General features: G+C 58.4%; 33 protein-coding genes and 5 pseudogenes. 12 read left to right on the top strand and 26 right to left on the bottom strand.

Annotated features, from left to right (window positions below; all coding sequences use genetic code 11):
* Window positions 1–69 precede the first annotated feature (69 nt).
* From CKW40_RS45660 to CKW40_RS37340, 5 genes and pseudogenes are all read right to left on the bottom strand, one after another.
* On the bottom strand, window positions 70–492 hold the full coding sequence (locus tag CKW40_RS45660; protein WP_095204682.1) for a MucR family transcriptional regulator: 423 nt from the start codon (window positions 490–492) through the stop codon (window positions 70–72).
* Between the two features lie 401 nt (window positions 493–893).
* Window positions 894–2,054: pseudogene (locus tag CKW40_RS37355) on the bottom strand (IS701 family transposase); the annotation flags it as partial.
* Between the two features lie 1,507 nt (window positions 2,055–3,561).
* Complete coding sequence (locus CKW40_RS45500; protein ID WP_280175427.1) at window positions 3,562–3,843, bottom strand: DUF4411 family protein; 282 nt, start codon at window positions 3,841–3,843, stop codon at window positions 3,562–3,564.
* Window positions 3,840–4,025, bottom strand: a complete 186-nt coding sequence (locus CKW40_RS45495; RefSeq protein WP_280175425.1) for a DUF4411 family protein — start codon at window positions 4,023–4,025, stop codon at window positions 3,840–3,842. The genes CKW40_RS45500 and CKW40_RS45495 overlap by 4 nt, the downstream gene beginning before the upstream one ends.
* Window positions 4,026–4,031: 6 nt before the next feature.
* Entirely contained in the window at window positions 4,032–5,201 is a 1,170-nt protein-coding gene (locus CKW40_RS37340) for an ImmA/IrrE family metallo-endopeptidase (protein WP_095204675.1), read from the bottom strand.
* A 604-nt stretch (window positions 5,202–5,805) separates the two neighbouring features.
* Between CKW40_RS37340 and CKW40_RS37335 the strand changes: the two are divergent.
* Window positions 5,806–6,682 (top strand): annotated as a pseudogene (locus CKW40_RS37335) (ArdC family protein).
* A gap of 114 nt (window positions 6,683–6,796) precedes the next feature.
* On the opposite strand, the gene CKW40_RS37330 reads toward CKW40_RS37335, so the two are convergent.
* Window positions 6,797–8,881: a DNA/RNA non-specific endonuclease gene (locus CKW40_RS37330; protein WP_095204674.1), complete on the bottom strand. Its 2,085-nt coding sequence runs from the start codon at window positions 8,879–8,881 to the stop codon at window positions 6,797–6,799.
* 421 nt (window positions 8,882–9,302) lie between these two features.
* Here CKW40_RS37330 and CKW40_RS37325 point away from each other — a divergent pair, with 421 nt between their 5' ends.
* The 3 genes from CKW40_RS37325 to CKW40_RS37315 all read left to right on the top strand — a co-directional run bounded on the left by CKW40_RS37325 (window position 9,303) and on the right by CKW40_RS37315 (window position 11,979).
* On the top strand, window positions 9,303–10,766 hold the full coding sequence (locus CKW40_RS37325) for a DUF4403 family protein (protein ID WP_095204673.1): 1,464 nt from the start codon (window positions 9,303–9,305) through the stop codon (window positions 10,764–10,766).
* Between the two features lie 49 nt (window positions 10,767–10,815).
* A complete protein-coding gene (locus tag CKW40_RS37320; RefSeq protein WP_095204672.1) occupies window positions 10,816–11,466 on the top strand; it encodes a hypothetical protein in 651 nt (216 codons plus the stop codon).
* 135 nt (window positions 11,467–11,601) lie between these two features.
* Window positions 11,602–11,979, top strand: a complete 378-nt coding sequence (locus CKW40_RS37315; protein WP_280175426.1) for a Ros/MucR family transcriptional regulator — start codon at window positions 11,602–11,604, stop codon at window positions 11,977–11,979.
* 197 nt (window positions 11,980–12,176) lie between these two features.
* On the opposite strand, the gene CKW40_RS37310 is transcribed toward CKW40_RS37315, so the two are convergent.
* Window positions 12,177–12,389 carry a cold-shock protein gene (locus CKW40_RS37310; RefSeq protein WP_095204670.1) on the bottom strand — a complete coding sequence of 71 codons (213 nt, stop codon included), beginning with the start codon at window positions 12,387–12,389 and terminating at the stop codon, window positions 12,177–12,179.
* Between the two features lie 502 nt (window positions 12,390–12,891).
* Window positions 12,892–13,125 carry a gamma-butyrobetaine hydroxylase-like domain-containing protein gene (locus tag CKW40_RS37305; protein WP_179298253.1) on the bottom strand — a complete coding sequence of 78 codons (234 nt, stop codon included), beginning with the start codon at window positions 13,123–13,125 and terminating at the stop codon, window positions 12,892–12,894.
* Window positions 13,126–13,340: 215 nt separating this feature from the next.
* Between CKW40_RS37305 and CKW40_RS37300 the strand changes: the two genes are divergently transcribed.
* A complete protein-coding gene (locus CKW40_RS37300) occupies window positions 13,341–13,541 on the top strand; it encodes a hypothetical protein (RefSeq protein ID WP_095204668.1) in 201 nt (66 codons plus the stop codon).
* Between the two features lie 243 nt (window positions 13,542–13,784).
* Here CKW40_RS37300 and amaB read toward each other — a convergent pair whose 3' ends face one another.
* From amaB to CKW40_RS37285, 3 genes are all read right to left on the bottom strand, one after another.
* Window positions 13,785–15,341 (bottom strand): L-piperidine-6-carboxylate dehydrogenase, encoded by a 1,557-nt coding sequence (amaB, locus tag CKW40_RS37295; protein ID WP_095204667.1) that lies wholly within the window; start codon window positions 15,339–15,341, stop codon window positions 13,785–13,787.
* A 460-nt stretch (window positions 15,342–15,801) separates the two neighbouring features.
* Window positions 15,802–17,241, bottom strand: coding sequence for a 2-oxoadipate dioxygenase/decarboxylase HglS (gene hglS, locus CKW40_RS37290; RefSeq protein ID WP_244571447.1), 1,440 nt, complete (start codon window positions 17,239–17,241; stop codon window positions 15,802–15,804).
* Window positions 17,242–17,690: 449 nt separating this feature from the next.
* Window positions 17,691–18,806 (bottom strand): saccharopine dehydrogenase family protein, encoded by a 1,116-nt coding sequence (locus CKW40_RS37285; protein ID WP_095204666.1) that lies wholly within the window; start codon window positions 18,804–18,806, stop codon window positions 17,691–17,693.
* Window positions 18,807–18,932: 126 nt separating this feature from the next.
* Between CKW40_RS37285 and CKW40_RS37280 the strand changes: the two genes are divergently transcribed.
* The gene (locus CKW40_RS37280) at window positions 18,933–19,364 is read left to right on the top strand and encodes an Lrp/AsnC family transcriptional regulator (RefSeq protein WP_095204680.1); all 432 of its coding nucleotides are present in this window, start codon (window positions 18,933–18,935) and stop codon (window positions 19,362–19,364) included.
* A 174-nt stretch (window positions 19,365–19,538) separates the two neighbouring features.
* Complete coding sequence (locus CKW40_RS37275; protein WP_244571446.1) at window positions 19,539–20,462, top strand: LysR substrate-binding domain-containing protein; 924 nt, start codon at window positions 19,539–19,541, stop codon at window positions 20,460–20,462.
* Window positions 20,463–20,519: 57 nt separating this feature from the next.
* On the opposite strand, the gene CKW40_RS37270 is transcribed toward CKW40_RS37275, so the two are convergent.
* The 14 genes and pseudogenes from CKW40_RS37270 to lysA all read right to left on the bottom strand — a co-directional run bounded on the left by CKW40_RS37270 (window position 20,520) and on the right by lysA (window position 35,661).
* The gene (locus CKW40_RS37270; protein ID WP_095204664.1) at window positions 20,520–21,584 is read right to left on the bottom strand and encodes a GlxA family transcriptional regulator; all 1,065 of its coding nucleotides are present in this window, start codon (window positions 21,582–21,584) and stop codon (window positions 20,520–20,522) included.
* A gap of 37 nt (window positions 21,585–21,621) precedes the next feature.
* Window positions 21,622–21,852 (bottom strand): annotated as a pseudogene (locus CKW40_RS37265) (thiolase family protein); the annotation flags it as partial.
* Window positions 21,853–21,854: 2 nt separating this feature from the next.
* Entirely contained in the window at window positions 21,855–22,634 is a 780-nt protein-coding gene (locus CKW40_RS37260; protein ID WP_095204663.1) for a CoA-transferase subunit beta, read from the bottom strand.
* Complete coding sequence (locus CKW40_RS37255) at window positions 22,631–23,488, bottom strand: CoA transferase subunit A (RefSeq protein ID WP_095204662.1); 858 nt, start codon at window positions 23,486–23,488, stop codon at window positions 22,631–22,633. Before CKW40_RS37255 ends, CKW40_RS37260 begins: the two co-directional genes overlap by 4 nt.
* Window positions 23,489–23,527: 39 nt before the next feature.
* On the bottom strand, window positions 23,528–24,856 hold the full coding sequence (locus tag CKW40_RS37250; RefSeq protein ID WP_198421181.1) for an aspartate aminotransferase family protein: 1,329 nt from the start codon (window positions 24,854–24,856) through the stop codon (window positions 23,528–23,530).
* A gap of 18 nt (window positions 24,857–24,874) precedes the next feature.
* Window positions 24,875–25,198, bottom strand: a complete 324-nt coding sequence (gene fdxA / locus CKW40_RS37245; protein ID WP_095204660.1) for a ferredoxin FdxA — start codon at window positions 25,196–25,198, stop codon at window positions 24,875–24,877.
* Between the two features lie 50 nt (window positions 25,199–25,248).
* Entirely contained in the window at window positions 25,249–26,679 is a 1,431-nt protein-coding gene (locus CKW40_RS37240) for a KamA family radical SAM protein (protein WP_095204659.1), read from the bottom strand.
* A 293-nt stretch (window positions 26,680–26,972) separates the two neighbouring features.
* Window positions 26,973–27,554 carry a sarcosine oxidase subunit gamma gene (locus CKW40_RS37235; protein WP_095204658.1) on the bottom strand — a complete coding sequence of 194 codons (582 nt, stop codon included), beginning with the start codon at window positions 27,552–27,554 and terminating at the stop codon, window positions 26,973–26,975.
* On the bottom strand, window positions 27,547–30,483 hold the full coding sequence (locus tag CKW40_RS37230) for a sarcosine oxidase subunit alpha family protein (RefSeq protein WP_095204657.1): 2,937 nt from the start codon (window positions 30,481–30,483) through the stop codon (window positions 27,547–27,549). Before CKW40_RS37230 ends, CKW40_RS37235 begins: the two co-directional genes overlap by 8 nt.
* Window positions 30,480–30,770 carry a sarcosine oxidase subunit delta gene (locus CKW40_RS37225; RefSeq protein WP_095204656.1) on the bottom strand — a complete coding sequence of 97 codons (291 nt, stop codon included), beginning with the start codon at window positions 30,768–30,770 and terminating at the stop codon, window positions 30,480–30,482. The genes CKW40_RS37230 and CKW40_RS37225 overlap by 4 nt, the downstream gene beginning before the upstream one ends.
* A gap of 10 nt (window positions 30,771–30,780) precedes the next feature.
* Window positions 30,781–32,031: a sarcosine oxidase subunit beta family protein gene (locus CKW40_RS37220; RefSeq protein WP_095204655.1), complete on the bottom strand. Its 1,251-nt coding sequence runs from the start codon at window positions 32,029–32,031 to the stop codon at window positions 30,781–30,783.
* 272 nt (window positions 32,032–32,303) lie between these two features.
* Window positions 32,304–33,296 (bottom strand): M14 family metallopeptidase, encoded by a 993-nt coding sequence (locus tag CKW40_RS37215; protein ID WP_095204654.1) that lies wholly within the window; start codon window positions 33,294–33,296, stop codon window positions 32,304–32,306.
* Between the two features lie 109 nt (window positions 33,297–33,405).
* Window positions 33,406–34,311: a diaminopimelate epimerase gene (gene dapF, locus CKW40_RS37210; protein ID WP_244571444.1), complete on the bottom strand. Its 906-nt coding sequence runs from the start codon at window positions 34,309–34,311 to the stop codon at window positions 33,406–33,408.
* Window positions 34,312–35,661, bottom strand: a complete 1,350-nt coding sequence (gene lysA, locus CKW40_RS37205; protein WP_095204653.1) for a diaminopimelate decarboxylase — start codon at window positions 35,659–35,661, stop codon at window positions 34,312–34,314. It lies immediately after the preceding gene.
* A gap of 132 nt (window positions 35,662–35,793) precedes the next feature.
* On the opposite strand from lysA, the gene CKW40_RS37200 reads away from it, so the two are divergent.
* The 4 genes and pseudogenes from CKW40_RS37200 (at window position 35,794) to CKW40_RS44155 (ending at window position 37,943) form a co-directional block, all read left to right on the top strand.
* Window positions 35,794–36,714, top strand: a complete 921-nt coding sequence (locus CKW40_RS37200) for a LysR family transcriptional regulator (RefSeq protein WP_095204678.1) — start codon at window positions 35,794–35,796, stop codon at window positions 36,712–36,714.
* Window positions 36,715–36,876: 162 nt separating this feature from the next.
* Window positions 36,877–37,094: pseudogene (locus CKW40_RS46090) on the top strand (IS5/IS1182 family transposase); the annotation flags it as partial.
* Between the two features lie 360 nt (window positions 37,095–37,454).
* Window positions 37,455–37,729, top strand: a pseudogene (locus tag CKW40_RS46085) (IS110 family transposase); the annotation flags it as partial.
* Window positions 37,730–37,805: 76 nt separating this feature from the next.
* Window positions 37,806–37,943: a hypothetical protein gene (locus CKW40_RS44155; RefSeq protein ID WP_179298252.1), complete on the top strand. Its 138-nt coding sequence runs from the start codon at window positions 37,806–37,808 to the stop codon at window positions 37,941–37,943.
* A gap of 157 nt (window positions 37,944–38,100) precedes the next feature.
* On the opposite strand, the gene glyA is transcribed toward CKW40_RS44155, so the two are convergent.
* Window positions 38,101–39,378 (bottom strand): serine hydroxymethyltransferase, encoded by a 1,278-nt coding sequence (gene glyA / locus CKW40_RS37185; RefSeq protein ID WP_095204652.1) that lies wholly within the window; start codon window positions 39,376–39,378, stop codon window positions 38,101–38,103.
* A gap of 687 nt (window positions 39,379–40,065) precedes the next feature.
* Between glyA and CKW40_RS37180 the strand changes: the two genes are divergently transcribed.
* Entirely contained in the window at window positions 40,066–40,854 is a 789-nt protein-coding gene (locus CKW40_RS37180) for an aspartate/glutamate racemase family protein (RefSeq protein WP_095204651.1), read from the top strand.
* The last annotated feature ends 384 nt before the right edge of the window (window positions 40,855–41,238 follow it).

Genomic DNA, 41,238 nt, shown 5'->3' with positions numbered 1-41,238 from the left:
AAGGCTACGACGCCATCATCGACGCCGCGTGCCACGCCTGGCGCGAGCTCATCAAACGACCAAAGACCATCACTTCAATCGGGACGCGCCAATGGGCTCACGTCGGTCAATCAACATGACCGTTGGTATTAGATGCCGTTTGAGAGACTTGAATTTTTTTCCGTCCTCCAAGCATATGATATAGTCGGGGAAGACGGACCGCTTGCGATTGACCGCCGGAACGAGCTTAGATTCTGGCGGAGCAGGCGGTTGTACGATCCCCCTCAACGCAGAATTGACGCTAGCGATCAAGTCCGGAAGATCGGCGACAGGGATCGGGTTCTTCTGGACAAAGGCCGCGACGATATCTGCCGTAAGGCCCAACAAATCCACGCCTGGCTGTTCAGCATCCTCCTCATCCACGCTAATGTGCTCAGTATTTTCCTCATTCACGCCTGTCTGTTCAGTATTGTCGTCTTCTGCGATTGTCCGTTCTGTATTGTCTTCAGGCATAATCATGCTCCTTGCTTCTTGATAGCTTTCCTACTCGCTCCAACCGGAAAACCGACCTCGGAGAGCTCCTGGCTACGCGCTGGCTCAGGTCGGATATCTCGATATGACGTACTGACACCGATGACGGCATTTTGTCGCATGACCAGCTCTTCATTTCTCCCGTTTCCGGCGAATCCGGCTGCCCTTCGGGCCTCGTTTAGAAGGCGGGTGGATCTCGTTTTCACGGACAATTTCACCATGGAAACCTCACGCTACTATTGCGTTTTGCTCGGCAAGGGCTTGCGGCCACATTCGCCCGATTGATCTAGCCATGGGAGGGCGGCCGCGGCGCCGAGCGATCCCGGCTTCGGCTTCCTGGGAGGCCTCGGTAAGCGTTCGAATCTGCGACTAGTCACCATGAGCCTTCCGACCGCTCCCGGGGGCTGGAGGTTCGCCTTGTGGCGCACGGTCGACACCATCGCGAAAGCGAGCATGACTAGCGAGACGTGGCGATGCCACCCGTGCCAGGAACGGGTTTCGTTATGGTCGAGGCCCAGATCGTTCTTCGCCGTACGTAGGCCTTCTTCGATAATCCTGCAGCATTGGTGCACTGCGACAAGGGTTTCGATCTCGGTTCCCGCTGGAGACCATGTCGAAAAGTAGCTGAGAGCGCGGTTCGCATCGCGTCGGATCAAGAGCCCAGGGGTCCAGAGCCCGGAACGGGTTCTGTCATATTCCGCGACGTCCAAGTCAGTGAACGGGCAATAAGCCCATGATTCAGAGCCCTGGAGGGCCTCTCCCGGAGGCAAGCTCCGCCATAGGGAGGGATCGAGGTTCCGCGCGATATCTTCGGCTGTCCCTCCTTCTGGGACGCGATTTCGGCAAGAGAAGTGATGGTTGCCGTTAACGCTGAGCACATAGCCCTTGTACCAGCGTCGCAGGGCCATCTCGATGTCGGCGCCACCGAAGACGCGGTCAGATGCTACCCAGCTCAAGGGTACGTCGGCAGCGACGGCGCGTGCGATCATAACCAGTGCCAGGCGGGACTTTATTTCGAAAGTCGTGCCCGCAGGCACGTGGGCCTGCGCCAAGCGGGCAGGGTGATCCGTCCATGCCCTCGGAAGATACAGCGCGCGATCAATAAAAGCTTGCCCGTGCCGGGATACATAGGCCGCGAACACGCCGATCTGGCAGTTGGCCATCTTGCCCGTCGAGACGTTGAGCTGCCGCGCGACCCCGCAGGACGTCTTGCCCTGCTTGATGAACCCCGTCTCCTCGATCACGAGGACCGCTTCGTTGTCGCCCAGCGTTTTGAGCGCGTATTCGCGCACGATGTCGCGCAAAGCGTCCGCATCCCATTTGACCCTCCCCAAAATGGCCTGTTGGCGCCATGGCCCGGGGTCACCCGCAGCCTCGGCGCGCATCCAGCCGGTCTTGCGATGCTCGTCCCGGAGCAGGCCTTCAAGGAACAGTCCGGCCGAAATCGCCACACGTTCCTGAGGGAAAAGCCCCCTAATCAGGGACTTCACCTCGCGTAGTGCCGAGGCCCATATCTCCAGTGTCATTTCAATCGATTCAACCATTCTCAATACCTCCCCCTTGGCCACCCGGCACAAAATCGAAAAAAATAACTAATTCACATGTGAAACGCAATTGTAATACTTGGTCTCGCTCCTCGTTGTTTTTTACCGATAATAGTAATGCCGTGGCGACAATTTGGGTGCCGCACAACTCTCACATTCTCTTGTTCAGGACAAACTTGACTTAACAACCCGTGATTGCCATAACACCGACGCAGCAAAAAATGCAAGTATCGCTGTGAAGGATAAACGAGCGAATGGCTTCAGGGCTCGGGCAATAAAATTAGATATGTTTAATAAGCGTTGGATCGCAGCGGATAAGCAACCGATTGCGAAGAAGTAAATAGACGAAGCAGAAGGTGGAAACCTTATTTTGCAGCACTGATCGTCATTCCGTACTTCATGTATGCACGCATGAGGTGCTAAATGATCGCGTTTGTCAGTGCTATTTCTCAGTACGCAAGGGAGTTCCGTGGGCGCTGAAGTGACAACATGGCGTGAAATTACCTGCATCTCAGTACAGTCGATATCTGTTCACCTGCATCAGGCGGTTGCAGAAGAGTACTTTCGAGATGAAGATAAAGATCATCTGGGATGGCCGGGGTTGGATAGTGCGTGGCTTGCGAAGATTTATGGTCAACGTAAGGGAGACCTTTTCGAGAGGCTCACGCTTGCGACGGCGTATGCTGGTCAACGGGTGAGCATGGCCCACAAGATGCAAGAGAACAGGAATCGGGCTCGCCCCGTGCTGCGCCAAGGGCTTCGGCGGCAAGATCGTGAAAGAGACCGGTTGGCGCGATCAGATCTCGCCCATCTTCACTATCGCTGAAAGCCACACTATCGGGCCAAGATTGACCAACTCTTTGCCCCAGAGACTTTTGCCTTGGGCAATGCGACTTCAATCTTGCATTTAGGTATTGCTAATATAATATCAATAAGTGCGACGGGCACGCCATGGGTAAGTCGGGCAGGGGCATTGCATTAGTGGGGCTTGTCTTGGCTGGCGATGCTAACGCCCACATTGGTATACACACAAGACTGACCCTGTTCGTCATTTTAGGTGCTGCGGCAATCGAGATTGCCATCCAATCGATTCCAGCGACGTCAGACCTACTAAGGATGGCTACTACGTCAAACAACCCGAACCTTACTCTCGGAATGACCCGCCGACGGGAGAGTGGTTTGTCCCAAGGGACCGCGTCCAGGCCGCGCCGGATGAGCGGTATCATATGTGCGAGTCTTTAATGCCAACGTTTCGCGTCGGCAGGTACAAGATGAGATGGACGTGCTTCTTCGCGCCGCTTGGCACAGGTTCAATCACGAGCGGCGAACATCGGCCATGAGGTTCATCGCCCTGCAGGATACGAAGCAATTGGGAAGGTATGCTGCCCGTCCTGCGAATTTCGCGGGGGAGGGATCGCGCCTTCGCAATGTCGACGGGAACTTGGAGAGCTTTCGATAGAGGGAGTTATCTCTCTCAGACAGCTTAGCCGGCCCCAAGGCATTCCGGCTAACCGATGGTCCAGTCTTCGGCGTCGAACAGCTGCATCAGGTTGATGCAGGGTATTTTCATGGCGTTACAGACGCCGGGGATCTTGCGTAAGCTGTCCACGCCGGTTTCCTCGGTGACGAGCGTGTGGCCCAACACCTCGGACGTGGCAATGACAAAGCTATCGGCGGCAAACTTCTCTTTGCCGGCGGCGACCAGGCCTTTGTAGGTGTTCAGCACATGCTGGACGCGCTGCTGGATCGCTTGGTCGGGCGCGACAAACATGTCCGCGCGGTCTTTCAGCCAGTCATGCAGCTCCGGGGAGCGTTTCTCGCATTCGGCCTGGACCAGAAGGGCGAAACCAGGCGGCCCTGACCGATCAGCTTGTCAAACTCGTCCCACAATCTGGGGAAGCGCTTGGGCTTGTAACGTTCGTACCAGGCGGCGATCAGGGCCGATGTGTCGATGCAATAAATCGTCGCCACGTAGCGCTACCCTGCAAGGCCGAAGGCGGCGCGTTCGATGTTCGGAACGGCAGTCACCTGCATATTGAGGTGGCTTGCAACGTCGCGCAGCGTCAACTGGCGATCGTAGTAGCCCTGCAACACCAAGCGAGTGAAGCTACGACCTAGCTGGCTGAGCACGACCAGATGACGCTCGGGACCTCCGCTACTCTTTTTCTCGGCCAAGGCATCATACTCGGCTTGGAAGCTCGCACGGCGGCTTTCATAGAATGCCTGTGTGGTGCGGCCGAGGCCCAGCAAACGGCGCAAAATGACTTCGCGGCTGACGCCGAAGCGGCCGGCCAGCGCGGCCAGCTCGTCGTCGTCCCAGGTCTTCACCTGGCCCTTGGTGCGTACCAAATGCTCGCTTAGCAACCAGTCGCTCGGAACCAGAGCGGCGCCGGCGACCGCGTTGCAGAATTGCTCTACGACGGCGCTGGCGGGCTCGGGTGCGACGAAATCCAGACCGCTGATACCGCTGGCCCTGACGACCAGATGGCAGAATTCGTGCAATAGGGTGAAAGTGCGCCCGTTGGTGCGATCCTTGGAATTGATCAGGATGATCGGCAGTTTGGGTTCTGCGACCGCTACGCCCCGCATTTCGGTCAATGCCAAGCGCGGCACCATGAAGACCAGCACATCCTTGGTTTCAATGGCAGTGCGCCAGTTATCGAAAGCCTTGGCGCGCCACGTCTGCTGGTCGACCTGCTTGATGCCAAGATAGGTCCGGATCGCCGCCCCAACGGTCTCTACGTTGTCTTTGACGGCGGCCTGCAGTTTGAACGGCTGAACCGGCTCGCCCAAATCATTGCGGAGCTCGAGCGCCAATTCACGTCTCTCCCTGGCCTGGCGGATCGCCCATTCCAGACCGGACTTGAAGGCGTCCTCTGGCGTCTCGCGAAGGCGCCGGAAATCCTGAATCGGCTGAAATCCGACCGGAGGCTCATTCAGATAGAAGATTGCGGGTGCGCGCTTGTAAAAGTTCGCCGCGGCCAGAAACTGCGGGAAGGTCAGGTGCTTGTCGCCGGCCTCGCAGGCCTGCAGCTTGTCGGCGGATATGCCAATACCCTCGGCCGCCGCCTCGGGGCTGAGGCGGGCCTGTTCCCGGACCCATCGCAGGATGGCCGGATTGATATAGGCGAGGGTGCTTTTCGTCATGGTCGCGCTTACTCTATCACAGCTGTCAACATGGCCGCCGCACCTCTTGTTCCAGTTAACGCCGTTGGATCGTGGTGGCGTTGCATCCCGGTCATACTCGAAAGGATGTCGCAAGGGCTAGGCGTGGCGGGCCACGGGACCGTTTTTGGCGTTCTCCCGCCCCATGCGATCTTCTCTCCGGTGATCCTCGTATCGGGGTGCAACTGACGCGAACCCGGTCGTGGTGCTCTCGCCCGGATCGTCGTCGTTTTCCCAGTCGCACAGGCCAGCCCTGGCCCCGTACCTTAAAAGGGCCGCGGTAAAGTTGGTCCCGCACAGCGCCGTCCATTTGCGTTGACTCGCGTGCTGCCTGCCTTTGCAGGGTCGCTTCCTGTCGACTTTCGCCGATGCCGCGCGGTTTGGCTTTTCGGCGTTCCGTCCATGCTCATTGCGGCGCGCTTTCCTCAATATTGCCGCGATCGTTCGGCCGGCGCGCCGCCCGGTCAAACCCCGCCCGCACCACTGCCGCCGAGGCGGGACCGTGTTAGGGCCTGACCGGCCGGCTCAATCGCCCGACCCAGCTTCTCCGCGTCTTGAAAAAACCCAACGCAAAAGGAGCAAGGTCATGTCGGACACCAACGAAACCCCGCGGCAGGATGTCTACAGCCGCATCACCAACCAGATCATCGAAGCCCTTGAGCAGGGCGTGAAACCCTGGACGCAGCCCTGGAGTGCCGCCCATGCCGCCGGCCACGTCTCCCGACCGCTGCGCCACAACAGCCAGCCTTACGCCGGCATCAACGTCCTGACGCTCTGGGCGTCCGCGATGACCGCGCATTACGCCGCGCCGATCTGGATGACCTTCAAGCAGGCCATCGAGATGGGCGGCCGTGTCCGCAAGGGCGAGAAGGTCTCTCCCGTCGTGTATGCCGACACCATGCGGCGCACCGAGACCGACGAGGCCACCGGCGATGAGGCCGAGCGCTTCATCCCGTTCCTAAAGGCCTACACGGTCTTCAATGTCGAGCAGGTGGACGGGCTGCCGGCTCACTTCTATGCCCGTGCCGAAAGCGTCCGGAACCCGGATGAGCGCATCGCTCATGCCGAAGCCTTCTTTGCCGCGACGCGCGCCGACATCCGGCATGGCGGCGACTGCGCCTATTACAGCCCGGCTCTCGACGTTATCCAGATGGCCGCCTTCGAAGCCTTCCGGGATGCGCAAGCCCACTACGCCACGCTTGCCTAACACGAGGCCACGCATTGGACCCGGCACGCTACGCGCCTTGACCGTGACTTCGGTCGAAAGCGGTTCGGAGACGACGGCTATGCCCGCGAGGAGCTGGTCCGAGCTGGGTGCCGCGTTCCTGTGCGCCGACCTGGGGCTGCGCCTCGAGGATCGCGACGACCATGCCGCCTATATCGGCCACTGGCTGTCCGTGCTGAAGGACGACAAGCGAGCGATCTTCGCTGCCGCCGCGCACGCGCAGCGCGCCGCAGACTAGCTGTCGCGCTTCAGCGCCGCCCACGAAGCAGCCGCCGCATGAGCGGCGGCCTTCTGGACCGAAGCGCACGGCAACGTGCGGCCGCGAGCCGCCTCGGCGACACTGACTGTCATGTTATGCCTCGGCGTGTGTATCGGCGCGCAAGAGGAGATCGTCAAAAATAACGCCGGCCTCATGGCTAATGGCTGACAGGGCGACTTGATAGCGTGCATATTCACCGGGCGCGAATTCCACTCCGAACCGATCGACGACGTCTTTCTGGGAAAGCCTGAAGCCGTAGGTGCGCAGGGACCGGCGACCGTTGGTATCGCGCGCCGAGACCGCAACCACCTTCCAGAAGACGAGAGGATACTGCACCACGCCGGTTCCAAAATCCTCAGGCGGATCGTTCGCCTCCAAGATCGGTCCCGCTATGATGCAGGCGCGCGTGTCACCTGATTGTAAGTCGCGTTGAATGTGGTTTTCGAAACCGCCCCACAAGCCTTGAACTCCCGGCCATTGCTTTCCCGGTTGGGAGCGGTTGAAGGCCGCGTGCTGCGGCGTGCAATTTGAGAAGTGAAACGTGTCGGAATTGGCAAACTCGATTTCCGTCGGCGTATCACCCCAGGCATTGTCTTCCCTGCGCACGATATGGCCCCGGTCGATCTGTTTGGCGGGCTCATAGATGTCGGGATCGCCCAACTGGTATTTCTGGGGGATTCGCGGGTCAAACACCCAACGATCTTGACCGAAGAAGGCGCGGCCGCTGGAGGTCCTTTTCGATGCATCGTAGTCGACATTGACCGCCGACCACATCTGCATGCGCCGGGAAGCGTTCATCGCCAGGCTGAAGTGATGGTACTTGAGCACGACGATCTGGCCATTTTCCTTGTACATCTCCTGGTCCCGCTCCTGCGAAATGCGAGGCAGCGGCACCGCGATATCGTTTTCGAGAAAATCAGGGTTGTAGCCTTCTCGATCGTCGTAGTTGGGGTCGAAGCGCAGTGCCTTCTCGAGCGCCTCGTCTGCCGCGCTCTCGGCCGTCGCCAGTGGAAGCTGCGATGCCGGCACGCCGCTACCAATGAAAATCGTCACTGGTCCGGAAAAATTCATGGTAACGCCGCCCATTGCGTTTCCTTTCACGTTTGCGAAAATTTTGGAGGGATCAGGTAGCAGAGGATTAAGCGCTTCTGGCGCGCGAGGCGTCGCTAGCTTCGCGACCTCATCGGTAGGATCGGTCGTGTTGGCCAGCAATTCGTCCAAAAGGCGTTTGGAGGAGGGCGTCGTCGGCACAAGTCCGCCGAAGGCCTTGACCAACGCACTTATGCGCACACCCTCATTCGCGATCCAATCTATCCCCTCATCCGGCTGGCCAGGTGACCATGCCGAACCGTCCTTATTGAGAATAGTATTGCCTCGCATTTTCGGGATTGAGGCGTGGTGCAAACCGACTACCTCCCATATTTCCGAGGAGCAGGGTGAGCCCGACGATCCACCCTCAGTGTCGGTCTCGTACCGGAGGAAACCGTCGTCCCGCAGTTCGAGCAGCCGGCAATTCTCCATCGCATAGCGTTTTGGCCCGCCATCAGGATATTCGATCATCCGGATCGGCATTCCTGGCAGGATCTTTGACCGCGATCCATTGATCGCCAGGAAGTTGACGGAAGAAAGAAGCTCGCCAGTGACCGCCTTCGGCTCCACCGCGACGATCGCGAAATCGAGATCCTCCGCCGAGAAGAAAAGCGCATCCGGATCGAACTCAAAAATAATGCCTCGAGTGACACCCGATGCCGTTTGATCGTGAAGAAAGTTGGCGCCTGTTCCTCGAACCGAGCCGGGATCCGGAAACACATGCCTGTTGGTCAGAAGAATGTTGGGTGAAATCATGAACCCGGTCGCAAACCCGACAGGATCGACCTTCGGATCGACGTTGATCACGATGCGCGCGACCGGCAGGCCAGCGGCTCGAGCAGCATCGTCCGGCGGCAAGGTGTACCAGTCAAGGGTGGGGCCGATCTTGCGCTCGACGAACACCGGAAGACGGCCTTGAGCCTTCAATTCGCTCGCCTGAACGAAGCTCGAACGGCGAGCGTCGTAGCGCGCCTGTTCCGATGGCGTCACTTGCGTCGTCGCAGGCGTCGGCGGCTGCGTTTTCCATCGCTTTGCCGCTGCAATCATTACCGCGAGGCGGCGCTCGTCGAATAAATTAGTCGCGGCCATGTAGGCTCTTCCTTCCAACGGCCTCAATAAGGAATGACGATGGACTTTGTTTGTGGATGGCGATTGAGAGATACGACTTCATACGACAAACGCTCAAGCAGCGAAATGTTTAAGCGGCTAACAACTTTTCACACGAAGGCCTTTCGACCAGCGATGCTGCTCTGTCAATTTCTTAAAAAGTTCCAGCCTCCTCTTACATCACTAAGCAATAAAGAGTAATGTGTGGTCAATGTAAAGAATAGAGTTCTCAACTAAGTTCCTCGCGCGGGATCGCTTTTTCGGCTGTCTTTTGGCAGCAGGAGCTTCGACGCCGGCCTCCGCATGGGGACCTGAAGATCATTCGATCACGTAGAGAACACAAAGCGGTGACATTCAGCGACGCCGCTTCAGCAGGTGCAAAGCATTCTTGGGGGAGACGTCCATGGCATCGCGTACCAGACCTGGCATGAAGTTGCGTGTCGCTCACTTAGCCGTCGCAACCCGCCGGTTCGTTCCGGTCCTTCTCATTTTACTTAGCGTGTCGGGCTGCGAAAAAAATCTCTTCCAGGCGCCAGACCATGGTGGCACTGCCGATGTGCCGCCGGCACCCGTTTCGGACAGCGCTCTCACGCTGGTGGCGCAAATCCCGTACGAGACGTTAGTGCAAGCAGCACAATCGAAGATACCGCAATCCGTTCCAGTGCAAGGAAATGGTCAAATTGGATGTGTCGGTATTCCTCATATTAATCCCGGATACGTCGGACATCATACCGAATGCAAATGGATCGGTGTCCGCGTTTGTGCTGAAGTGCCAGACATTACCGCTCCGAGCATTGGCACTACGAACCAATGCGCCGACTATCATTGGCATGCTGATATCAAAACTGATGGCCCTCTTGTCGTGACCCAGGCGGGCAATGGCGTTCACGTCGAACAGCCGCTGTTTGTCAGCGGTCAGGCCGGCGTAGGCGGCGACCTTGCCAGATTGCTTTCGCTTTCGGGAAAGAACTTCGAGGCTCGGCTGGTCCCCGGCGTCGATCTGCAGTTCGATATGAACGATAAGTGGTGCCCCGTGCTCTCGGGAACCCCAACCGGCAGATGGGTGAGCAGTGCTTCGGTGGAAGTCGTTGGCAAAAACTGCCTCGGCTTTGATTTTGGAAACCTGGGGCATCCCCAAGTTTGCGCAGGGCCAATCAATCTGGGACTGGCCGACGTGTTGAACGGCCAGATCAATGACCACCGTGCCAAGATACAGGATGCCATTTCCAAAGCTTTACCCTGTGATGCGCTTCGGTCAAAGGTGGAGGCCCAATGGCACGCCTTTTCGATCAAGATCGATCGACGGGACAGCACGCCCGTCTATCTCAACATCGTCCCCACAGCGGCGAGCTTTTCGGGCCTGGTCGGTGAAGCGCAAGGCATGAAGATGACCGTGCGTGTCGCGGCAAAGACCAGTCTTGCAGCAGAGCCAGTTCCCACACAGTCCCTGTCTCTGCCGCCTTTGGGCAAAACATCAGCCGATCGAAGTCAAGCCGATATCACGCTGCAAGCAACTGCTGCCTATGGATTGCTATTAGACGAGCTGTCAAAGAACCTTAAGGGTCGCGATTTCGCGACCGTCCTGGACAACGCCTTCTGGAAGGCGGCACAATCCTTGTTCGAAACCCAGATCCTCGCAGATTTAGAGGCTCATTCGAGAATCGATCTCAATAAGCAGATCAACGACGCGTCCGATGAGATTTTGAAGGCCGTTCACAATACCAACGTTCCGGGATTGAAGATTTCCGCTGACACGCCGTCGATCGAACTTCTCGATATCACTGTCGGGCCAAAGAACCTGATTGCCAGTGCCCGGCTCAAAATGAATTTCGATATGGCGCTATCAGCTGATCTAGTAGGTCAGTAGCCCGTCTGCCGAACGAGCCGGGGCCACCCATAACGAACAAGAGGTGCAAATGACGCAATCGCAGCTTAGCAAAGTTTGGTTTGTGGTCAGCGCGCTCCTTCTCTATTACGCCCTGAATTCCTGGGTGGTCGCGCAAGGCGGGGAAGAGATATTCGGGGCAAAGCTGGTCATGAAGGCGAGGGTGCCTGCAGTAATGATCGCAATCCCGATATGTTCGATTTTACTCGCACTAACCTCACTCATTGGACGCGTCTACGCTCTACGCGGCGGCTCGCAATGGCATGAGCGGATACCCGTTGTCGGCTTCGACGCAATCGACACGGGCTCGCGTGAGGGCCGCGTCTATCAAGGCGCGATGATTGTAGTCTTCTCTCTGCTACCCGCGATCGCGCTGGTCTATTTCTGGTGTACGTTTCTCTCCGCGACGGTAATGCTGAACGACGGCAAGAAGGACCCCGGCGCCAGCGTGTGGGATTGGTCGCAGCTCCGGACGCTGAACGATCCCGCACGTATCTGCACTGATTTTCACAAGGAATTGGCCGATCCGTGTGTCGGCAATGCGACTGTGCTGCCGGGCCTTGAGCCAACAATCTTTGGTGCGCTATCCCTCGCGGGCATTGTTGCGCTCGCGATGCACTGGCGTGCTGTGGCGACGGCTCAACGGCGGCAGCTCCCACCAATTACGACCCGCCGCAGGTAAGCGAGGCTGCAAGTCTACGCGCTGCTGCCGAGCTTCAGCTAAATTAGGGAGGACTATCCACAAACTTCTTCTTCGGTCATCCGCCGCCAATTCTCGAATGGGCACGGCCGGGCCAGAAGAACCAGCAGCACCAGGATCGTTTTCACATCGGTCTTCCCTCGTCAGCGAACTCAGGCGGCACTGAAGGGAGCGGCCGCCGGCTCCGCGCCGGAAAAACCGGAAGCTCCCAATCCAGCTGTGTCCGTCAGGAGATCGGTCACGCCGGACTACATTATCTGCCTGGATGACGGGAAGAAGTTCAAGTCGCTGAAGCGGCATCTGTCGACCCACTACGGTCTGACGCCGGACGAATACCGTGTCAAATGGGGCTTGCCTTCTGACTATCCGATGGTCGCGCCAAACTACGCCGCGGCGCGCTCGGCATTGGCCAAGAGCATGGGCCTCGGCCGTAAACCCAAGGAGCCGGAAGCGTCCGCGCCTGCGAAGCGGACCCGCACGAACGGCACAGCCTGATTGATAGCCCGCGGTCGTTCTGGCGCGCACAGCAGTCAAACTCAACTCCGACGAAAAAAGGCGGGGAGCCCCCGCCTTCTTGCAACGTCTTTTCCATTCCCGATGGGCTGACAGCAGTCGGCTGCTCTTGTTGAGCGGCTGTCAGTCCCGTCCGCCACCTACTGCGTCCTCCCGGCTTGGGCCGGGACACGGGAGAGTCAGCCTGCTTTGCTGAGGTTGCCGGCCGACGACTTGCCGGTGCGCCGGTCCTGCTCAACTTCATAATTGATCTTCTGACCATCGGCGAGGGTCGAAAGACCGGCACGCTCGACAGCGGAAATATGGACAAACACATCCGGACCACCACCATCGGGTTGAATGAAGCCGAAGCCCTTGGTGCTGTTGAACCACTTCACGGTTCCAGTCGCCATCTATAGTATTCCTTCACAACGAAATTGCAGAATGGCCTGGCAACAAGCCAAGCCGGTTCTTATTGAGACTGGGAAATAAACGCAGCAAACGGTAGAAATCGCAAGGCCTGATCGTTCGACCGAAAATCAACACCGCCGGGTAGCAGACGGCCGGGCCACAAGCCCATTTTCGAGGTTCGATCGCTGCGACGCGCCGGCCTTTCCACATTGTCGCCAACCGCCGGGCAATGCACGTACCGGACCGCGCCATCCCTATGATACCATGCTCTATGGCCATTGGCTCGACATCGCGTCCTCGGCACCTGCCGGAAAAGGGGTTTCCAGCCTACGCGTACTTGCCCGGCAGGCATCCGCATCCCGTCCGCGATCCCGCTGGACATAGCTATCAGATCCATTCCTGTGGGGCCTCGACCTCGTCAATCACGGTTATTACTGGGAAGCACGCAGCGAACTCAATTCTGTTCCACTCTGTTGATGATACAACGTTAGATTGATATGTGATTTATAATGCAACTTTCGACACGAAGTTGCGGGACACGGAACCGATAGCCTCTGCACTCGTCACAGTGACGGTGTCGAACGAGCGTTTGTTACCTTCGATGTGCGCCCGCACCTGCTGTGCCGCGCGGCTGCGTGTCCGCAGCGTGGAGGCCGGGATCAGCGAGACCGCACCGTCATCCCATGTAACGGAGAGAAGGCTGCGCGCGGCAGTGACCTTGAGCTCAAGAGGTGTCACGTCATTCCCTGGTGGTTCGCCCCATCTTAGGGAACAGCGGAACGTGGACACGAAAAAAATTGCCTGCCTGAAGTTGCTCTTTGACCCCGCGATAAGTCCGGCTCGCTACCATGCGGCCGTGCTTATGGGTTCGGACGCCGTAATCAGCCACGCAATCTCGCGAAGTCCGTTACCGTGAAGGGCTTCGTGTCGCCACCAGCCTCGCCGAGTCAGCAGTGAATTCGCTTGTCGGCAAACGCATGGTCAAGAAGCAGCAGATGCGCTGGTCTCTCCACGGTGCAGACATGCTCATGCAGGTCAGGACGGCGGAGATCAATGGCGAACTTCGCGATCGGCTGCGGGCACCGTTCCGACAGCCAGAACCGAACGTGCCTCCATTATTCAAGCCCAAACCGCCCCTTCTGCGCGCCGCCTAACCCCAGAGAAGTTACCGGTCTCCTAAGGCCTTGATATCATTACGCCGAGGAGTCTCATTATTAAATGCAGCGCGACATGTATGCCGCGTGTCGCCTTGGGCCACCTCCCAACAGATAGCGCCCTGCCGGTGGGGAGGACACCGGCAGGACGCACCGCCACACATCGCGACTGTGTGGCGGCAGGACATCGGCGCAAGCGTGGCTCTAGATAGTCTCCGCTGGGTTTGATGCTCAATTCCCCCCCTACCCGACTTCGAACGTCACACCTTGGGCGAGGGGAAGGCTGCGACCGTAATTAACCGTGTTGGTGGCCCGGCGCATATATGCTTTCCAAGCGTCCGAGCCGGATTCCCGGCCTCCGCCAGTTTCCTTTTCGCCCCCGAATGCCCCACCGATTTCGGCGCCGGAGGGGCCGATGTTCACATTGGCGATGCCACAGTCGGAACCTCGCGCAGACAGAAAAGTCTCGGCCTCGCGCAGATCATTGGTAAAGATCGACGATGACAGACCTTGCGGCACGCCGTTGTGCAGCCGAAGCGCTTCATCGAAATCGCTGTAGCGGATCACGTAGAGGATGGGGGCGAAGGTCTCTTTTTCAACCGAACCGGTCTGCTTGGGCATCTCGACCAGCGCAGGGCGGACATAATAGGCGTTGTTGCCAAAGCCGGCATCGACCCGCTCGCCGCCGAAGACCTTGCCGCCAGTGGCCTTCGTCTCGGAAAGCGCCGCCTGGTGTGCGTCGAAAGCTGCCTTGTCAATCAAGGGGCCGATGAGGTTTCCGGATTCGAGAGGGTTGCCAACCGACACGGAGGCATAAGCCTTCTTCAGTCGCGCAATGAAGCTATCATAGACACTGTCATGCACGAACAAGCGCCGCAGCGAGGTGCAGCGTTGCCCGGCGGTGCCCATCGCTGCGAAGGCGATGCCGCGCAGGGTCAGGTCTAGATCTGCGGTGGCGGTGACGATTGCTGCATTGTTTCCCCCCAGCTCCAGGATTGAGCGACCGAAGCGGGTGGCGACGCGGGGGCCGACAGCGCGGCCCATTGCCGTCGAGCCGGTGGCGGAGATCAGCGGCACCTTCGGATGGTCGACCAGAACCGCGCCGATATCGCGGGTCCCGATCAGAATGCTTGCCAAGCCCTCCGGGACGCTCCCACCTTCCCGCTGGAAGCGTTTGACCGCACGGTTAAGCAGGGCCTGAGCCGCCAGTGCGCTCAGCGGCGTCTTCTCCGACGGCTTCCAGACGATGGAATTCCCGCAGACCAGCGCAAGCGCCGCGTTCCACGACCAGACGGCGACAGGGAAGTTGAATGCTGAGATGATGCCGGTGACGCCGAGCGGATGCCAGGTTTCCATCATGCGGTGCTCGGCACGCTCGGTAGCAATCGTCAGGCCGTACAACTGACGCGACAGGCCCACGGCGAAGTCGCAAATGTCGATCATCTCCTGGACCTCACCCAGGCCCTCCGAGGTAATCTTGCCTACTTCTATCGAGACGAGACGTCCGAGGTCACCCTTGGCCGCCCTGAGCTCCTCGCCAAGTAGACGGATCAGTTCGCCGCGCTTCGGCGCGGGCACCAGTCGCCACTCGAGGAAGGCCGAGTGCGCGCTTTCAATCGCTTCGCTGGCGGTTGTGGCATCGACTGTCTTCACTCGCGCTAGCGTCTCGCCCGAGATGGGTGATCTCACGGCGAGTTCGCCCTCGTTAAAGGCGGCGACCTCGACCCCGCAACGAGCGAGGATCGTGGCCACCTCGCCGGCGAGGGAGGGATCGATGATCTGTGTGGCGTGGGAAGTCATGGTGTTTCCTCCGGTGTTAGGGATTTGGCATCGCCACCACCGCGGCGGCAGGTGGGCGATCTAAAATTCGATCCTCGCAAGCGCGTTGGGCATCGAGGGGGCAGAGCGGGCTTGTCTCCCGGCCAAGTGCTCGACAAGGGCCTCGGCCGGATGGCGAGCCAGCGATGCGCTTGGTTTGGCAGCGGCACGAGAAGCCGGTGACAAGAGCGTGAATTTCTCCTTTCGGCAAGCGCCCGCCCAGCTTGTCGCAAAGAGCAGCTCCGAGAGTGCAGCGTGCCCCCGTTCGCGCCCGACCAGGCCGGCCATTCCGCAACATCCGGTAGAAGGTGTTTGGTCGCCAAGGTCGAGCGTCGAGAAGACGCAGTTCCATTGGATAGAGGATCGTGGATTGGCCGTCTTTTCCCCACCAGGAACCGCGATATATCGGCCGTCGCGCCCTGCCCGATCCGCCGCGGCTCCATCATGGAATTTTACCCGCCGCTTTGCTCAGCTGCGCCAATGCATCTTTGATCGAGTCCTGTTGCGCCTTGGCGTAGAGGTCGAGTTCATTGGCGACTTTCGCACCCAACCCCTGCTCGAAAGCCTCCCGGTTGGAGCGTTCTGAATAGTTCTGCTGCTCGTCGGCACCCAGATTCGATTGAAAAATCCCCGCGGCGCTAACCGGCAGAAAATCTTCATAGATGATCGGATCGAAATCCAAATGGCCGCGAGCGACAAGCTCGTCAACCGAGGCCGAAATCCTCTCTTGTGCAACGTTCTTAAGGCCTTCCCGAGTCGGGGCGTAGCGGAAATAGGCGAGTCCCTGTTCACGCAGCGCGCTCCAGCTATCGGGAAACTCTTTGAACCGCTCTGTCAATTGGCTCTCGTAAGCACCGGCATGAGAGCCTGACGCGCCAACCCGGACATCGCGGCGAACCGAGGCCAGCAGCTTGTCATAGAGCTTGCGCCCCTTCACAGTGAGCGCCACGCCGCGTTGCTCGATCTCGCCGAACCGAGCCGTGTGCCTGCCCTCAACCAGTCCGCCGTCTGCGGCTTGGAACTCGATCCGCTCCTCGAGCGCCTTGAAGCTGGTCTGGCGAAGCAGGATCGGGCATTTTCGGCGTGGCGGGCCTTCAATGACGGCCTTGGGCGTGATGCCGCGTTTTGGCATGGCGACTTGCACGGCGTCGATGTCAAGCGTGCGCGGCGTCAGGTGATTGATGTGCGGCCCGCGGAAACTCACCACGTCGGCAATCAGCCGGTGCGCGCCGTGTAGCTTATTGTAGGTGGCTAGCGTCACTGTAGCGTCGCTATGCCAGCGGAAGGTTTCCAATACCTCAAGCACGAACTCCTCGGACTCGGCCACGTCAAGTCCGCCTCTAGCCTCGAAGAAATCGACGAGTTCGAGTGCGCGGGGGGTGAATATCCGTCGATCTGAGAGGATACCCGCCGCCATTTTCCGAAGCGCTTTGTCTTCGATCAATTCCAAGCGAAGAAGCGAGGCGAAGACGCGGAATGGATTGCGTCGCAACGCCTCGTCTGCGACGGGGCGGAAGGCGGTGGAGTGCACAGGCACGCCAGCGAGCGAAAGATCATAGTAGCCGACCGGATGCATGCCGAGTACCGCAAAGACGCGACGGATGTTGAAGAGCTCTTCCTGCGTGCCGAGACGAATGGCGCCGTGACGTTCAACACCGAGCCGATCCAGCTCACCGTTTCGCCGCAACGCCTGCCCCATCTCCGGGTCGTTCGCCAACGCCGCAGCATTGACCTCGGTCACGAGTTCAATGAGGGTGCCGTATTGTGGCACCTCTGCGCGGTACATCTGCGACATAGCATGCGAGAACAGCGAACGAATCTCGTCGGCATGGACTTTCATCGAAGATATTCTGCCTGGCTTCACTTGAGCATGCATGGTCATCTGGACCTCCTGAATGCCAACTCGTCAAAGAAGTAGCCGCCGCTTAGGGCAACTTCGCCGATCTGGATACGATCAAACCATTGTTCCGCCGACTTCGATATCGACATCTATTCAGAAGTTCATTCCGGATAGGAATGAATAGAAATTGCGTCCCAATGGATCGCCCTGACGATGAAGAATCGATCGGCAAGATCATGCAATCGCAGATGTCCTAGGTGTTCCAGGCGGCAGTTCGCACGTCACGACAAGGAATTCTCTGACGCAAAGTGCTGTGAGCCCCAAGGCAAGATGCTGGACTCACAGCGGAGCAGAGTTTTCTTGCCGTGAACGCGGACCATCCACCTAACCGGTTGACGTTGGCCGGGGCAGCTAGTTGCATTCCATAGCCAGCCGGTCGCGGCCATTGCCGCCGATCGATAAGGTCGCCGGAAGGCCACAGGATAGCCCGCTCACGCGGCAACCGTGACGCTGTGCCCCTTCACGCTCTCTGCCTGCCGATAGTAAACGCCGAAGCGGTTGTGCAGAAAGGCGTCGAGTGCAATGTCTTCCTGGCGAATAAAGCCCTGGCCCGGGATCTTGCCGTCGGCAAGCAGATCGAGGACAGCGCAGATACTGGACGCGGTCGTGATTTGGATCGCGCTCGTGATGCGCCCATCAATCTCCGCGCTGTAAATCTTGTTAGCGTAGGTTTCCTGGATCAAGCGCCCGTTTCTACGTCCCGAGACGGTCACAAAGACAATCACAACGTCCTGTAGCGTGGTCGGCAGGGCGTGTTCGAGTATGTCCTTGAACACATCTCTGCGGTGTCGTAGCCCCAAGTCGTGCAAAAGCGCCTTCATGATAGCAGCATGACCGGGATAGCGAATGGTGCGGTAGTTGAGCGTGTTGACCTTGCCCTTCAACGTTTCGCAAAGCGTGCCAAGGCCGCCTGAGGTGTTGAAGGCCTCATAGGTGACGCCGTCGAGCGAAAATTCTTCGCGCTCCTCCAGTGCCGGCACTTCAACGAGTTGGCCGTTTACGACTGCCTCGCAGGGCTGGATGTACTCGTTGATAACCCCGTCGGTGCTCCAGGTCAGATTATAGTTCAAGGCATTGCTGGGAAACTGCGGGAGTGCGCCGACGCGTAGGCGTACGCTATCCAGGCTATCGAACTTGCCCGCAAGATCGCTCGCGACGATGGAGATGAAACCGGGCGCCAGCCCGCATTGGGGAATGAATGCGGTCTTGGCTGTCTCGGCGATCCGTTTCACCTGCCGAGTGGATTCAACGTCCTCCGTGAGGTCGAGATAATGCACCCCTGCTTTGGCCGCCGCATTGGCGATGGCCACGGTGAGATGGAAAGGCGCTGCGCTTAGAACCGCGAATTTACCGGACAGCAGCGCACACAAGGCTGTCTCGTCGGTGATGTCGAGGTATGCCGTCGAGAGCGCGGGACCGCTTTCAATTTCCGACAGTTGTTCAGCGCTGCGGTCGACGACAGTGACATGATAGTCCCCGCTATCGGCGAGCAACCGCGAGATCGTGGAACCGATCTTCCCTGATCCGATGATGACGACGTCTTTCATTATTTTCCTCCTTCAAAAGCCCTATCTGACGCCGTGATACTCTCGGGCCGCGCGGTTGATTTGCAGTGTTAAATTTTATAAAATTTGTGGCTCTGTTTGACACATCGTAGGACTCAGTTGAACGAAATGCAGGTTTCTGCAAAAGATCGCCAACTTCTCATGCTGCTCGCAGAAGACGCGCGCACGCCGATCTCCGTCCTTGCTCGCAGGCTGGGCTTGTCTCGCACGACCGTTCAGGCTCGGCTCGACCGCCTGGAGCAAGAAGGGGTTATCGCCGGATATGGCGTGCGCCTGTCAGACAGTTATGAGCACGGCCTGGTCCGCGCCCATGTCATGATCGTCCTTAAGACCAAGGCACTGAGCGCGGTCGTTCGCGCACTCCGAGCCCTTCCGGAAGTCATGTCCGTCCATTCGGTCAGTGGAGCCTTCGACCTGATTGCCGACGTAGCTGCGCCATCGATCAGCGAGCTTGATCGGACAATCGATGTGATTGGGGAGGTCGATGGCGTCGAGAAAACCCAGTCGTCGGTCATCCTGTCGACGCGATTCCAACGATAGAAGTCCACGCGCCGGATTGGTGCGTCGGGGACCCTCCGAGGCCATTCAATGGCCAAGCAAATATCTTGTCACCACCGAATGCCTGCGGGAAAAACCTGTTGAAACGAACCGGGCGAACGTATTAGACACGAAGCATGAGTTCCGCTCATAGAAGGTGTTGAGCCTGTGCACTCGGTGGGTCACCACAATCTCCCGTCCTATGCCCTGTTGCGCAGCTTCGAGTGCGCCGCGCGGCACGAAAGCTTTACCCAGGCGGCGGAAGAACTTCATCTGACGCAAAGCGCAGTCAGCCGACAAGTCAAAGAACTCGAAGACATGATGGGCGCGACATTGTTCAGGCGGGTTGGACGACGCGTCGTATTGACGGAGAGTGGCAGGCGGTTTGCCGCGGATCTGGCTGTCGATCTCGAGAATCTCAGGCAATCGGTGGCGCGGGCGATTGCCGTCGGCGAGCGAATTTCGACGTTGCGCATCGGCATCCTGCCAACATTTGCCAGTCGTTGGCTGATCCCGAGACTGGCAACGTTTCTGAACGATCATCCCAACATCGAGATCAGATTGGAGACCCGCACCCTGCCGTTCGATCTCACGCGAGAGCGCTTCGATGTTGCGATCCATTTCGGAAAGGCCGACTGGCCAGATGCACGCATGACCAAGCTGTTCGATGAGGAAATGCTGCCGGTCGCATCCCCGAGATTTCGCGACATGCAGATGGCAACCGAGCCCACGCGTCTCGCGCAGGCTCCTCTTCTGCATCTCATTACTCGCGAAAGCGCTTGGATCGACTGGTTTGCCATAAATGGGATCAGCGACAGGCGGCTGCTGAGCGGCCGACATTTCGATCAGTTTTCCATGATCATCTCGGCTGCCGCGGCCTCTCTCGGCGCCGCCCTTCTTCCGAAATATCTGATCGAGTCGGAACTCGAGAGTGGAATTTTGATCCCACTCAGCGACACGGCCCTGAAGACGCATAACAGCTATTTTGTGGTGAGCGCGGCCGGCGACGTTAACCCGCAGGTAAACGCATTTACGCGCTGGCTACTGTCGGCCGCACGGCGCGGCAGCATGCACTGGGCCCGGCATGATGGAAGGCTGTAAAGGGGCTTCGACGCCGACCAGGAACCAATCATTTTCGTGCGGCTGCAAGCTCCACGGCTACGCTGCGTTTGAACAATTCAAAACGGCGTTTGTCCACGGACGAGTATGACTGGGCAGAAGTCTGAAATGGTCTTTGAAGGCTTTTGAAAAATGAGAAGAGGAAACATATCCGCAGGCCACGGCCACTTCAATGACCGACATATCTGTGGTCTCAAGAAGTTGTCGCGCCTTTTTTAACCTCACCTGAGCGTAATAATTCATTGGCGTGGTCTTCATATGTTTTATGAAGAGACGTTCAATTTGGCGACGCGATAAGGACACTATCTGGGCGATTTTCTTGAGGGGCAACGGATCCTCTACATGCTTCTCCATCAGCTTGATGACACGAATGAGCTTTTCGACGGCTCCGGTGGCGCGAAGTCCAATCGGCACCGATTGACAATGGCTACCAGTACGAAATCTGTCCGCGCTCAACTGAGCACAAATTTGGCGCGCAAAATCCTCTCCGCGCGTAAGGTGGATCATTTCGGCTGCGAGATCGAACGCTGCGAACTCGCCGGCGCAAGTCGTAACGGAGCCATCCTGGACAAAGAGGCAATCCTCGGTGACCAACTCCGGGAATTTTTCGGCAAAAGCTGCTAGTTTTGACCAGTGAACCGTACAGCGCATGGCGCCATGCAAGATCCCTGCGTCGGCCAACAACCAAGCTGCGGTTCCGAGGGCAAAAATTGGCAATTTGCGACGATTTTTCATGCGCAAAAGAGCTGAGATCAGAGGTGATCTTTGCTCTTCGATGCGCTCACCACCTATTAGCACCACGGGTGAATCGTCACCGCCATCTTTGTAGGTTTTGATGTCGATGTCGGGTGCGATTGCGATGCCGCTTGAGCTCACAACCGGGCTACTCATCCCGATAACGCGCCACGCAAACAGCCTTTTGCCGGCGCTGCAATTGGCTTGATGAAAAGGTTCTACAAACGAAGAGAGACTAAGCTGCGAGAAGCCTGGTAGAACAAGGATGCTGAGCCTAAGCGTCCCCTCATACGAGGCATTTTCGCCCTGTGAGCCGCCATCGAAATGGGCGCCCGACACGGATGAGTCTGCATTCAGGGCTTCAGCCATAATTAACCCTGTCTCGGCTGATCGCTTTCTCCCGCCCCAAGCCCGCCAGAAGGAGAGCCATGCGCGCCACGTTGCGGTTATCCTCGCCACCCTGGTTGGCGCAGCCCAAGAAGACGTCCTCGACTGCTTTGAGATTGAGCTGCGGGTTACGTGCCGCGAGCGCCTTCAGCGGCACCGCCGCCAGATCATCGGCCCGGACGGTGGCGAGCGCGCCCGCGAAGCGGCCGATCGGCGTGCGGATGAAGTCGCAGATGAAGGCCTCGGGCATCATCATGCTCCTCCCGTCCCTGCCGCCACCTTCTCACCCCTATGGGCAGCCTCGGTGCGTGCCTTGAGATCGCGCAGCGTGGTCAACTCGCGCACCGTCGGTGGGGGCGTCTCCTCGAGAGGATCGGCGAAAACGACCTTCCAACCGCAGGTCGCCTGCACGGCGTCGCGGGTCACACCTGGGTGAAGCGAGGCCACGGTGAACGCCTTGGTTACGAGATCGGTGACGAGTAGCGTCGGTCCCTTGGTCGTGATGCCAAGCTTCGCCCGCGCATCCCCACCGTCGCCATGACCGAAGGAGGTGAAGAAGTCTATCTTTTCGACCATGCCCCTCAGCGACTGCTTCATTGTGATGAAGACCTCGCCGCAGGAAGTCGCGATCTCTGGGGCCCCGCCGCCTCCCGGAAGCCGCGTTTTCGGATGATGATAGTCGCCGATGACGGTCGTGTTGATATTGCCGTGGCGATCGAGCTGCGCAGCGCTGAGGAAGCCCACTGTAATGCGCCCTTCCTGCAACCAGTAGCGAAACATTTCGGGCACCGACACCGTCGTCACAGCCGTTTCGCAGAGCTCCCCGTCGCCGATCGACAAGGGCACCTCCGGGGCGGTGCCGATCGTGCCGCTCTCGTAGATGAGCGTGATGCCAGGCGCGTGTGTCAGACGCGCGATGTTGCAGGCGGCAGACGGCGCGCCGATGCCGACCAAGCAGACATCGTGGCTGGAAAGCGCCCGCGCGGCGGCGATCGTCATCATCTCTTCCGGCGTAAACCCCGGCCCACTCATGCCGCCCTCCGCAAATGGCCGACGCGGCTCGCGAAGACTTCAGGCTTCGCGTCGAGCACATGTTTTTTCATCCATGCGCGGAAGCTCTCGCGGTCAGCAGCGACGTGGTCCCATTCGAGATAGGTCGCATTGTCGCGCGCATAATAGCCATGTGCATACGAGGGATGCGCACCTCCCGGCACGACAGCTATCGCCCTGATCGTCCAGTGAGGCAGAACGCAGCAATTGGGGTGCACACCGGCGAAGTCCTCGACGACTTCCTCCACCGTCACCACCGCACGCTTGGCAGCCAGCACCGCTTCTTTCTGAATGCCGACGATACCCTCGACAAGCACGTCGCCTTTGCGGTTCGCCTTCTGGGCGTGAATGAAGGTGACGTCGGGCCTGAGTGCCGGCACTGCGGCGAGCGGCTCGCCGGTAAAGGGGCAGGTGACCGATCTGATGTTCGGATTAACTTCGGTCAGCCCTGCACCGCGATAGCCGCGGAATACGGCGAATGGCAGCCCCGCTGCTCCCGCCTCGTAGGCGTTCGCCATACCGGCATGGCTGTGCTCTTCGATCTCGACAACGCGCGGATAGCAATTTTCGAGCGCGTCGCGGCAGCGTCGCAAAAGCCCGACGCCGGGATTGCCGAGATAGGAGAAGATGAGTTTTTTCGCCATCCCCATTCCTACCATCTGGTCGTAGACGAGGTCCGGCGTCATGCGGATCAGGGTCAGTTCCTGCCGCCCCTGCCGGATCGCCTCGTGTGCCGCCGCGTGCGGAATGAGATGCGTGAAGCCCTCAAACGCCACGGTGTCGCCATCAACGAGGTTCTCCGCAAGGGCTTCGGCCAGGGAGCAGAACTTCACCACGATTGTGGGCTCCAGGTTTCACTTGCTCGCTGCGCGCAGCTACAGATAACGCTTCATCTTGCGAAGGGCCGTGAGGACCACAGCGGCCATGTCATCTATGTCCTGCCCAGACATCGCCGTGGACAGGAAACCGGTGCCCGTTTCCACCATGAGGAGGCCACCGTCGAACAGATGCCCGACGAATGCCGCGAGAAGTGCAGCTTTCTCCGGCGAGAGATAAGCCTGCCGGTAGTTGTCAGGCGCGTGCGCGGACAGGTGGATTCGAAACATCGAGCCTCGGCCGGTAACACAGGCAGGCACGCCGGCGATCTTGATCGCTTCGCCGATTGAGCCACGCGCGCGGTCGCCAAGTGCATTGAGCCTGTCGACAACCTCCCGATCGTACAACTTCATCGCCGTGTGGCCGGCAATCATCGTAATTGGGTTTGCCGAGAAAGTGCCGGAAAGCGGAAAAGGCGCCGGGCCGTTTAGGGGGTTCAAGACCTCCATCACCTCCGCGCGTCCAGCGATGCCTCCGACGGGAAACCCACCTCCTATCATCTTGCCCAAGGCGGTGATGTCCGGCTGAACATCATACCATTGCTGCGCGCCTCCAAATTTGCACCGGAACGTGATTACTTCGTCGAAGACGAGGAGCGCCCCATTCTGTTCGGTCCAGCGCCTCAGCGCTTGAATGAACGCTTCTGCCGCCGGTATTAGGCCTATACGATGAGGAAGCACATCGACGAGCACGCACGCCAATTGGTCGCGGTGTTCGTCGAGTATCTCGAGCGCACGTTGGACGTCGTTGAACGGGATCACGACAACATCGTCTAGTAGGCGCTGAGGCGTTCCGCGCGACACCGCGACGCTTGACGGTCGCTCCGCCTGCCCCCAATTGTCCGGCTTGGCTGTCTGGCTTGCCTCGGCGTAATCATAGAGGCCGTGATATGCTCCTTCGACCTTTGCGATCTTCGGCCGCCGGGTGAATGCCCGCGCAGCTTTGAGGCTCGCCATTACCGCCTCGGTTCCCGAATTGACGAAACGGATCCTCTCAAAGGCAGGATTGCGGCTGCGAATATACTCGGCATAATCGATCTCGGCTTCGGTGCCGAGGGTAAAAGCGGTTCCTTTCGCCAACTGCAGGCTGACAGCAGCAACGATCGCCGGGTGTGCATGCCCGTGAATCAGCGAGGCAATATTATTCGCAAAGTCGGTGCGACGGACGCCCTCGACATCATAGACGTAGCACCCTTGCCCTCGCTCAGCGTAGATCGGATGCGGCTTGCGCAGGATAGTGTTTCGGCTGCATCCGCCAGGCAAAACCGATTTGGCGCGCTCGAACAGAGCTGCACTTTTCGACGTTTCCATATGCAAATTCGCGTCCACGCGCATCTCCGATAGCAGCTAGCGGTCCAAATGGCTGAACTTGCCTTGCACTCCATCCCACGCCGCTGCGTCGGGAAGTGGTTCTTTGGAATCAGTTATGCTGGGCCACAATCGGGAAAGCTCTTCGTTGAGCTCCAAAAAGTGCCTCATATTTGCCGGCAGGTCTGTATCCCGATAGATCGCGTTTGCCGGACACACCGGTTTACAGGCATCGCAATCAATGCACTCCTCGGGGTGAATGACGAGAAAGTTCGGCCCCTCGTAAAAGCAATCGACCGGGCACACATCGACGCAATCGGTAAATTTACACTTGATGCAGTTCTCGGTGACGACATAGGTCACGTCCAGCTCCCATATCGTTGAAAATGGCGGTATCCTGGTGGTCTCCGCCCTTACTCCGCGGCCTGCAGGAATGCGGGATTGATCCCATACATGGAATAGAGACCAGCCTCGTCGAAGATGACGCGATCATCATAGCCGCTGAACCAGATTGCCTCCGGATTTCGGCCAACGATGGTGACCTTGCACCGGTCGCGTGCATCAGCGGCCGAACGTAACAGCTTGAAGATCACCACGCCTTTGTCACCGCCAGGGACACCAGGTACCGGCTCGTTGGTAACGGCCGCCACCTCGGTCTTGCCCTTGTAATGAGTGATCGAAAGCCGCGCATGGGCCTCGACGCCGGATAGGCCCTTCTGCGACTCGTTCAAAATCTGCCATGCCCGCTCGATTGGCACATTGAATGCCTTGTGCCCGACTATGTCGCGACCGCAGAAGAAATAGTGATTGTTGATGCCGTTTCGTAGCATCTCGCGCTGCATGATCCGCAGCGCTTCGGCATCGTCGTTGATATCGCGAATGATCGGAGACTGATTGTGGATCGTAATCCACTCACGCCGAGCAAGTTCCTTGACCGCAACCCGCGTTTCGGGAATCCACTGCAGCCCACCGCCATGATTGTCGAGGTAGCCGCCATCCGGTGTCTTGCGGAGAAACTCGTCAGGATGGTTGAAGTGCACCATCATCCGCAAGCTGACTTCCGGGTAGGCCTCGTGGAAAGCGTCCAGCATATCAAAGAAGGTTTGGTCGAAGCGCTGCGGGTGAAACGCCAGCTCCTTGGTTCCGATGCGGATATTCTCGACTCCGGCTTCCGCGAGCCCTGCCAGCCATGCAGCAATGTTTTTGTTTCCCAGAACCATGGGATCGCCGCCTGACATCAGGATCTCGCGAAGCTTCTCGCGGCCCGTCTCTGGATGGCGACCGCCATTCGCGGCCACCGCCCTGTTGTGCTCGCCAATGTATTCGACGATCTCGCCGAGCTGCGCCAAGCCTTTAGGAGCAACTGTCCCATCCTCGCGGGTGATCTCTTTGCGGCCGATCAGTTCCTCGCGATAGCAGAAGCGGCAGTGGGCGGAGCAGGTGGAGGCCACATAGAGCAGGCCAAGCTCATATTTATGGATCAGCCCTTCGCGCGGGCTGTAGGTCATTTGTTTGCCCGGATCTTCGGCACCGTCGAGATCGTAGGTTTCTTTCGGACTGGCTTTCACCAGCGTCTGCATCGGTCGGCTGTACTGCGCCTGCTCATAATAGTGCCGCGTGATCTTGATCGGCATCCGGGCTTCCAAATCTCTCGGCGTGCCTTTCAGCTCAAGGATTCGGTCCAGCTCTTCTTGTGAATAGAATCCCTGCATGTCCTGGGACACGTCACCGGTGGCGAACTTAGCTATGCCGGTGATGATCTGCCGGTCGTACTTGCCATTGACCACTTTGCCCAGAAACGCCTGCTCGCGCGGCGATGGCTGGTATTTTTCGATGCTGTTCACAGCACGAACCTCCAGGTTGCAACATTCGAGGCGTCGCGGATAGTCGTTGCGTCACGATCCGGCCAACATCCTGATTTCATTATTCATTGTTGGTTGTTATGTCTTGACTTACAAACGCATTTTGCTCACCAGTCCATGACTCCTGATCATGAGGACGCTTACCCGAAAAGCTGGGGCAAAGCCGGTGTCGGTCACTGCGCAGACCTAGGAAGCAACTCGCGCTCAATCGCAGGTCTTTCTTGAATCGCCCTGTGAAAGTTGTCTAGGTGGGGCTGCGACCGAACCTCTTTCGGTCAAGGATTGGAGGAGGACGTCGCATTCTCTCTCACACGCTGCGCCGCCGTTTCTAGCGCGTGCCAGAGCGATCCGGCGAAAGAGCGCGCCCCCAGCACTGCGACGTGAGTTTTGCTCCGGCGGATCACGAAACAGCTTATATCCTCAAGGCCGGTTCGCGTCGCGCTGCCCGGACCAAAATTGGCGACATCAATGTTGACCAGCTTCGACAACAACGCCTCGATAGGCGCAGCGCCCGACCGCGAAACAATCTCGAACACGGTCCAGCCATCGGTCTGCTCGGTTACCGTACAATCGGGCGAGGCCTGCTTCAGATCGGCCGCGAAATTCTCCTCGGCACGGCCCTCGGCTTCGATCATCCATTGATCCGGGCTAACCCAGAAGGCGGCCACGCCCTGCCCTGCCACCCAGCGGCCCGGCTCGGGAAGATGAAGGGCGAAGGGCGCTGGCTTTGTCGAACCGCGTCGACGCGCCAGAGAGGCAAGGGCCAGTTCCGGGGTCTCCCGGATGTCCAGAGCCGCAAAGGCTGCTCGGCGGGGTTGCGCGGCGGCGAGCGCCGTGAAGGCGTTAAGGTCAGTCACGCAGACGTGCTCCTTCTGGATCGACGAAGTGTGCCGGTACGATGCGCAGGCTTTCGCTTTCGCCTTCGACCGGGTTAGCGGCGACGATCACCTCGCCTATGCGTTGGTCGCCCTTCTCCAGAAAGCCGAGCCCGATCATCGACCCGACATGCGGGCTGTAGCAGGCCGATGTGATCCAGCCTTGGTCAGTATCGAGATTTTGCGGTGCCCCCTTGGTGAAGAGATGTGACCCGGCAACAACCTTGCCTGCACGCTCGACGGGCTGCAGACCCACAAGACGGCGCATATCGCCCGCTAGTCCCTCACGTCGCGACATGACCGCGCCGATGGCGTCCTTCTTCTGCGATACCATCTTGCCCAACCCGAGCATCGCGGCCGTGCTCTGGCCATTCAGCTCGGAACCACCAACGTGGCCCTTTTCGACGCGCAGCACGGATAGCGCTTCAACTCCGTAGGGCATCACTCCCAGATCGGCTCCCGTTTCCATCAGCCGCTCCATCAGCGCTTGGCCGAAGCGGGCCGGCACCGCGAGTTCGTAAGCGAGCTCGCCCGAGAAGGAGATCCGGAAAAGCCGTGCGCGCAACCCACCGCAAACGGTCAGTTCTGCGCAGGCCATAAAGGGGAAGGCGTCGTTCGAAAGGTCGAACCCGTCCACGATGCGGTCAAGCAGGACCCGCGATTTTGGTCCGGCGACGGCGATCTGCGCCCAGGCGTCCGTCGTGGAGATGATCTGCGCGTCGAGCTCCGGCCAGAGACATTGCCGCGCAAACTCCATGTTGCGGTAGACCAGCCCGGCGTTAGCGGTTGTCGTGGTGACCACGTAGTGGTCCTCGGCCAGTCGAGCGCAAGTGCCGTCGTCATAGGCAAAACCGTCTTCGCGCAGCATTAGCCCATAGCGGACACGATCGACCTTCAGCGTGTCTATCACGTTGCTATAGAGCCGGTTTAAAAATTCGCCTGCGTCGGCGCCTTGCACGTCCACTTTGCCGAGGGTCGATACGTCACATAAGCCCACAGCGCTGCGCACTGCCTTGGTCTCACGGTCAACGCTTTGGCGCCAATGCGTTTCGCCCTGACGGGGGAAATATTCGGCTCGCATCCACTGGCCGGTCTCAACGAAAACGGCACCTTGGGCTTCAGCCCAACAGTGAGTCGGTGTCAGGCGGCGCGGGCGGAAATGCGGCCCTGTATCGCCGCCGCCCAGGACCGAGATCGTCACTGGAGTATAGGGCGGGCGGAAAATTGTCGTTCCGGTTTCCGGGATCGATTTCCCGGTCAGTTCCGCCATTACGGCGAGCCCCGTGACGTTTGCGGTTTTGCCCTGGTCCGTGGCCATGCCCAGCGTTGTATAGCGTTTCAAATGCTCTACCGCACGCATGTTCTCGGCATGAGCGATCTTGATGTCCTTCACCGTCACGTCGTTCTGGAAATCGACCCAGGCGCGCTTTTTGCCCGGTACATGGAAAATGGGCGCGACGCCGTATCCCGACTCCTCCGGCTGCGGCAGAATGGGCAATGCTGCCACAATCGCGAGTTCGTTCAGCGCGCGCTGTGCCGCCTCGGCGCCGGAGCGGAGTGTCTGGGCAGTCGAAAAATGACCCGCCGCCGCACCCGCTGCAAACAATCCCGCTGGACCATCAGCGCCCGGCAGGAACGCCTGCAGCGTTTCATTCCAAACGGGCCGGCCGCAATGATGGGAGGTCAGATGCACATTCGGGTTCCAGCCGCCCGAAACACCCAGCGCGCCACACTCGAACCATTCGCGGCGGCCATTCGCGGAAACCTCTATTGCTGTCAGGCCCAGCCGCCCACGCGAACCGGTCACCATGCCACCGGCAATCACGCGATAATCGCCCCAGGAGGCTATGGCCTCGCGACGCGCGTCGATAACAGCCGCGACATGGACACCCTTGGCGGCAAGGTCACGGGCAGTGCGATGGCCATCGTCGTTGTTGGTGAAGACCGCGACCGTCTTAGACGGGCATGCGGCCCAGCGATTAGCGTAAGTCCGCATTGCTCCCGCCAGCATGATCCCGGGACGGTCATTGTCGGCAAAAGCAATGGGTCGTTCCGTGGCACCCGCCGCCAATATCGCGCGTTTGGCGGTAACGCGCCACAGCGTCTGGCGGACCTTGTCGCCCGGTTCCGCAAGATGATCGCTAACCCGTTCCACGGCACCGTAGATTCCGTGATCAAATACGCCGAACACGGTGGTGCGACGCATGACGCGAACGTTCGGCAGGCTCTCAAATTCAGCCTCCAACGCGGAGATCCAGTCGGTAGCCGGCGCCTCCTCCAACGTTTCCGTCTCGGCCAAGAGTCTGCCACCCAAACGGAAATCTTCATCGGCCAGGATCACGCGTGCACTTGAGCGCGCTGCTGTCAGTGCCGCCGCAAGTCCGGCCGGGCCCCCGCCGATGACAAGGAGGTCGCAATGCAAGAACCCCTTGTCATAGGCATCGGGATCAGCCTGCATGGACAGACTTCCGAGGCCTGCGGCTTTCCGGATCGCAGGCTCGTAAAGCTTTTCCCAGAAGGCTTTGGGCCACATAAAGGTCTTGTAATAGAAGCCAGCCGTGAAGAATGGGGACAGCAAATCATTAACCGCTAAGGCATCGAAACCGAGTGAGGGCCAGCGGTTCTGGCTTCGCGCCACAAGCCCTTCGAACAACTCCGCAACAGTGGCACGCGTATTCGGCTCCTGACGAGCGCCCGAGCGCAGCTCTACCAAGGCGTTCGGCTCCTCGGAGCCGGCCGAGAGCACGCCGCGCGGACGATGATATTTGAAGCTGCGACCCATCATGCGCACGCCGTTGGCCAGGAGCGCCGAGGCAAGAGTATCACCTGGATGACCTTGGTATCGCTTGCCATCGAAGGTAAAGTTCAGGGTTTGGGAGCGGTCGACCAGCCCGCCGGCCAGCCGGCTCATTGAGCGCTCCTTTTGCGCGCCAGCGCGACATCGCGTGCGAGTTCAGCGCCGAGGATTTCGTGCGTTGTTGTGTTACGCGTCACGACCAGCCATGACCGATCGCCCTGCTCATGGAACCACAGCTCGCGGTGTACACCCGCCGGATTGTCGCGCAGGAAGACGTAGTCGCAGAAAGAGTGCTCCGCGTCAGACCTGGTCGCGTCGGGACGGTCAAGGAGCCGGACATCACCGAGATAAATAAATTCTCGCGCATCACGCGAACCCAGAATTGGATGAGGAATTAGCATTCGGTCGACCTCAATGCAGGTTGGGCTGTGCCCCAGTGCCAGTTTCATCAATTACATAGCCGCGTGAGAACCGATCGAGCCGATACGCGCGCGCAGTCTGATGTGGCGATCCGGTGGCAAGCAAATGGGCGAAGGCATAGCCGCTGGCAGGCGTCGCCTTGAAGCCACCAATGCACCAGCCGCCGTTGAAAAAGAGACCTTCGACGTTCGTGCGGTCGATGATCGGTGAGCCATCCATCGACATATCCATCAGGCCGCCCCACATGCGCAGGACGCGGGCACGCCCTATCATTGGCATCAGCGCCAAACCGCATTCGGCCGCATGTTCGACCACAGGCAGGTTGCCCCTCTGGGCGTAGGAATTATAGCCATCGATATCGCCACCGAAGACGAGGCCGCCCTTGTCCGACTGGCTGATATAGAAGTGTCCCGCTCCGAAGGTGATGACGCCAGGAAGTACGGGCTTCAGGCCTTCCGAGACGTAGGCTTGCAAGACATGGCTCTCCATTGGAAGCCGCATCCCCGCCATCGCCATGACGCGGCCCGATGAGCCAGCCACCGCCACGCCGACCTTGCCGGCACTGATATAGCCACGCGAGGTCTCGACACCGCGGATCTTGCCATCAGAAATCCGGAAACCTGTCACCTCGCAGTTCTGGATCAGGTCCACGCCGTGGCTATCTGCACCTCGGGCGTATCCCCACGCGACACCATCATGACGGGCCGTACCCCCGCGCGGCTGCAGCAAACCGCCACGAATCGGAAAGCGCGCATTGTCGAAATTCAAGAAAGGAACCATCGCGCGCAGTTCTTCACGACTCAACAACCGTGCGTCGGCGCCAGCAAGTATCACTGCGTTTGCTCGACGTCGAAATGAATCGCGCTGCGAATCCGAGTGGATGAGATTGATGACTCCGCGCTGGGAGACCATCGCGTTGAAGTTGAGTTCCTGCTCCAATCCTTCCCAGAGCTTCATAGAAAACTCGTAGAATGGCTCATTGCCGGGAAGCAGGTAATTCGAACGAATAATGGTCGTGTTGCGGCCGATATTCCCCGATCCGAACCAGCCCTTCTCCAGCACAGCGATCCGGGATTGCCCAAACGCCTTGGCCAAATAGTAGGCGGTTGCTAAACCGTGACCGCCTCCGCCGACGACCACATAGTCATAGTCTGATTTGGGCTCCGGATCGCGCCAAAGCGGGCGCCAGCCCGTATTCCCCTTGAGCGCTTCGGCAAATACACGGAAGCCCGAGAATTTCATCGCAATGGTCCTTTATCGGCAGCGCAACGATGTGCTAACAACAGGCATTCGTCCCTGGATACCGACTGGCAAAGCAGGTACGACTAGGCGCGGCTTTTGGGATTTTCCGTTTGGCCTTAGGTCTGTTCCGCTTCTGCCAACAGGTAGTCACCCCTGGCCGATCGGGAGCTCGAAGTGGCGGAGCTTCCCTTACAATGCAATGGCGTTGCCGCAGGTCCAGCGACTTGTCATTGCACGATGAAATGCGCCCGCATCGGCCGCTTCCCTCGATCTTATGACGCCGATTTTTCTTCGACGGCGACAGCTCCGATAGGGGATCCCTTCGGAATCGTTGGATGGGTCATGCGCCAGAGGAGGAAACCTGTGTCGGGTGCGACGATTTCTTCAAGCGTCTCGCCGAAGAGATTGCGGACGGTACCAAGGCGCTGACCCTTCGTGACGCGATCCCCCGGCTCAACCTCAGCGTGAAACTCCCCATCGACCGGACAGTTAAGCCAGATGTAACCATCGCACGCTGCCCGGGCATTCAGGAACTGGCTCAGCGGCGTGTCCAGGATCCCAAGGGTCCGAGCAACATTTACAACTCCTTCGAAATGAAAAGAGATCGAACCCTCGTCAAGGAGCCCGTTCGCACCCGCCTCCGACATCAACGCAAGACGGTTGTTGCGAACAAAACCCGTCGGAGCCCGACCAGGCTTATCCATGTAGGCTTCCGGCAGACCCATTACGATTTCTGCGTCGAAGCACATCGCCATGCGCCTTCCCAAGGTGTCGAGTTCGACATTGCTGGTGTGCTGGAAGATTGAGAACTTAGAGACGTTCTCGCGCAGGTCGCCTCCATGCATGTCAATGTAGCAATCTGCACCTACGCACCATTCGTTCATAATCGAATCGCACAGCGCTTCCGAAAAGGTTCCATCGCTCTTGCCTGGGTATGTGAAGTTGATATTTCGGCCATCGATAGGACAGACATATTCGGTGTATTTGTAAAACGCCGGCTGGTTAATTATTGGAATGATTGAGACGGAACCCTGGATCGTTTCCGGATCGAACACTCTTTGCAAACGCACAGCAGCTTCGATCCCAGCTACTTCGTTGACATGAACCCCGGCAGAAACACAAAGCCGCGGACCCGGTTTTCTGCCGCGGATTTCGCAGAGCGGCCAGCTGTAATCCGCCAGAATAGGATTGTCGAAGCGCAAATGCCCTCGGAAAACTCCGATCTCCCCATATTCACAACTGTTGTTTGAGCGAGTGATTTGCATTGACTTCCCTTCCGATCAACTGTCCATATGCCAATGGCAGGATTGCGGCTGTAGTTTCTGTGCGGCTAGTCATTCACAATGAAGCTATGACGTGCAGGCATCCCGCCGGCTAATGCTTGCTTCGTGCCTCGATGAACCCATGGCAGCAAAACGCAACTGGTCCGGTCATAATGACCCTATCATCGTCAAGCAATTCAATATCCAGCTTCCCGGCCGGGAGATGAACGGCCACCGTGGCAGAGCTGACGAGGCCCCGCTTTACCGCTGCATAAGCGGCGACACATGCGCCGGTTCCGCATGCCCTAGTGATTATGCCCTGGCGTTCCCACACCGCTAGCCGGAGCGATCGTTCGTCAAGAATCTCGGCGGCACCCACGTTGGCACCCTCTAGAAAAAGAGGCGTATGATGAACAGGTGGGGCATAACGAGCCATGTCGATGCCATCGAGCCTATCGACAAAAAAAACGGCGTGAGGATTCCCGATATAGAGTCCAACGCCATCCGTGAGCGGGCCACTTTCTACAGGGAGGTGAAGTGTATCAACCTCCTTGGCCAAGGGAATCTGCCGCCAGTCCAGGCTTATTGGTCCAAGCGTGACGCTCACCTCCATTGGCCCGGCCATGCGACACTGCACAATGTCCCCCGCCAATTCCATCTTCAGCTCGTTCACACCTGCTTCCTGAAGCAGCAGATAAGCCATGCAGCGCGTTGCATTGCCGCAAGCACTAACTTCCTTGCCATCGGTATTAAAGATTCTGATCGCCGCGTAAGCGCCGGCGCGTACCCCCTCGTCGGACGCCCGCTCAATGGTAAGCAGTTGCTCGCCCCCCACCCCGACATTGTCACTGCATATGCGAACTATGTCTTCAGCGTCTAGGGGCTTGTCTCCGCCGCGCCGATCAAGAACGACGAAGTAATTCTCAAGTCCATGCATTTTGATGAATGGCCAATACTCTCTGGATTTGATCGGAGATGGTTGCGACAGAAGGTCGGTGTATTTCATAGCCTTGTTCATCTAGAGTGCCTTTCTGATACTCGCCGCAGAAGCTACGGCCGCAACTTGCCATTCCGTCTCCTTCTCGAGCGAAAGCAAGGCTTCCACAGTCTGCCTCCGCCGGACCACTCCGAACCGATCGCCATCGACCAGGACTTCAGCCGCGAGATCGCGTGCGTTGTACGTCGATGCCATAGAGGCTCCGTAGGCTCCGGCGCACCCGAAGGCGAGCCGGTCGCCCGATCGCAGTCCCGGTAGATTTCTATAGGTTCCGAATATGTCCGAACTCTCGCAGACCGGACCTGCAAGCTGGTAGATATGTGACTTGCGGTCGTTATGCTGCTTCAGAGGGAAAACAGGATGAACTGCACCGTAGATGGCAGGACGCATTAGATCATTCATGCCTGCATCGACGATGACAGTCAGCCGGTCACCAGTTTTTTTGACGTAGAGCACCTCGGTGACCAGAATCCCGGCAGGCCCAACCAACCAGCGCCCCGGTTCTACGGTTAGCTCGCAATCGAGTCTGCCAACTGTCGCGCGCACGATCGTCGCGTACTCGGCCACGTCCGCACTTGGCCCATCATCATATGGGATGCCGATACCGCCACCCAAATCCAGACGACGAACAGACAGATTTCGCGAACGTAACAACGTTACCAGATCAGCGATACGAGCATAGGCGGCGCGGTAAGGCGACAGGTCAAGAATTTGCGAGCCGATATGGACGGCAAGTCCCACCGGGTCGAGCTCCGGCGCAGAAGAGGCCTTGGCGTAAAGAGCAGGGATGTCCTGGAAGGCAATCCCGAATTTATCGTCCTTCTTTCCTGTGCTGATCTTGGCATGAGTCCCAGCGTCCACGTCCGGATTTACCCTTAAAGCAACCGGGGCGCGCACGCCGAGAACTCGGGCTACGTCAGCGACAGCGTCAAGCTCAGCCTCCGACTCAATATTGAACTGGTGGATACCAACCTCCAGCGCGCGACCGATTTCCGAACGCGTCTTGCCGACCCCAGAGAAAATAATCTTGGAGGCAGGGACACCCGCCGCTAAAGCGCGCTCCAGCTCCCCCCCCGACACGATGTCCATGCCGCTGCCCAGACTGGCCAAAAGGCCAAGGACGGAGAGGTTGCCGTTGGCCTTAACAGCGAAGCAGATGGCAGCGCCGACAGGCTCAAGCGCGCCGCTTAGGGTCAGGTACGCCGTTCTTATCGCGTCGGATGAGTAGCAATAGAACGGTGTAGGTACTGCTGCAGCGATCGTATCGACGCAAACGCCATCCAGGTGAAGAGCTTGATCGCGGTAGGCCAGCTGTTTCGAGCCATTCGCGCCGCTCTTCGGGTCGACCAAAACCTTCGCATACTCGGTCATCCGGTGTCCTGTAAATCTTGATGTGCGGTTGGGGCCTTAATTTCCAAGGGATCATTCCAGAAAACCCTTGGCCGGGAAAATAGATTGTCATAGTTGTTTAATTTATTTTTGATATATGAAGGGGAGGAAACATTGCGGCTCAACCAGCGCCAGATGGAGATTTTTAACGCCATCATGGTCCATAAGAGCGTGACGGCAGCGGCAGCCTCTTTAAGAACATCGCAACCAACCGTTAGCCGCGAGCTGCGCGATCTTGAGAAGCAGATAGGCTTCGATCTGTTCAATCGGTTCGGCAAGCGCCTAACGCCCACAAGTCAGGCGCAACTGTTGCATTCGGTGGTAGCGCGGTCGTTTGTTGGCATGGAAGAAATCAGCCGGGTGGCCACGGCGATCAAAGGGCATAACGCCGCGCACCTTCGGATTGCCTGCCTTCCGGCTTACGCCGAAGCGTTTCTGCCCCACGTGACATTTCGTTTTTTGAAGACCCGTCCACAGGTCCATCTATCGGTGCATTCGCTGGAAGAAGTAGCGCTACGGCACGACATGACGACGCAGTTGTTCGACATCGGCCTAACTGAAGGAAGCTATGATTACGACGAGGCAACTACCGAAAAGATCGACGTAAGCGAGCTCCTGTGTGTTCTTCCCGCCGGACACCATTTGACGGCAAAGGTGGTTATTGACCCGCAGGATTTCCAAGGAGTGGCGTTTGTCTATTTTTCCCAAGAAGACCCTTACAGACGCACGCTGGATGAGATTTTCGATGCCGCCGGTATTGTGCGCCGGTATACTGTCGAAACGACTACCGCTACAGGTGTTTGCTCAATGGTGGCCGCCGGAGTCGGCGTTTCCATCGTAAATCCATTTACAGCCGCACATTACGTCGATAGAGGTATTGTTTTGCGAAAACTGAGCGTTCGTGTGCCTTATCATGTCTATCTGTGGAGACCTGCAAAGGGACTCCGCTCTCCGCACGCGGACCAGTTTGTTCGAGTCCTGCGCCAGGTGACGGAAGAAATGAAACAGCGATTGAAGGTGATATTGGCAGATTGATCGAGCTATGGACCCCTGCCCGGGGCACTCTGCTTCGGGGCCGAACCGCCGCGGGCGTTTGGTAGTAGCTTCACGATCATCACCACGTCCAGCGCCTCCTCCACGACGCTGCGTTGGTTCGCCGCCGCTGGAGCGGTCTAGTGCAAGCGCCCTAACAGGCCGTTCCATGGTCCGAAGCGGACGAACGACACGATGCCTCGACCACCGATCCGGATGCCAGGCTCTACAAGAAGGCAAAGGCAAGGAGACGAAGCTATGCTTCATCGGCCATGGGCTGATGGAAAACCGTCATGGCCTGCTGGTCGATGCCTACCTGACACTGGTCGACGGACATGCCGAACACGTGGCCGCGCTGCACATGATCGAGCCTCGTGCCGAACTCTCATCGAGCATTCGTTGACGAAGTCCTCCGCGTCGTAGGCCTTGTCGGCACCGAGCGTGATTGCCTGCGATCGGTTGACGCCGCATGTGGCGCAGAAAACAAGCGGTCGCAGTTCGGCGATCGATCGCCGCACTACCCGCCACGGCAGCTAAAGGAAACAAGAGCGGCGAGCGAACCGCAGGCTTTGTCCGATGCGTTACGGAAGCTCGATCTGCCGCTGGAGCGCATCGGGCTGGAAGTGTGCTCGCTGACGGCCTGGCTTCACGATGGATTGTGTGCCGAAGGCCTGCCTGCGATCTGTATCGAGACGCGCCATGCCAACGCGGCCATGAAGACGATACCAACAAGACCGATGTGATACCAGTCCGGTGAAACCGACATACCGGGCAGAGTCAGCCGCTGCGGCGACGAACTCGCCCGCACTGTCCTCTACGAGGCAGCACATTCGCTGTTTGTGCGCTCGAGGAAATGGTCGAGCTTGCGCGCCTGGGGCATGAACATCGCCAAACGCCGCCGCATGGCGCGAGCCGCGTGGCGGTAGCCCGCAAGCTGGCCGTCATCCTGCACCGCATCTGGGCTGACGGAACCGAATTCCGCTATGGAAAGGAAGCCGCCGGTCCCGCATCGACATGAAATAGGACAAGGAACAAAACGAACACAGATAGTCGTTCGCCCGAGAGGGTGATCCGGATCGTTCCCGTTGGGAGCGATGGGCAAGGTGATCTCGTTAGCAGGCAGGATCCTGGGCAAATTCTCCAAGGTCGTTCAACAGATTGAGATGCCTCGCTCTCCTAACCCCATCATGCGGCGGCGGCTGCGCGCCGACCGCGAAGAGAAGATCGAGTGACCCGCAGGGCGACGTGATCCGGAAAATGATAGGAAAAGCTTGACCCATCGACCCAATTAGAGAAGCCTCCTAAGCCTCGCGTGGTCGAGTCGCGTGGATACTTGTGCCGCTTCCCATCGGCGGCACAAGCCAATTAGGCCAACCTTTGCCCAACCGATCATGTCGGATACAGCGGAAATTTCTTCGCCAATGCCGACGCGCGTTCCGCAATGCTCGAATCGATTTCCTGGCCTTGCCCCGGGTTTTTTGCGAGTCGATCGAGAACGTCGGCAATGATCTCTGCTAGTTCCGATGCTTCAGCGTCAGCCATTCCACGGGCAGCAATCGCAGAGGTCCCAATACGGAGTCCGGAGGTGACATTCGGTGACTCCGTGTCCTGCGGTACCAGGTTGCGGTTTGTCGTCACCCCATGAGCTTCCAACGCCTTTTGTGCGATATCGCCTTTCAGTCCGCGCGTTCTCAGGTCAACCATTGTGAATGGCACATCTGTTCCGCCGGTCACAATTTTGAAGCCGCGTGCGCTCAATCCACTCGACAGTGTTCGCGCGCAACTGAGTACGCGTCTCGCGTAGTCAATGAACTCGGGCTTAAGGGCCTCGCCGAAACAAACAGCCTTCGCTGCGATAACATCAGGGAGCGGCCCGCCCTGAATGCCGGGGAACACCGCTGAATCAATTTTTCGACCCAAGGCAGCGTCGCGAGTAAGTATCAAGCCTCCTCGAGGGCCTCGCAGATTCTTGTTCGTCGTCGTGGTGACGACGTCCATGTATGGGAATGGACTCGGATACTCTTTTGCGGCAATCAATCCGGAAAAGTGTGAGACGTCCGCGAGTGTCATCGCCCCGACTAGGGCGGCGATAGATGACACCTTGGGGAAGTTAATAGCACGAGGATAGGATGAGCCGCCGACGATGATGAGCTTGGGACGGTGCTCGCGAGCAAGCCGCTCCATTGCTTCGTAGTCGATGAACCCGTCAGCCGTTGTTCCGTATGAGATTGTCTTGAACCAACGACCTGATAAGTTCGATTTAAGCCCGTGGCTCAAGTGCCCGCCTGAAGAAAGGTCCATGCTTAACACGGTGTCTCCGGGGCTCAGTAGCGCGAAGTACACCGCCTGATTGGATTGTGTGCCGGAATGGGGCTGCACGTTGGCATGACCCGCCGCGAACATAGCCTTAGCGCGCTCGATGGCTAGTCGCTCGATGCCGTCGACGTTTTCGACACCAGCGTGGTATCGTTTTCCTGGGTAACCTTCCACTGTGGCGAATACAACGATAGACCCCATGGCTTCTCGCGCTGCTCTACTGAGGTAGTTTTTTGGCGCGATCAATTCTATTTGACCACGTTGCCGTGACTCTTCGGCTGCTATGTAGCGAGCTACTTCGGGGTCCGCTTGGGTGAGTGGCTCCTCGAAGAACCATCTTTTTGCTGTCATTCCAAATCTCCTCTCGGTCCTATTAACACTATTGCCGGCGACAATGCTGTACTATAAGACAGCAAAACTTCTGAGATAAAAGCTGGGGCTTTCGATCATTTCAGAATTATCGCCAGGACGACGACTACTACGAGTACATACTCTGTAGCTATACTGTGATAAGGTGCAACTTTGAAGAATAGATGTCTTTGGAGAGCACACCAACTGCTGGAACGACACTCATTCGCGCGCACGAAAATCGTGGTAAGCTTCGCTGAAGCTATCCGAGACAAATGTCCCCGCAGCGACAGACACCTAGAATCCAATCTTTAAATGGATCATTTCAGAATTCGCTTAGTCTGGAAAATACAATATCGTGACCTTTTAATTCGTATCTGATATGCTCGGGTGAGAAGGAGCGAGCTGCGGGTGAATGCTGCAACGGCTGGCCTCAATCGCAGAGGCGTCAACTGATCCTATGCACTCCGAGACACGCACACCGGGCGGTACGAAAAAAGCCGGAATGTCACAGCAGCATCAACCGCTGATGGTCGTCAGGCCTATAACCCAGCGATCCATATCAGACGCGAATTTCAATCTCAAAAAGAGATATTTGTCTGAAAGCTACCGTCACTGATAACCATTGCAGACAACCCGTGCGCTAACGCTCGTTAGGATGCGCATCATGTTTACCGTTTGGGAGCTACGATGATCTTTGGGACCCGTGATTCTGCAATTGACGTCATACGTGCCCGCGTAGGGACCTATGCTTATGGAATGGGCCTGGGGGTAATGCTGGTTGACGAGGTTTACCCCGGCTTCCCCGGCGATGTCCGGAACGCAAGCGCGTACCCCTTCCCGATACAGTACGACATAGTCCAGGGCGTGGATATCGATAAGCTCGTGTTTCACGAGGAAAAATCGGCTTGTCTGGAGCCGATACTTCAGGCCGCGCGCCGACTCGAGCGCATTGGTTGCCGAGCCATTGTCGCCGAGTGCGGTGGCTTCGCATACTTTCAGAAAGAGGTGGCGGCCGAGGTGTCCGTGCCTGTATTCATGTCAAGCCTTTTGCAGGTGCCGTTCGCGCAACAGATGACAGGAATGTCAAAAAAGGTTGGGATTGTGTGCGCCTACCGGGAGCATCTGACCGAACACCACCTCGTCAGCTGCGGAATTGATCCCGCGTCGAATCTCGCAGTCATGGGGGCATGTGACGACTACTCCTGCCCGGAGTTCGATAACTTATGGAACGCAAGCAAGCGTCCGGCGATCCCTACAGCCGGTTTTGCGCGCGCCGAAACCGATTTCGTCAGCGCCTGTAAGGACTTTGTGTCCAAAAATCCGGACCTCCGCGCACTGGTCTTCATCTGCACGGGTTTTCAACCGTTTGCACGGTCTGTTCAGCGCGAAGTGGGTCTGCCCATCTTCTCTTGGGGCACTCTGCTCGATTACGCTTTTTCGATTGTCTCTCATCGCGACTACTACGGCTACGTGTGAGCGGCGCTATCGAATCGCGTTTGCTCGAGAGCGGGAAAATAGCTTGGGGTTGAGGGCCTTTTGACGGGACTTGGGTGACGCCTAGGCCTTCGACAAATAGCTGCGTTGGTTTGGTTGTGTGCGTCAAGTTCCGCAAAAAGGGCGGTCATGAAGCTGATCATGCGGCTTGGCGTAGGGCGAGCTTCTTGTGCTCGCGCAGATCGTCCATATTGATGTGGCGGTTTGCGGCCATCTAGCCCGCTTGATGCACGGCGATCGGCTTTCGGCGGCCTGCATCGGCGATCTGGCCGCCCTCGGAGTGCATTTTGACAAGCCTCGTCGGGCGCCGGCGATGATCCGTCGTGATGGAAGGCGGGGGTTTGCGGGTTGAGGTCGGCGGGTTTG

This window comes from Mesorhizobium carmichaelinearum (genome assembly GCF_900199455.1).
GTDB lineage: Bacteria > Pseudomonadota > Alphaproteobacteria > Rhizobiales > Rhizobiaceae > Mesorhizobium > Mesorhizobium carmichaelinearum.
Note: the sequence above shows the minus strand (reverse complement) of the source record. Positions and strands in the feature narration are given on the sequence as shown.

Bases quoted from the DNA above. Each gene is read 5' to 3' on its own strand.
- CKW40_RS37285 (WP_095204666.1), bottom strand. From the start codon at position 18,806: ATGAAAGACGTCGTCATCATCGGATCAGGGAAGATCGGTTCCACGATC.
- CKW40_RS37180 (WP_095204651.1), top strand. From the start codon at position 40,066: ATGATCTTTGGGACCCGTGATTCTGCAATTGACGTCATACGTGCCCGC.
- CKW40_RS37220 (WP_095204655.1), bottom strand. From the start codon at position 32,031: ATGAAATTCTCGGGCTTCCGTGTATTTGCCGAAGCGCTCAAGGGGAAT.
- CKW40_RS37260 (WP_095204663.1), bottom strand. From the start codon at position 22,634: ATGAGTGGGCCGGGGTTTACGCCGGAAGAGATGATGACGATCGCCGCC.
- CKW40_RS37270 (WP_095204664.1), bottom strand. From the start codon at position 21,584: ATGGCTGAAGCCCTGAATGCAGACTCATCCGTGTCGGGCGCCCATTTC.
- lysA (WP_095204653.1), bottom strand. From the start codon at position 35,661: ATGACCGAGTATGCGAAGGTTTTGGTCGACCCGAAGAGCGGCGCGAAT.
- CKW40_RS44155 (WP_179298252.1), top strand. From the start codon at position 37,806: ATGGGCAAGGTGATCTCGTTAGCAGGCAGGATCCTGGGCAAATTCTCC.
- CKW40_RS37280 (WP_095204680.1), top strand. From the start codon at position 18,933: ATGCAGGTTTCTGCAAAAGATCGCCAACTTCTCATGCTGCTCGCAGAA.
- CKW40_RS37225 (WP_095204656.1), bottom strand. From the start codon at position 30,770: ATGCTAATTCCTCATCCAATTCTGGGTTCGCGTGATGCGCGAGAATTT.
- hglS (WP_244571447.1), bottom strand. From the start codon at position 17,241: ATGACCATGCATGCTCAAGTGAAGCCAGGCAGAATATCTTCGATGAAA.
- CKW40_RS37320 (WP_095204672.1), top strand. From the start codon at position 10,816: ATGACGCAATCGCAGCTTAGCAAAGTTTGGTTTGTGGTCAGCGCGCTC.
- CKW40_RS37230 (WP_095204657.1), bottom strand. From the start codon at position 30,483: ATGAGCCGGCTGGCCGGCGGGCTGGTCGACCGCTCCCAAACCCTGAAC.
- CKW40_RS37330 (WP_095204674.1), bottom strand. From the start codon at position 8,881: ATGGCCGCGACTAATTTATTCGACGAGCGCCGCCTCGCGGTAATGATT.
- dapF (WP_244571444.1), bottom strand. From the start codon at position 34,311: ATGAACAAGGCTATGAAATACACCGACCTTCTGTCGCAACCATCTCCG.
- CKW40_RS37325 (WP_095204673.1), top strand. From the start codon at position 9,303: ATGGCATCGCGTACCAGACCTGGCATGAAGTTGCGTGTCGCTCACTTA.
- CKW40_RS37340 (WP_095204675.1), bottom strand. From the start codon at position 5,201: ATGACGAAAAGCACCCTCGCCTATATCAATCCGGCCATCCTGCGATGG.
- CKW40_RS45660 (WP_095204682.1), bottom strand. From the start codon at position 492: ATGCCTGAAGACAATACAGAACGGACAATCGCAGAAGACGACAATACT.
- amaB (WP_095204667.1), bottom strand. From the start codon at position 15,341: ATGACTTCCCACGCCACACAGATCATCGATCCCTCCCTCGCCGGCGAG.
- glyA (WP_095204652.1), bottom strand. From the start codon at position 39,378: ATGACAGCAAAAAGATGGTTCTTCGAGGAGCCACTCACCCAAGCGGAC.
- CKW40_RS37310 (WP_095204670.1), bottom strand. From the start codon at position 12,389: ATGGCGACTGGAACCGTGAAGTGGTTCAACAGCACCAAGGGCTTCGGC.
- CKW40_RS37215 (WP_095204654.1), bottom strand. From the start codon at position 33,296: ATGCAAATCACTCGCTCAAACAACAGTTGTGAATATGGGGAGATCGGA.